The sequence below is a fragment of the Gordoniibacillus kamchatkensis genome, assembly GCF_000829455.1.
Classification (GTDB): Bacteria; Bacillota; Bacilli; order Paenibacillales; family NBRC-103111; genus Gordoniibacillus; species Gordoniibacillus kamchatkensis.
In genome coordinates, this window is the sequence record NZ_JXAK01000045.1 from 1 (window position 1) to 57,671 (window position 57,671).

Sequence of the window (57,671 nt, forward strand, 5' to 3'; positions counted from 1 at the left end):
GAGGTGGCCGGCGGGGTGGAGGCGGCGGAGGCGGCGGAGCGGCCAAGCGGACTACCATCCGGTCGGAGAAAGGCTTCGATACCGCCGACGCGCTGTCCAAGCTGCAGCGAAAAATTCCCCGCAAGCTGTTTTGGGGGCAATGCAAAGTTTTTATTTTCAGCGAAGCGATAGCCAAAGCAGGAATCCGGGAACAGTTCGATTTCCTGGTTCGTCATCCCCAGCCGAGAGAGAGAGCTTATATGTTTGTCAGCAAAGGAAAGGCGGCGGATTTGCTGGAGCTGTATCCGCCGATCGAACGGTCCTCGGCGGAAGTGCTCAAGGAGCTGACCGACCTGCAGATCGGGATGAAGGTGACGCTGGAGCAGCTCAGCATCATGTTGAAAGGGGAGGCTCAGGCAGCTGCTCTTCCGCTCGTGTACATTCTTCCGAAACCCAAATCCGCGGACGCTTATCAATCGATCCCGTATTTGTTCGGCACCGCGCTTTTCAAGAAGGACAAAATGATCGGGGAAATTTCCGAAAAAACGACACGCGGCGTCATGTGGCTCCGAAATGAAATCGTCGAATACACGTCCACCTTCAAGGTCGGGGAAACGGACGGAATCGTGTCTTTGAAGCCGGTGCATGCAAACGTCAAGCTGATTCCGAAGATTGAAGGGGATACTTGGAAAATGACCGTCAAAGTGTGGACGGAAGGAGACATCGTGCAGAACGGCACGCTGATGAATCCCATGAATCCTGAACTGTTGGCCATTATGGATAAGGCGTTCCAGAATGACGTGAGGGAACGTATCCAGCTCGCGCTTCGCGAAACTCAGCAGCGATGGAAGACGGACATTCTTGGTTTTGCCAAGGAATTTCACCGGAAATACCCGAAGCAGTGGGATAAAGCGAAAGACCGGTGGGAGGAGCTGTTCCCCAAGGTGGAAGTAACGACGGAAATTGATGCGCATATCCTCAGACCGGGATTAATCAATTCGCCGGGAGGAATGCCGAAAGAGGAGGCGAAGGAAAAGTGAGATGGGAGTTCTTCTGGACCGTTACGATTGCCGCGGCGCTGATAGCGCGGTATGAATGGCCGAAGCTGAAGCAGAAGCCGAAAAAAGACAAAGCCGTGTTTGTCTCCCTCCTACTCGCCGGTTGGTTATTGTCCATGCTGGATCTGCCTCATACGCCGGGTCCGTCTACGTTTCTGAAAATCATCTTTAAACCGTTGAGAGGACTAGTCGAACAGTAAGAGTGGTGAACCTCGACCGTGGAGAAGGGAAATATATCGGCCTTTCAACTGGCCATCATGATGTATCCGGGCGTGCTCGCAACAGGCTTTCTCAGCCTGCCGACGATTACGGCTCAATACGCCAAAAACGATCTTTGGCTGACCGGCATTTTCGCATTTTTTGTCGGTCTGGCCAGCGTTTATATGGCGATCCGGCTGCACGAGCTGTATCCGAAGATGACCGTTATCCAGTACAGCGAACAGATTGTCGGGAAGATCCCCGGCAAAATGATCGGCGTCGCTTATTTCTTATATTTCTTCCATGGCTCCGGCGCCATCACCCGGCAATATGCCGAATTCGTTACGGGCAATTTTTTGTTTCATACCCCGATCGTATTTGTCATTTGCTCCATGCTGCTGCTCTGCTCTTTTGCCGTCCGGGGCGGGACGGAGATGCTGGCGAGGAGCGCCGTTATTTTGACGCCGGTCTTTGTACTGCCCATGTTTTTTCTTTCGCTGCTTGGGGCCGATCTGGACGTTAAGAACATCCTGCCCGTTCTGAGCCATGGGATTATGCCTGTGCTGAAGGGGACGATATCGCCGCAGGCATGGGTAAGCGAGTTTTTCATAATGTCGTTTTTCCTGCCTCGCTTGACGGATCCGGGCAAAATAAAGAAGTGGGGGTTTATTTCGCTGTGCATTGTTATATTCAGCATGATTTACGTCAACCTGCTTACTTTATTTGTGCTAGGACCGGACACGGCAAACAAAACATACCCGATCCTGGCCGCGTTTCGTTATATTCGCATCGGCGATTTTTTCGAAAACCTGGAGGCTTTGCTTCTGGCGATGTGGGTTGCCGGAAATTTTGTGAAAATCGGAGTCTTTTACTACGCGGCTGTTATGTCGTTCAGCCAATGGCTGGAACTGTCGGATTACCGTCCCGTCGTCTTTCCGGTCGGCATCGTGATAGCCTCGTTCAGCTTTTGGGACTTGCCTTCCTTCATTCACTATAGCAGCTATGTAAGAATGGAAGCTCCTTTCGAAATCACGACCATCTTCTTCGGCATTCCGCTTTTGCTGTTCGTCATAGCCTTGATTCGCAACAAGAAAGACCCGGCCAACCTCAATGCAAATAAATAAGGAAGCCCCACCGTGTATCCACTTGTTTGAAGCAGCAAATTGGGGCAAGCGAAGCCGCTCTGGATTGTTAGCCGGTGCCCCAGTCCGCCAGTTTCGATCACTAAATTTTACTTCGCGAATTTGCTATCGCGGACTTTGCCTTCATCCTATTTCTCATACACAGGCAACGCTGTTACACTTTCTCCAACGGGTACCTTGACAACAGTATAACTTACTGTAACCCCGTTTAACTTCTTCGTTTGCGTCTTAACCGTCTTCCCATCCACTTGTATAAATGGATAGGAGCCGGCAAACTGGACTTCCCACTGTATCGGACCTGTACCGGCATTGTTCTTGAGCGTGCTCTTCATGGCGCCCTCATGCTTAACGTACAAATCGTTGTCTCCGACAACTACATGATTCAATTCCAGCCAAGCAATATCATGCGGCAAGCGGGAAAGCGTCAACACTCTTTTTTGCGGCGCATTTGGTGCGATACCCATAAGACCTTCGACGGTTTGGCTGATCAATGTATAGGATACTTCCGGATAATCGCCGTTGGTTCCTTGACTGCTCACTTCATGCGGTTCATCCAACCTGTCGATGATGTATTTCATCCATTTCCAGGCAGTTTCGTTTTTTCCATATGGGAAAAACGTATCCGGCAAGTAAGTGAAAGCTTCGATATTGGTCGGCGCCCCTTCCGGCGTTCCGCACATCCGATCAATTTCATCAAGGAACTTATCCGTACGTTCGCCCGGATCAGTGATGAGCTTCATCGGCATGAACCAGCTCGGTTCTCTCGCGAAATCGCTGTAGGATTTGCCGTTCGCTTCATAGCCTCGCACATAGCCGGATTGTATGCCTTTAACGCCCCAATCCTGGTTGAAGTAATCTTTTAGCTTTTGCGCTTCGTCCGCAAACTTATGATATGCGTCAACATCTCCTTTTTCTTTGGATAATTCCGCAAAAGCAAGCATCGCTTGATACTGGGATCCGATTCCGTCGCCCGCTTCCACAACAGCCTCGCCGATGCGTTCATTATAAGTGGCCGTGCCGTCGAAGATGCCTTTTCCAACACCTTCTGCAACACCGTTTTTCAATTGACTGTCATGGAGGGCGATGAAATCCGTAACCGCTTTATCGTAGTAGTTCCAAAGCGTCTCATCGTACAAATAGTTTTTGTCGCCCGTCCACAAGTACATGTTGTACGCTTTTTCGACAAGTTCAAATACCGCGGGAACTTCTCTTACAAAGTTATTTGCACTTCGATAATCTAGCTTGAAGATCGAGCCGTCAAAATTGAGCGCCCATGCCGGATACCATTTTTGGATCTCGTTCGAGGTGCCGGCAAATGCCCTTAGCATCGAGAAATTTTCCCGGTCCAGCCCCAATAGATGCGCGCCCGACATTTGATGAGCCATGTCTCTGGAGTAAAAAGCATAACGGTGTGCATACCCAGCCCAATAGGACGGCATATAATTCTTGATTTCAGGCGAATTGCCGAACGTTTCATCCCTGTTGATAAGACCTAGTTTACCTGTTCGTACATAAGACTTCGCTTTAGGTACAGCCCATCTAAAAGCATCTTTGATTTTCGCGTTGGAGGAATCGATCGTGATTTCTTTATCCGCTTCCACACATTCGACTGTCCACTGCTGTGTCTTGCCGTTTTTTCCCTTGACTGTATAAGTGACCGGCTTGTTAAACTTTTGCGTCACGCCTGATGCCGGAGTAATGGAGGCGCCTTCGGAAACAACGATTTGCAGCGCTATGGCGTTTACTTTGGATCCATACGGCACTCGAAACGTAATCTTTTTGGCCGCGTCGTCGACAATCGATACTCCAACCTGATTTGGCACCTGGATGGAGACGATGTTGGCGAGATTCGGAAGCGGATTCGTATTGCTGCTGTCATACAGCAAATTCGAATCGTCAATTTCGATCCATTTGCCGTTAGCGTTGATGCCGGTGAAAAATACTTCTATAGGTGCGCCCTTTTCCAGTAAAATGCCATCAAGCGTCTGTGTGACGGGAACACCGCTCATAGGCACGTCTCCTGCTTTTATGATGCTGCCCTCGGGGAACCTGATGCCGAACTTTGCGCCGTTATCATCAGCCTTGTTAAACAGGGCTTGAAACTTATAGTATCCTGTGACTGGTACGGTTATCGTTTGGGTCAGGAACGTAGAAGGACCCGGGTCGATGTAGGCGATAACATTTTCACCTGCGTTGTAGGTAAACGCGCCATCGTAGACCCATAGCCGTTTCTGCGCATCGAAGTTGGAGTTGCGTACCAGATTTTCAGCTATCGGGCCTATTGGTTCGCTAGTAGCCGATTGCCCGGCTCTGCCAAATAAGTCGACAGGCGTTACTTCAAACTTAATAAATTTCCCAACCAGATCATGTGAAACAAATAGCGTATTTTTTTCTTGCCCGACAATGGGCATATATTCGCCGCTGCAGGAATCCAAAGCAAGCCATCTAAACCGGGTAGCCCCTTCTTTATGCCCGTCCGGGTGCGTGAACGTATAAATGCCTGTTAGCTTCTGCTCGGTCCAACCATTGCCTGAGATTGAAACATCGGAAGCCAGCGGAGCAACATCGGGAAAATGGTCAAAATCAAATTGAAAGTTGAAATCGTCCGCCTCCATTCTTTTGTTTGCCGCTAACTGGAACATACAGCTCTACAAACGTCCCCAGTAAAAATGACAAGACGACAAGCAGCGCAGCCCTACGGTTTTTCTTTATTTTTTCCCCTCCAAAGGCATTAATGGTTTCTACCCCTTCACAACCCCGGATGCCATACCTTGAATGAAATATCAGGTCACCGACGTAAGTAGGCGTTACGCCGCTTGCGTCAACCAGAATATTAGCCTTTTACTGCGCCAAGCGTGATGCCGCCGATGAAATAGCGCTGCATGATCGGGTACACAAAAAAGATCGGCAACGTAACAAGCATCGTAACTGCGGCACGCAGCGTAGTCGGCGATAAATCCCGCATTCTCTCGCTGAGCGCTTGCGGATTTCGCAGCTGTTCAAGAGCTTCGACTTCCAGAAGCATTCGTTTCAAATAAATCGGAAGCGTATCCCAGTTCCCGCTCGAATTGTAAATTACGGTATCCAGCCAGTAGTTCCAATGGCTTACCGAGCTGAAGACGGCGATCGAAGCGAACACCGGGATGCACACCGGCATCGCGATGCGGACGAAGATGCCCAGCTCGCTCGCTCCGTCAATTCTTGCCGATTCGAATAAGGAATCGGGGATGCTTTCCATGTAAGAAGCCATATACAGCATCCAGGTTGCATTAAACATGGCGGGAATCCAATATACGTTGAACGTATTCGTCAAGCCGAGGCTGAGAAAGACGAGATAAGTCGGAATTAACCCGCCGCTGAAATAGATCGTAATAATAAAGACGATTCGCATCATCTTTCGGCCCGAAAAATGTTTGACCGTTACGATATAAGCCAGAAGACCAGTCGAGAGCACGCAAGTTGTCGTGCCGATGATGACCCGCATGACAGAAATCGTCAAACTGGAAAGAAGCCTGCTGTCCTGAAACAAATACAGGTAAGCGCTGAGCGATAGTTTACGCGGCCATATATAGATGCCGCCCTTCAACGCATCGACACCATCGTTGAGCGAGAGCGCGAGCAAATTGATAAAAGGATAAAAGACAAGCACGCCGAAAACCAATAATAAAATGACGTTGCAGACATCGAAAATTTTGCCGCCTGGCGATTGTTTTGCAAATGATGTATTCATAGGTCCCTCCTAGTAAATGGACGTATCCATCACTTTTTTTGTAAAACGGTTGGCGGCGAACACTAAACTGACTGCTATGATTCCTTTGACTAATTCAATAGCGGTGGCAAAGGAGTAGTTGCCAAGTTCAAGTCCGTATTTAAACACGTACGTGTCGATAACTTCCGAATAGTCTCTGGTCTGCGCGTTTCCGATCAAGAGCGGCGCCTCGAGACCTGCTGAAAAAATATTGCCCATGCTCAGAATCCACAAGACGACAATGGTGGGACGAATGCTTGGAAGCGTAATGTGCCATATGCTCTTGAACCTGCCGAGTCCGTCCACTTTCCCGGCATCGTACAGCTCCGGATCTACGCTTGTGATCGCAGACAAATAAATAATGGAGTTCCATCCCACATTTTTCCATACACTGAGCGAAGTGAGAATGCCCCAGTAATATTTCCCGCCGTCGCCCAGGAATGAAATTGGCTGCTTGATGATTCCGAACCGTTGCAAAAATTCGTTCAAAACGCCTTCGTTGCCGAACAACAGAAAGGCAATGCTGGCTACGACGACCCACGAAAGAAAATACGGCAAGTAAGAAGTGGATTGAACGAATTTGCGAAGCGGTTTGCTGCGAAGTTCGTTCAGCAGCAAGGCCAAAATAATCGGGGCCGGAAAGCCGAACAAAATATTGAGCCCGCTGATTGCCAGTGTATTGCGCATAATGATGGGGAAATCCGGCGATTCGAAAAACGTTTTGAAATGCTGCAGGCCTACCCATTCGCTGCTCCAGATCGATTGGCCCGGAATATAGTTCATGAAGGCAATAACGTCTCCGAAAATGGGGATATACTGCATGACGAAGATGAAAAATAGAATCGGGATGCAAAGGAACCACAATTGCCGTTCCCTGTAAAACCTGCGCTTGATCAGTTGAAGCTTTGTTTTTTTCGCCTTTGTTCCGAGAGCGTCAAGTTCATGCATGGCGCTTTCCATAAAGCACCTCCGTATCCGCTTGTTGTTTTATCTGATGGGATATCTCCGATAAGGGAGAGGAAGGAGTGCTCCTTCCTCTCGGCTCCACGTTATTTCCACTCTTTTAATCTCTTTGGTATTCGTCTGTTTTGTATTCTCGATTTTATCCAGTCCGGCCGCGTTCAGCTTATCTTTCATCGCTGCGAAGTTGCTGCGGCATTCTTCCTCGGTCTTGCTCATTACCGCTTTCGCCCAAAGCGACTCGAGCAAATCTTTCACTTGCTTGTCGGTCATGGCAAGCGGGTTGTTGGCAGGAATGCTGATATCGCCGAACGTATTGTCGTAAATCGTGTCTTTCAAGTTGTCGTTCATCATCTTTTTCCATTTGGCTTCTTCGTTGAAGTTTTGGTCGAACCAATATACGCTCTTGCCGTCGTCCTTCATGACGCCTTGGCCAGTTGCCAGGTTGTACAAGTCCATGCCCATCGCATCGCCGGCGTCGTAATCGAATTTCGCGTCGATGATCGCTTGCTTCTGCGAATCGACAAAACTCGGCTTTCCTTCTTTAAAGTTCCATACCGATTTGTCCGCATTCGGAACGCCCCAGCCGATCAACCTTGCGCCGACATCCGAAACGGAAAAGTTCAGCCATTTCATAATTTCTTCCGGATTTTTGGCTTTGTTCGTAATGACCGTCATGCTCGTGCTGCGCGAATTTTTTCCGGATAAGTACGCCTTTTCGGCATTCGGCGCTTGGCGCTCACTTGCACGAAGCGCTTCTCTTCCGTCCACTTCGGATCGTTCTTTTGCCAAACTTCGTGTCCGGCGTTCCAACCGATCCACCAGGCGCCGATGAAGCCCATCACACGGTCGGTGGACATTTTGGCTTTCATATTTTCATATTTGTTGATGAACGCATCCGGATCGAGCAAGCCGTCGCGGTAAACCTTGTTCATGAACAGCGTAAGCTCAAGACCTTCAGGCGTGTTGACCCAGCTCGTTATTTTGCCGTCGGCGCCGATTTTGTCGCCGTTTTTGAGCCCCCACATACCCGCCAGCGTAGGAACGACCTTTTCCGTAACCGGGGCATAAGCCGTCAGCGCATACGTTTTTTCCCCCTTATCGTTCTTCGGATGAGCTTCCTGCATTTTCTTCAGCACATCGTAGTATTGATCCGGCGTTTCAAATTTCGGCATTCCAAGCTCTTTCCAGTAGTCGTAGCGGATATGCGCCGAATAGTCAGGGATCGGCAGCGAGCCCCAGTACGCCGGAAGCGCATACAGCTTGCCGTTCGTCAAATAAGTCTTATACAAATCTCCCAACTGCGTCTTCATATTCGGCGCATATTTGTCAACGTACGGAGCGAGGTCAATCACTTTGCCTTGCGCGACCCACTTGGCAACCGTTGCTTCGTCCATATTCGCAATCACTTCGGGATAGTCACCCGAAGCCAACATCAAATTCAGCTTATCATCCTTCTTGGCATCGTATGTGATCTTGGTCAAGTTAACGTTGAATTTTTCAAGTAAATATTTATGAATAAGCTCGCTATTCTTTTTCGTTTTGTCCGGGCTGATCGAATCGGCGTAATAGTAGCTGAACTCGATCGGATTTTTCGGCATTTCCCAACCGAACTCGTTCTTTGCGCTCGCAGCGGTTTCTGTTTTGTTTTCGGCTGCGGGCTTTGGCGTTTGTGTTGCCTGGTTCCCGTTCGTCGGTTTGGAACATCCGGCAATAATGCTCATCGTTAATGCCGTCGACAGCAATGCTCGCGTTGTCTTCTTCAACTTGTTCTCCTTCTTTCGCATGAATTGGTCGCGCTTTCAAAACCTCTTCCAAGATGTAATCCTTCCTCTCTGTAACCCCCTTAAGTTGAACCTTTGAACACTCATTATTTTACTAAAATATTCCCGATTCATCAACATATATTTACTAATTTTTTTGCAATTTTTCAGCTATTACTCCAAAACATTTACTAAATATCGAGATTCAGAAAATAGCCGGCTAAACAAACAAAAGCGCGGAAAAGCGACTCGCTTTACCACGCTCGTTTCCCTCATTATACGTCCGCACCGCAGCTTTTCCTGATCATAAGTTTCGTAGGAATGGTTACATGCAGCGGCAGCTCGCGCCCCTTTAGCCGGTCAACCATCAGCTTAACCGCCGTTTGCCCCATTTCTTCCACGAACACTTTAATGCTCGTTAATGAAGGCGTCACGAACGAAGCCAGCTGTATATCGTCGATACTGACGATAGCTATATCTGCCGGTACCGTATAACCGGATTCGCTGATTGCCTTAAGCGCAGCGATCGCCATAGGATCGCTACCGATCAAAAATGCAGTGGGCTTGTCCGCGCCTGCCAGCGCTTTTTTCATGAGCTGGTATCCCGCTTCGGCGCGCCATTCCCCGATAAAGACGGAATCGGGATTAAACAGGCCCAGCTGTTTCAAAATCAGTTCAAACTCTTGTTGGCGTGCGTCCGTATCGTACCTTCTGCCTTCTGCGGTTCGGAAATAACTATTGCCGCCAATATACCCGATTTTTTGGTGGCCCAATTGCAGAAGATGATTCAAGGCTTGCCTCGTCGCTTTGCGCGAATCGAACATAACGGAATCATAATCGTCGCCGAGCACGGCATCGATGGATACGACGTTAGGTGTACCTGCCGAATTCTCGATAATTTCGGAATGCACGTTGCCTATTACAATCAATCCGTCCAATTGCCGGGCGTCGATACTGATATTGGGTTCATCCGTAAACCGGAACACTCTGCTGATCGTTATTCCCTGCTTCTCGCACTCATTCTCAATTCCATGACGTATACTTAAATAATAGGGATCCAGATACTCCATCTGCTCCGAACACCAGATCAGAAGGCCGATCTTCAGTTCTTTGCTTTCCGGCACATGCTTCGTACTTTGCTCATTCCTGCGATAGTTCAATTTTCTTGCGATCTCAATTACACGTTGCCTCGTCTCCTCAGGCACTCTAAACGTCGTATCACGATTCAGCACTCTCGATACGGTGGCCGAAGAAACTTTGGCAATCTTAGCGATTTCTTTAATTGTAGCTATGATGATCACACGCTCTCGGATACAATTTGAAATCTAGGCGTTAAGCTGGAGATGTAACAGCGGGCAAAGTGCCTGGCGTCTGACAGCCGGCTTAACGCCTAGTCCGTCAACGCGGCAACGCCGCATGGCGGGATGCTCAGCCGATGAATTCCGGCGTTTAAGTCGATTCGCGTCTGTTCCAGCAAATGCCCCTGGCAATCGCGTATTGCCAGCTTCTTCGTTCCCCAGGCGTCATCAAGTTCCAAATAGATTCGGTGGTTTAGCGTTCCATTCACAATCCATGTTTGTTTGCTTCTGTCTCCTCCCGGTCTAACCAGGATATCGCCATAAGCGCACACGATCTTTTTATGTTCGTTATCGGCAACGGCCTGCGGAAACAGAAAGTCGGGATGAGCGGGCTTTAACGAGCCTTCCAACAACACATCGCTATGCTCGCGCCAGAAAGCAAGCCAGAAGCGCAGCATTTGACGATGCGATTCCGGGAGACGATCCAACATAACCGAGATTTGCGGCACGGAAAAGAGAGCATTCACGATTTGCAAGGCGGCGCTCTCCACCGGCTCGTCCGGATGCCACATCATCATGTCGGAGTGAACGGCCGTATCACCGCCAATCAACCTTACATCGATCGTTCGGACCCGATTTTCGATGGCGTCATTTGGGCAATCCGTAGCCCGGAACATGTTGCCGTATTTGCGCATTAACGGACCGATGTAATTTTGCCTGAACTCGATCAGGATATCCGGCTTAATGGCGCGCAATCTGGCTATAATATCGCTCATTAAGCGGTCCACCGCTTCCGGAATCCCTTTATAGTCCATAGCGCTGTCTTCTTTATGCACGGTCTCTTCCGTCCCGGCAAAACTGTCTACGAAATCAAGCTTGAAGCCGTCAAGATCCCATTGAACAAGCGCTTGTTCATACGTTTCGATAATGAATTCTCTGACTTCGGGATAGCGCGGATCTACGACGCCTGTTTGCAACGAATCGATCGTTTTCAGCAACTTATCCTTGAACCTGCTCCAGTTTTTACTCTTGTATCCTACAAAAGGAACAGAATACCATAACAAGTATTTCATCCCCAGCTGATGAACGCGCGCAACGTGAGCTTTCATATCGGGGATTTTGTCCTCGCACACTTCCCAATCTCCGCAATAGGCATAACCGCGCATGTGATCGGATGTCTGCCAGCCGTCGTCGACGATCACCGCTTCGCAGCCGAGCGCTTTGGCAAGCAAACACTGCTGTTCCACGGCCTCAGGCGAAAGCTGCTGGTGAAAACTGTACCAGGTCGAATACATCGGCATCCTGGCCGCTTCCGGCACATAGGCAGGGGTATAGCCGGGCTGTTTCGCCCACCACTTCTGGACATCGTTCAAGCATTCGTAATAAGGCACATCTCTCGTATCCAGACGCAGTGTCGCTTCGTAAAGACGCATAGGAGCGCTTGGCTCAAAAAACAACTTCACTCCGCAGCGAAATGCAGCCGTCTCTTCATTGACGCCGGCAGACATCGCTACCGGGTTAAGGGCATCGGAAAAGGCAAACGTGAGTCGATTACTGCCCTGCACGTTAAATAAGCTTATGACGGGAGCAGAATAAGCAGCTTTGGAAACGAGCCCCCGCTCCCAATCCACGTGAAGTCTTCTGGATCGATATGCGCTTGGGTGCAAGTACCTTGGATGTCGATACCCGGATGGTACCACGTTAATTCGATTGTGGGCGGCTGCTGCAACGTTTCGCTTTCCAGCCTGATATGAATCAATCGTACGCCATCAGAATCGATAGACACTGAAAGAGATCCGCGGAACTGCTCAGAGCAGCCTGTTAAGCGAAACATGTAAGGATCTGAGTGCAACGTGCAATCGTATAGTTCACTTGCGAGCAAAGCCGTCCCCTCCACATCATTCTAGCAGAATATTTACTAAATTTTACTTAATTCTAGCATTGAATGATCCGGTTTTCAACGTTTATTTGATCCCGCCTCATTCTTCTCGCAGTAAATTAATCAAAAAAAAGCTACCCCTCCACATCTTTTTCAGATATGAATGGATAGCTCTCGGTTTATACCGTCTTGCCGCCGCAGCTTTCGCGGATGACGAGCTTCGTGGGGATGGTGACATGCAGCGGATAATCGCGGCCGCTAAAACGGTCGACCAGCAGCTTTACGGCCGTTACTCCCATTTCTTCCGTCAATACTCTTACTGTAGTTAGCGGGGGGGCAGCAAATGAAGCTAGCGGGATATCATCGAGCTACAATCGCTGCCTCTTCGGGAACTTTAATGCCCGCTTCATGCAATGCTTTGAGCGCGGCTATGGCCATCGGATCGCTGCCAACCAAAAATGCGGTCGGCGGATTCTTCATTTCCAGCGCCAGCTCATTAATCGGTAACCTTGTTCCGTTCGCCATTGATCCACGAACATATAGGAGGGATTAAACCATCCTTTTTCCTTCATGATCGTCTCGTATTCCTTTTGGCGCGTATCCATATTGTGCACTTTTCCTTCTGGCGTGCGAATGTAACTGATTCCGCCGATGTAGCCGATCTTTTGGTGGCCAAGCTGAAACAAGTGATCCATGGCTTGCCTGGTCGCTTTTTGCAAATCGAACATGACGGAGTCGTGCTCGTCATCCAGCACATAATCGATCGACACAATGTGCTGGATGCCGGTTGTTTTTCTCACCAGGTCGATATGCACTTTGCCGATGACAATCAGGCCATCCAGCTCCTGATCGGGGATATTTGCATCATAGTCATCCATGAAAATGATTTTACCGACAGCCAGCCCTTGTTTGGCGCATTCTTTCACGATGCCTTGGCGGATAAACATAAAATAAGGATCCGATGCTTCGAGCTGCTCCGTTCCCCAAATGACCAGCCCGATTTTTTGTTTGTCTTCCCCTTCCGCCGCAGACGGCTTGCTCTCGCGAGTCTTCGTCTTTTTATAGCCCAGCTCCTTGGCGACCTCAAAGATCCGCAGCCTGGTCTCTTCCGCAACTTGCAATGTCATATCATGATTCAAGACCCGTGAAACTGTCGCGCTGGATACTTGCGCTTTACTCGCTATATCTTTTATCGTTGCCATCGTTCGCACGCTTTCACCTATAGGGTTCGACTTGTTTAGTAAATATTCTACAGTCTAATGCGAATGATGGCAACTTGGCATTTGTTTGGATAAATTGGGAAGATCGACTATCCAATTCCCTTGACCGGAGACTGTGGCTTCGATTCGTACGCAGGCACGAAATATGAGGACCCGGCGCATGCGCCTAGTCCCTTATTCCTTATACAGGGGAATAACAATGCGCACCGTCGTACCTATCCCGGGTCCGCTGTGCAGCGTAACGCCGAACGATTCTCCGAATTGCAGCTTGATCCGCTCATTGACGTTGCGAATCCCGTAACCGATGCTTCGATCTTGATTCGCGAAAATGTTGCTCATCGTTTCCGCATTCATGCCGACCCCGTTATCGATCACTTTCAGCACAATCGTCCCTTCGTCCTGATACGCGACAATGCGTATGTGCAGGCGGTCGTCATACATGGCGTGCTCCAGGGCATTTTCCACGAACGGCTGCAAAATCAGCTTCACTGTATCGTATTCCCATACGGAAATGGGAATGTCGTAGCTAACCTCCAACCGGTCGATATGCTTAATTTTTTGAATATCGATATAAGATTGAACCTGGCGGATTTCTTCGCGAATCGGGATGATTGCCTTTCCTTGATTCAAGGTCAAGCGGTAAAAAGTCGCCAGCCCGCTCACCATCTTATGCAGCTTCTCCAATTCGCCCAAGCGGGCGAGCCTGCTGATCGACGACAACGTATTGTACAGAAAATGCGGTTTGATTTGCGCCTGCAATGCTTCAAGCTCCGCTTCTTTCTTGCGAAGGTTGCTGACGTACACTTCCTGGATCAGCCCTTCGATATTTTCCGCCATCTCATTGAACGCTTTCGCCATTTGCGCAAATTCGTCCTTGCCGGAATAGCGAATGCGCTTCGCAAAATTGCCTTCCTGAAACGATTGGAGCGAAAACACGACCCTTTTGATATGCCGGGAAAAATAGGAGGAAACAAACCCGCTGATCGCCACCAAAATCGCAAAGCTGATCAAACAAACGAGCAAGGTGACATTTCTCACCTTATTCGCGCCCTTTTCCAGCTCATGCAGCGGGACGAGCGCCGTCACCTTCCAATTCGTCCCCTCGATCGGCTCGCGGATTTGCATGAATTCCCCCGACCGGGACGCCCAATCGTTCGGCAGCGGGTTATCCTTGTTCTCGTAAACCGGCTTATTGTACTCGTCCGTCACCGCCATATAGCTGGAGACTCCTTCACCGCTGCCGCCGAAGTTCAAATTGCCGAACAAATCGTCCATTTTAACGGTAATCCGCATCAAGCCGATCGGTGAGACCGTATTAAAATCCATCATTTTTCTAAGCAACGACACATTTCCAAAATTTGTGTCTTCCTCAACTTGCTGCCATAACGATTGTTCCTTCGAAGATTGGAAAGCGCGGGCCCATTCCACATGTTCGAGGCGGTCAAAATGAAAAAGCTGATATCGCTTTCCTTTCAGCGGCTCTCCGCCGGCCGCTGCAAAGTAAATTTCCGGCAACGTATCGTTATGCAAAAACAAATCCACAAGGATGTCATTCGACGTTAAATTCAAGGTTGCCTCCAGCCTTGGAATCACATTGAGGGAGGTCGTCTGATAGCTTTCCCAAGGCTCGACCTTCTTATTTAGCGCATGCTGGAGCGCTTGGTCCAGATGGATTTGACTGTCTACTCTTTCCACCACTTTCATTTTCTCCGCAATATTATCGCGCGCCTGCTTCAAGGTGCCCGACACATTTTGTATCGTCTGCTCCTTGACGTACTGGACGGAAGTCGTATACGCATAATAGCCGATCGATACGACCGGAATCATCACCAGGAGTAAATAAGAGAGCATCAATTTATATCCGAACGAGAACGAAAATCCGGGAAACCGTTTCATCTGATCGCACCTAACCTTGTTTGCGGTAGTCGGCGGGCGCAACACCGAAGCTCATCTTGAAATGCCGGCTGAATAAGGTGAGATTTTGATAGCGACCCGGTTAGCCGCTTCGTAAATTTTCAGCTTGGGGTCCTTCAGCAGCTCCCGCGCCCTCTCCATCCGTTTTCTTGTAACAAAATCGCTGTAAGCTTCGTTCGTTGCCTCTTTGAACACGTAACCCAAATAATTGGGCGAAAACCCGAACACTTTGGCAACATCCCGCAGCTGCAACGTCTTCTCCAGATGCTCCGCGACATATTGCTCGATCTCGCCGATCAGCTTGCGGCTCGGATTTTTTTTCTTCACATGCAGGTGCTCCGATACTTCGAACAATCGCCGCCGCAGCCACGACTTGATATCGTCAATCGTCTCAAATTCATAAAGGACATTCAAGCTGTTCAACTCGATGCTGAGCAAGTCGTACAAACTGGCATTTAGCGAGCGCAGAAAAAAATCGATTTTCGAAACGGCGTACAGCGCGAAGTTATAGACCGACAGCTTGTCCTTCAAGCTGTGCACCAACTCAAACAGCTGTTCCAGGCTATCGTGAATGCGGACCAGCTCATAATTCGCGGTAGCCGCAAACATGGCCGCCATGATTTGCTCAAGGTCGGACGTTGATTTGGCGATCTCGCCCTCCGCTTGCTCCAGTGTAATGACCCGGCATTTTCCCATGAACATTTTCGTTGCAAGCGCATCTCCGGCTTGGCGATAGGAGCTCGGCATATCATGAGGATCCGACACAAGCGAGCCTAATCCGACCGTTATCGTCATGCTCGAATGGTTTCGCACATAGTCGACCAAAGCCTGCATCGATCCAGCGGGGTCCGAAGCGGTGCCATTGACTGCGATAACGATCTTGTCATCTTCCGTCGTGCAATAAACTCCAAGCTGATGAGTTTGGATATAATCGCCAATCAAACGGAAAACGTGTTGAATCGCAAACGACTTCTGATCGCCCGAAAACTGCTTCAACTTCCATGCCCGGTCGTCGATTTCCACGATGGCGACGCAGCCTTGCCCGCCCCGCCAACGAATGCCGTGCGTTTCGTAAAAACGGTCCAGCCTCGAAAGGTCTATTGCTCCCTTTAGCCACTGATGCAGCATTTCATTCCGCAGCAGCGGGATCGACGCCTCGATTTGCGCTTCTTTCTTCAACCGTTCCTGTTCATAATCCAATTGCTCCTTAACGAGCTGCAAAGCGTTAAGCAGCTCCCGGTCGTCTACAGGCTTCAAAATATATGAGCTGGCGTTCATGGTAATCGCTTTTTGGGCATATTGGAACTCGTCATGTCCGCTTATAAAAATAATTTTCAACGGCGGAAGCAATCTTCTCGCCTGCTCGGCCAGCTCCAGCCCCGTCATAATAGGCATCTTGATATCGGTGATCAAAATATCGACGTGCCGTTCCTGCAAGACGTTCAAAGCGGAAAAACCGCTGTACGCCGTCCCGGCGATCTCCATATCCAGCTGTTCCCAAGGCACGAAGCGCCGCAATACTTCCAGATCCAACTGTTCGTCGTCCACCAACAGCACGTTATACATGACAATCATCCCTTAAAACGAATGTGGAGAGCATACGTTTAAGTATACTCTCCCGGCTCTATGGACGAATAGCTATTTGCCGTTAATTTTCCTCAGATTATCTTGCCACTTTTTCTGCACGAAATCGATAACTTTCTGGAAGCCGGCTTTTTTCATATCTTCGTTTGCTTTACTGAGCACCGCCAACGCTTCATCGTCGCTCTTTGCGTATATCATTTTGGCAAAAGCCTGATCAAAAATATCTTTCACCGCTTGCAGCGCAATTCCTTCTTCCGAATCGCCCTGCGGGTTGGTATTGGCGAAGGCGGTAATATCCATCGACGTCTTCCAGGCGACGTTCACCTGCTGTGTCGTTTGAAAATCGCGCTGGGCTTCGGGAAGCAGCTTTTCTCTGGCCACCTTGGCCAAGTCGACCCAAGTAGCATTGCCTGCCATCATATTGTCGGAAATATGCAGCTTGTCAAGCTCCGCTTTGTCCATCGTTTTATATTTGTCGTTCGGGATCGGAATCCCGTTCTCATCTTTTTTGTCCCAGAGGAAGCCCGGAGGCCCGAACCAGAGAACGGCTTGCCCCTCGTCGCTCGTCGCCCAATCCAGGAAGGCAAAAATGCGTTCCGGATCTTTCGCTTTCTTCGTAATGACGATTTTGCCGCCGCCTTCTCGCCCCGTATAATTGGGATAAATTTTGTTTTTGTCGAGGCCGTCCTTGTGTACGGGCCAAATAAACTCGTATCCGCTCTCGGGATCTTGGGCGCGGAGCTTGGAGTTCGGGACGCGGGCCCTGCTCGAAAGATTCGCTTCGAGCGCGACGGCCACTTTGCCTTGGCTCAGTTTTTCCACCATCTGATCGGTTTTCTGCGTAAAAACGTCCTGCGTCATCAGCTTGTCGCGGAACAGCCTGCTGGCGAATAATACGAATTCCTTAAACGCCGGATCTTCCGTAATCGGCTTCAGTACGCTCCCGTCCTGATAGAACATCCTGCTTACATAAAAAGGCGGGCTATTTTCTTTAAACGCCGAATACATCATTTTGATCGCATACGGATTGCCGACTTCGAGCGGAATGACATTCGGATATTTTTCCTTCACTTTACGCAAATAGCTTTCGAGATCGGAGAGCGTTTCCAGCTTCGGCGAACCCATCTCTTTATAGATTTTGCGGTTGATGGCATACCCGCCATTGCCGTTCAAGTGGTCCCCTCCGACGTACCAGTCCGGAACAAGGTACAGCTTGCCGTCGCTCGAACGGTTAATGTTGATGATTTGGTCGCCGGCCGATTTTTTCAGGTTCGGATACTTGTCGAGATACGGGTCCAGAGCGACCAATTGGCCTTCGCTGATCATCCGGTCCAGCTCGGGTCCTGTTCCCAAGGCGATAACGTCGGGCAGATCGCCGCTCGCATACATGGCGTTAAACTTTTGCTTGGCGTTGCCGTTCGTCGGAACATAATCGATAGTGACCTTTTTGTTTTCTTGCACCCATTTCGTCGTGACGGTTTCTCCCCAAGGCGCGGGCTGCCAATCGTCGTCAAAGTTGTAATAGGTGAACGCAAGCGGTTTATCCTTGTCCTGCGTTTGTGAAGAAGCTGCCTTCCCGTCGGCAGGCTTTTCCGCTTCTTTACCGCTCTGGCATCCGGCGACCAGTACGCCGAGCGTTAGAACGGCGGCCAGCGAACCGGCGAACCACGTTTTCTTTTTCATATGATGCTCTCCCCTTTCGCAATTGAGCCTGACGTTAAGCTGGCTGTGAGACGCCCTTCACTTTGCCAGCCGTAACTTCTCCAGCTTAACGCCCTATTATGTTAAAGCTTGTTAGGCATATAACATCGCCTGTTACTCCTTCAACGAGCCGACAAGTACTCCTTTGACGAAATATTTTTGCACAAAGGGATATACGAGTACGATCGGAATCGTTGCAACCATAGTGGTCGACATGACGACCGATTTATGCGTGACGCTCTGCAAACCGAGCAAAAACTCCTGTTTCGTTGCGCTTACCTGCGTGGACGACTCGAACGCCAGAATGGAACGAACGGTCTGGTTCAGAATGACTTGAATCGGCAGCAGCTTTGAATTGGTAATATAGATCGAAGCATCGAACCATGCGTTCCAGTGGCCTACTGCAGTGAAGAGCGATAAGGTCGCTATGACAGGACCGGATACCGGCACAACGATGCGGAAAAAGGTGCTAAGGTGATTGCAGCCATCGATTTTCGCCGATTCCTCCAAGCCGTCGGGAAGCCCTTGGAAGAACGTACGGAAAATAATCATATTCCATACGCTGATGATGCCGGGTACGATGAGCACCCAAAAGGTGTTCATCAAATGCAGCTGCTTGATCAGCAAATAGCTCGGAATGAGGCCGCCGCTAAAGTACATCGTGATCACACAGACGATCATATAAAACTTTTTGCCGATCAAGCCTCTTTTAGCCATCGCATAACCGAACATGGAAGTAAACAAAATCGATAGGAATGTGCCTGCAGCCGTTCTCGCAACGGTAATCCAGAAAGCATGAATCATCCTGTTGTCCTTGAACACGTACCGGTAGTTTTCCAGCGTAAATGCCCTCGGCCAAAAGGTGACGCCCCCCGCCGCCGTATCGTTCCCATCGTTAAACGAAATGACCAGAGAGTTCCAGAACGGGTACAGGGTTACGAAAGCAAGCACCAGCAAACAGGCGTAAATCGCAATATCGAGCACGTAATCTTCGGTCGTTCGCTTCACGGTGCCACCCCCTTCCTCTGCGTCTTTACCATAGGCTCGAGCTTCCCAGCCTTCTGGCGATCCAGTTAGCTATGACGAGCAGCCCCACGCTGACGATACCTTTGAAAAATCCGGCTGCCGTCGCATAGGAATAGCGGTAATTTTCGATGCCGACTCGATAAACGTAAGTATCGATAATTTCCGATACCGGCCGTAACGCAACGTTCATCCCTTGATTGGTCAGCAGCAATATTTCCTCGAATCCCGCATTCAAAATTTGACTTACCGACAAGATCAGGAAAATGACAATAACAGGCGTGATCGATGGCAGCGTAATGGAAAACAATTGCCGCAACCGGCCGGCGCCGTCGATCGCAGCCGACTCGTACATATGGGGATCGACTCCGGCGATAGCCGCCAAATATACGATCGCACCGAACCCGATCTCTTTCCATGTGCCTGTTGCGATCAATATCGTCCAGAAATATTCGGGAATCGACAACCAATTGACCGGTTCTTTCATCAAGCCGGTCGTTTGCAGCAGCATGTTCAGGCTTCCGTTATCAACGGACAGCATCGAGATGACGAAGCCCGATACGATGACCCACGATATAAAATGCGGCAAATAACTGATCGTCTGGACGATGCGCTTGAACGCCGCGTGCCTTACCTCGTTCAGCATTAACGCGAGAACGATCGGTGCGGGAAAAGCCACAAGCAGCTTAAGCAGGCTGATCACAACCGTGTTGCGCATAATGAGCCAAAATTCCGGGGCTTCGAAAAACATGCGGAAATGCTTGAGGCCGACCCACTTGCTCCCGAGAAAACCTTTCGCCGGGTTGTAGTCCTGAAAGGCCATCAGCACCCCCCACATCGGGATATAAGCGAAAATGACGATGAGGACGATGGCCGGAATCACCATGATCTGCAAGTCCCATTGCCTCAGAAAGCGTCTTCCCAACCAGTTCACCTCATCTTTCCATGTCGTAATGCTTGCCTTCATTCTAACTGCTCCCCGAATCGAAAAATACTTGCGCTATCAACGAAACTTTCACTGCATCAACTATGTTGCTTCTTCAAACCTTTTCCCTAGGCGTTAAGCCGGCTGTGAGACGCCCTGCCCTTTGCTCGCCGTTACTCCTCCAGCTTAACGCCTAGATCTAGACACTCCAAAGTTTGACTACAGCCGGTTTAAAGCCTTTGGAACAAGCCGTCACCGTTATTTCGCCGGGCGCCGAACGCGCTTGCAGCAGCACCGTGGCGATGCCGGCTTCCGCGTGCACCGGGTTTTCGCCAACAATGACAGCCGGGCCTTCAATGTCAAACACAACCTCATCGGTTGCGAAGGGCACGACGGTTCCATTCGCATCCTGAATTTCAGCGTAGGCAAAAACAAAGTCGGCGCCGTCCGCGGCAAGCTCTTTTCCGCTCTTGTCGATGCGGATGGAAAGCACCTTGGGCTCAAGAGGGGTCTTCACGACGCAAACCGCCGCTTCCTTGCCGCCGATGCGCCCGACGGCCCTGAGCTCCCCCGGCGCATACGGCACATCGGTAAATGTAAACGGGGCCCGCTCCAAATTACGGCAATTCCCCCCGTCATGCGGGAACACCTTTATATGGCCGGCATCTGTTTTCGCCGGAATACCGGCGGCCTTTCCCTTATGCTGCTCCTCGTCCGTTAGCCAATAATCCACTTCGTAGCCTGTAATGCGCTCGCCGTATTCCGTGTCCGGACCTTGGTCGGGTTTTCGCACGCCAACCGATTTCCCCTCGACAAACAGCTCGACTTCGTCGCAGTTGGCATATACGACAACCTTTGCCGGCGAGGCGCGTTTCGTCCAATAATTCGCAATGTACACCATCGGTCCGCTGTCCACGTTTTCATGAAAAATATTCGGCTTTCTCTGACTCTGATAAAAATAATAAACGAATTTGGGCAGCCGAAACGTATTCAGCGCCCCGCATTCCGACAACCGGGGATAACAGCCGCGGTTATGGTCGATGCCGACCCAGGAGGCGTCGCCGAGCGACCACCGGTTGCCGCGGTTCCGGTTCAGCGACCATTGATAATTCCAGGCTTGCAGCAGCAGCTTCTGCTCCCCGGCGCCGCGCGGCACCCGGCTTGTGCTCTCATGACCGCCGAATTCGTAGTCTCCGTATTCCCTGTCAAAGCCCCCTTTAGCGGGAAGAACGTCCTCGAGAGGGCGCGATAAAGCTTCTTCATTCCATAACGTATAGGGTACATCAAAGTTGACATAGGAAGCATTTTGCCGCCCGATCGTATCTCCCGATGTAAACATCTGATCCCCCGGGTATTCTTCATGGGCAATCAAGTGGCATTCACGGAAAAAATCGTCCGTCGCTCCTCTCCTCCCGGAATACGTTTCGTTCAAACTGACCTCCCACATGATGACGCATGGATGGTTCCGGTCGCGGCGGATCATATCGCGAATATTTTGCCGGACAAGCTCCTGAAACTCTCCTTCCTCGCAATGCTGCCAGCCGGGCGTCGGTTCCGCGACCATCAATCCGAGCTCGTCGCAAGCGTCGAGGAAAGCTGGCGCCTGCGGGTAATGTCCGAGCCGGACGAAGTTAAACCCGCCCTCTTTCAGCTTCTTCGCGTCGCGATAGTGAGCGTTGTTCGAAGCTGCGTTGCCGAGATAAGGAAACTGCTGGTGGCGGTTCGTTCCGCGGATGATCAGCCTTTCGCCGTTGATCGTAAAGCCGTCCGCTTTGCTGAACGATATCGTGCGGATGCCGATGCTAGTATAAACTTCATCGGCCGGTTGGCCGTCGGCGACGATGATCGTTTGCAAAGTGTACAAATACGGGTTGTCCGGGTTCCAAAGTTGCGGGTGCGCCAGTGCCAACGATAGGGCGAACGTCCGGTCTTCGCCTGCGCGCAACGTTTCGGCAGAGCTTTCATTGGAAGCGACAAGCCGGCGCTGTTTGTCGAGAAGCGATGTCACGACTTTGACTTCCTTTGCGGCATCGTACTCATTGAGCACATGAGTCCGAACCGCGATCGTTGCCGATGCTTTCGAAACGTCGGTATACCGGACGAAGATACCCCCTCCCGCCGGCTTTCCTTCGTATACGGCGTCCGTGATATGAAGCTTGTCCGTTATATGGAGGTGCACGTTGCGGTAAAGCCCGCCGAAATAGGAATAATCCAGGCTTTCCAGCGGCTTGCCGGGCGGTATGGCTCCGTTGTTGCGGTTGTCGAGCCGGATTGCGATCACGTTTTCCGCTCCGAATTCAACCTCGTCGGTGATATCGATCGTAAACGGCAAATAGCCGCCTTTATGATTCCGCTTGAATTTGCCGTTGATCCATACGTCAGATTCCTGCATGGCAGCTTCGAATTCCATAAAGAGCTTCTTTCCCGCGTTTGCTTCATCGACGACAAAAGTTTTACGGTACCAGCATATCCCTTGAAAATGAATGTCAACATGAAGCGGTTCGATTTTCGGAGTATGAGGCAAGATCACCGTTTCCCAGCCGTCGTCGGAAATACGCCGCCGTTCGGCTTCCTGCACGTCCTCGCGAATAAACTTCCAACCCTTGTTAAAATTTATAGTTTCTCTGCCGCGATTCAAATGCTTCATCGTCTCACCCCTAAAAGCATTTTATTTTGTTCGGGGCTTTATAACTACTGCATTCATCAACGAAACCTGCATTCTAGCAACGATCTTCTCTATTTCACTTCCTTTGGCCCGATTGCACTCAGTCTTTTATTTTTCGAACATTTCCTCTTGCCATATTCATGAGCTCATTACCTGCTTTCCTTATGCCATCCAGCAATTCGAGCAATTTACCGTTTACAGGAAATACACTTGCAGGCAAAACCGTGAAGGCAACACAGTTCCGTCAATTTCGCGTCAAGAACGGCAAAATTGCCGAACAACACGGCTGCATCGATATGGCGACGATGTGGCGCCAAATTCGCGGCAATTATTGGCCGCCATGCGGTAAGACGCCAAAGCTGTCACCCCTTCGTCGTGCAAAATGCAAACAACCGACCTTAACGGATCGGTTGTTTGCAATATGACATCGCCACTAAGTTCCTCAGTAGACAGCTCCCCCTTCTATCATTAATACTAAGTTGCATTCGGCGCCCCTTCCATTTTAGCAAGTGCAGATGAATTGAATCCTTTGACGATGAGCCATATCGCTAAAATCATTTCGTTTGCTGCAACCGGCAAACTTAACATGGCCCCCCAAGCAGAAATTTGACGAATGACATCGAACATTTCCAATATGGCTGCAAGAAAAACAAGTGCCGATCCTGTCATACCCAAGACGGGGATAAACCTGGGGACGAGCTTGGATTTGTAAAATATATAACTGTACATCATCGTGTTGATGCCCAACATGAAATTGGGACCAAGCAAAAATGTCCAATCATGCAATGCTCTTAAAACTGTACCCGAAGCTTGAAACGAGGCGGTATCCGGAGCTGCAGCTGCGACAAATTCCCGGCTTAAGGTCAATAGAGACAGTACACTGATTACACCAATAGTAATAATAATGGCTTCAAGAAACCTGAAACAAACATGCCAAAGTGCTATTGTTTCATCGTATTTTCTTAAAATCGGAAACATTGTAGTCGCAGTACCAACCGCTGAGACGACAAGAATCAACTCCATAAGCGCTCCCAGTATCACCTGACTGCCATGTTCAGCCCCTTTAACCAGGTAATCCGGACCATTCAGGATAGGATCGTATAAAATAAGACCTATTATCGACGTCACCGCCGCAAGTATAAACAGGACCCCTACAAGTAATGCACTCTTTTTGTGAGCAATCATCTGACTGCCTCCTCTATTGAATGATTCGACTAACTTCCTGCTTGCAATTCTTCATGTTCTTCCTCGTAAGTGAAGACGTCCTCCACCTGCAGTTTGAAAACGCGCGCAATGCGAAAAGCCAACTCCAAAGAAGGCGAATATTTGCCCTTTTCAATCGCAACGACGGTTTGCCTTGTCACACCTACCAGGTCGGCGAGCTGTTGCTGGGTCATCTCGTTATGGTTAAAACGTAAGATTCGAATGTTATTGCTGATGTGACTTTTGGCCATCTTAAACTCCTTTCCGGTAAAGATAGAGCCGCCAGCTGATGCCGGCTACATCGGCTATGAATCCGGAAACAAACATAATGATGAACATGGAGGAAAGCGCCATTTGAAAAACCAGGGAGCCCATCGCAAGCAGAAATCCGAGTATGAACACGAAATAAGAGATTCTCATCGCTTTCAATTCGATAATCTTGTCGAGCTCGTCGGCAAAGGAAGGCGCCACTTCCTTTGTCACGATTCTGTTGATGATAATGAATATGATCTCAATGAGGAGTCTGGCGACCATCGATACAGGGATGAGAATGAGGATCGCTGCTCCCCAGAAACGGAAAAGCTCCATCCCTTGCGGATTCATATCGATGTACCGCAAGACGACATTCCAGCTGTAGACGCCAAATACCACGATCGCGCTGAGCGGCGATACAATATTTTTCTTCTCTTGATAGGACACCGAACATCTCCTCCGCTTATTTTCCTTTAATTAGCATGTAAAGTTTTCTATACATAATATATAATTTGAAATACATTGTGTCAAATATTTTTTACATCATGCTTGTTTGGCCCCAGCCCCCGTTCGGAACTTACACCCTAAAGATGACGCCCATGCTGGGCGTACTAGCAAAAACGCCACCGCTATCATGCGGTGACGTTTCTTGACCCCTAGCGTCCGCTTCGACGGCCTTCCCCCTCGTTAAAACGAGCTTGCGAGGAATTGTGTTATAATTTAATCAATATCAGCGTTTTTGCCAGAAGGGGATATCAAGCCATGCGGAAAGGTGAACAAACAAAACTCCGAATCATAGAGAAATCCGCTGTTCTGTTTAACGAAAAAGGTTACACCGGTACGACGATGCAGGATATTATAGAAGCGACCGGCTTGACGAAAGGGGCCGTCTATCGCAGCTTTGCCAGCAAGGATGAAATCGCCATCGAGGCTTTCCAATATGCCGGACAAGTGCTATGGCAACATTTCTCGGCGGCTGTCGAACATCACAATACCGCGACCGGCAAGATCCTGGCCATGTGCGACGTATATCGGGATACCGTCCATAACCCCCCCATCCAAGGGGGATGTCCCTTCTTAAATACGGCGGTGGAAAGCGACCACTCTTTCCCCGTGCTGAAAGACCATGCTCTGGGGGCTTACACCAACATGTTGGGGTACATCGAATCCCTGCTGGTTCAAGGCGTGAACAATGGAGAGTTTCAAGCGGACATGAATACGGAATCCGTCGCTTCTTTTATATTTTCCTCCATAGAAGGAGGAATTATGGCCAGCAGGCTTACGCAGGATAACCGTCATGTTGCATACGCCATGCAACATATCGAACGGTTGCTCTCGACCTACAAAGCCCAGTAAAAGCCGGTTTTCAGCGACCATCTTCAGTCGACTCGTCTGCCTTCAACTTTCGACGCAGGAAGCAACCCGGCTTTTGCGGTTCCAGTCATGATTCCTCCTTGCACGGTTACTTCGAACTTCAAATTCAAACGCATCGGCTTCTTTACGCGCTGCGTCCACGTCAAGCGTGTACCATCCCAAGCCGGGCTTTCAAATTCAACAACTTCGTCGCCTTGCGTTGCCGTGCCGCGGATGCGCCCGTCATTCGACGAGATGCGAAGCAAGACGGGCATCTTGCCGATCGGAGTTGCGATCGTCGTTTGCCAGCAGCCGTCGAGGACGTGAATTGGCTGCCGCTCAGCTTCCGTCACCGGATCTGGCAACGTACCGTCTGTCACATCCGGACTCGTCATAAAGCGGGTCGGCACCATGCCTTGCGGGCGCCACACCGTACCCCGCCGCTCGTACTCGAATAAATGCTCGACGGCGTTGGCGATCTGAGGTCCGAGCTCGCGCTCAACCAAATACAGAGCCACGTCGAGTCCCGACGTCACCCCGCCTCCGCTGACTAGCCGTGGTCCATCTTCGACTACTCTTGCTGCAATCGGAATGGCCCCGGTCGCTCCCAACGCAGCCATGCCGAGATGGTTCGTGACGGCGTGTCTTCCCTCCAACAAACCTCCCATGGCGAGCAGCAGCGAGCCGCCGCATACTGTCGCCACGGTGACGTCCTTGTTTTCGAAAGCTCGCTTCATCAATGGCGTCAGTTCCGTCTCCATCGCCAACCTTAAAATGTACGGAACCGCATCTTCCGACTCCCCTTCCGGCTTGCCCGAAGCTCCCGGCACAAGAATGATACCCGGTCGGCTCGGGTCCAGTACGGTTTCCGCTTCGATGGCGGGTCCATTCATGCCGCTCGGCACCGAGCGTTTCCCTTCCGCCGAGACCAGTTCCACTGTCATTTCTCCTCCGGAATACAACGCCGCGGCAGCAAACACTTCGTACGGCGCTATCGCATCCATCAGATCAAATCCATTGAATAAGACGACTTGAACGTGCATCGGCACAAATCCCCTTTCGGTGCTTGGACTAAGCTTTCTTATACACAATTCGGATGACAAGCTCGGCCAGGAAAATCAACAGTACGATCGATCCGTATACGGCGATCTTGTAACTATCCGTGTAAGCTAAGCCGAAACCGCCATGGAACAGCGAAGTCAGAAGATGAATCGCGAGATTCGTGAAGACAAAAGCATAACTCCTCGTCATCCATTTGCGATGCGAAAGCACCTGTTTTTTCTTGATTTTCACTATTGCGACGATTGTAAAGGCCGCCCATATTATATTCAGCAGGTTAAACGCCATGCTGCTGGCTTTGCCTCCGGTCGCATACGGCGCCATATAGCCGGACGTGACGACGACGATCAACACGCACATAAGATACAAGTAACCTATCATTCGATGGAGCTTGGGATACTTCATCCGAATCCAAGCCGAGAAGTTTGCGGCCCCCGCGACCATGCTCAAACAGGCAAATACGACATGAATGCGCATCACCGTCAGCCAAGCATCTACATGCAATGTTCGTTTTAAATCAGTTTTGAGATGTAAAAATTCGGCCGCTTGCGGATCCTGAACGAAGTTGTGGTACAAGACGTATACAATAAAGATCATTACAACGGAAACCATGAGGAGATAAGCTTTTTTCGTGCGAACCATACTGCCATCCTTTCTTTCCCAAATTTTCGGACCGGACCGTCCGGTCTCTTTTTAAGATTACAATAAGATCGTTCGGATTACATCCATGGAATTGTTACGTTTTTCGTACAACTAGGCGTTAATTCAGTCCTAATGTTTGGTGAACACGCTTCTTGTAAAAATCAAAAGTCCAACCTCGCGGTCGGACTTTTGATTTATGGGACCCCTGACCCCGGGAACCGGCACCGGTCTTCCCGTGTTGCTTCCGCAGTATCTGCATCCGACTCCGCATAGTTTTTGCCGGCTTCCAAAATCAGTAATGCAGAGCACTCATAAAATGCGCTTCCCCAGCAAGGAAGCGATCAGTCCAACTGCGAGCCGAGCAGTACGCCGGCTTGCATCCTGTAGCGAGTTGACTTCCACAACGTCTATGGAAGTAATGCGGCCCGATTCCGCAAGCAGTTCACAGGCAAAATGCGCTTCGCGATAAGTCAGCCCGCCTGCCACAGGCATGCCGACTCCCGGCGCTTCGAGAGGATCAAGGCAATCGGCATCGAAGCTGACGTGAATACCGTCCGTTCCGTTCCCGGCAATTTGCATCGCCTTTTCGATCACCTTCTGGATGCCCAACCGATCGATATCGTGCATTGTAAAGCACGTAATGCCTTCGGAACGGATCAGCTCTTTCTCAGCCGGCTCCACATCGCGAACGCCAATGATGACGACGTTATTCTTCTTTATCGGCGTGCCGTTATGTGCAACATCACTCAGTTTCAAGCATGTTTTGCCTAATGCTGCTGCCAGCGACATCTCGTTGTAATGACCTGTCGGACTTGTTAATTCGGTGTTTAAACCGGCATGTGCATCAAAATAAATGACGCCCAAGTTAGCGAATTGAGTTGTGAGCCCTGCGAGGACTCCGATGGTTACGCTATGATCGCCGCCCAGTACAAGCGGCATCGTGCGGCTCAGAACCGCTTGCGATACCTGCTTCGCGACTTGCCTGCTCATTTCTATCACTTCAGGCATATGTTTCGCCGGACCATCGCTTGAACGAGCGGCAGAAGGCGGCGGGCATTTCACCCTAGATTCGCCGGCAAGTTCGTAGTCTGTCTTGCGAATTTGCCTAATCAGATCGGCCTGAATCATGCTTTCCGGCCCTTCTTCCGCACCCGGACGTCCCGCTCCAAGGCCGAAGGGCACCAGAATGAGGCTGAGCTGTTTGTTGGCAGACATTATGATCACCCGTTTTCCTGTTCGATTGGCCTAAAGCACTTGTTTTATACGTTCGAGCGCCCAGTCTAGCTGCTCCTTGGCAATCGTGAGCGGAGGCGCAAATCGGATCGTCGTTTCGTGCGTTTCTTTGCACAAAATGCCAAGCTCCTTTAATTTCTCGCAACACGGACGCGCTTTCTCGCGTAATTGGGCGCCGATGAACAAACCTCGGCCTCTCACTTCATGAATACGCGGGCTCTCCATTTGACGCAACTGCTCGATAAAGTACTTCCCAAGCTCCAAAGAGCGCTCAACCAACCCTTCTTCCTTCAACACATCCAGAGCCGCAATCGCCACCGCGCAGCCTAGCGGATTTCCGCCAAAGGTCGACCCATGCGAACCGGGGTCAAACAATCCGAGAATGTCCTCATCGGCCGCGACTGCCGAGATCGGGAATACGCCGCCGCCAAGCGCTTTGCCCATAATATATACGTCCGGCTTCACCGCTTCCCAATCGCAAGCGAAAAGCTTGCCCGTACGGCCAAATCCGGTCTGAATCTCATCCGCAACGAACAGTACGTTATTTTCCCTGCATAGCCGGTAGGCTTCAAATAAAAAACCTTCCCGCGGAATGACAATTCCCGCTTCGCCTTGGATCGGTTCGACAAGAAAAGCGGCAGTATTGGCGGTAATCGCTTTCTTCAATGCCTCCAGGTCTCCGTATGGAATGATCTTGAAGCCCGGGGTAAACGGACCAAAGCCTTCTCTATATTCTTCCGAAGATGAAAAGGATGTCACCGTTATCGTCCGTCCGTGAAAATTGCCTTCGCAGACGATGATTTCCGCTCGATCCGCCGGCACTTGTTTGACCCGATAAGCCCAGCGTCTTACGGCTTTGAGTGCCGTTTCTACCGCTTCGGCCCCCGTATTCATCGGCAATATCATGCTTTTCCCTGTTAAATCGGACAGTTTTTCATAAAACTCGCCGAGCTTATCGTTATGAAACGCTCGCGAAGTCAATGTTACTTTATCCGCTTGATCCTTGAGAGCTTGAATGATTTTCGGATGCCTGTGTCCGTGATTGAGCGCCGAATAAGCGCTTAACATATCCATGTAGCGGTTGCCTTCCGGATCTTCGACCCACACGCCTTCCGCCTGCGATATGACGATTGGCAGCGGATGATAGTTATGCGCGCCGAATTTTTCCGTTTGTTCAATAATGCTGCTGGTTTTACTCATCCTTCATTCTCCTTTGGCTATAAAATCCGTTCTCCGAATACAGATCCAATCAGTTCAACGGCTATCTTCGCTGTTTTATTGTGCTGATCCATCATGGGGTTCACTTCGACAAACTCGGCCGAAACGAGACAGTCGCGCTCATACAGCATCTCCATGGCCAAGTGACTTTCCCGGTACGACATGCCGCCGGATACCGGCGTTCCTACGCCCGGAGCTTCACCGGGATCCATACCGTCGAGATCGAGACTGAGGTGAACGCCGTCGGTTCCGTTCGTTACGATCTCCAGCGCCTCTTCCATGACCTGCTTCATCCCGTTCCGGTCAATATCGTGCATCGTAAATACACGAATGCCTTTTTCTTTGAGAAACTTTCTTTCGCCCGGATCAATCGATCTGGCGCCGATAATGGCGACATTCTCGGGCCTGATTGTTTTCTCGGCGCCTCCGATGGAAGTTAGCTCATGATGGCCGTACCCAAGAGCTACCGCCAAGGACATGCCGTGAATATTGCCTGTGAACGTGGTTTCGTCCGTATTCACATCCGTATGCGCGTCAAACCAAATGACGCCAAGCTTGTTCACATGCTGCAGAACTCCTTTGATCGTGCCGATCGCAATGCTATGATCGCCGCCAAGCACGAGCGGGAATTGACCTTTATCCATTTCATCGGCAACAACTTGGCACAACTGGCTGTTGACGTTTTTGATTTCCTTGAGATGCTTCAGTTTTTCCCCTGCTGCACAAGCTTCAATCGTTCTATTTACATGGATATCGCCTAAATCCCTAATGTGATAACCAAGAGCTTCCAATCTAGTCTGAACATGAGAGCTTCTTATCGCACTCGGACCCATGTCCACGCCTGTGCGGTCTGCTCCATACTGCAGCGGGACGCCGATTAAAGAAATCTTGTTGTTTTTAACCGCTTTCATCAGACGCACCTCTTCCTGTCTCCCGTAGTACTTTCATTGTAGCATAGCGATTTTTATCAAAAAAAATTGAATAATCCAATCATTACGATTGAAAACCTTTATGAACGCATCCCCGGTATAACAAAAATCCCCCCTTGGAATATACCGTTTAGAACGGTCATTCCTCGGGGGGACTGCCTTACATTTCGGTCCAAATTCGTTTCACAATCTCGGCGAACGTATGAATATTTTTCTCTTCCAATCGTTTCTTCAAAATGACCATCGACGTTTCTATTTTGCCGGGAAATCGGTGAATTTCGGCGAGCGAACCTTTTCTTAGCTCTTCCTCGACGAGGGCAGAACCTAGCAAAGCAATCCCGGTATGATACAAAACTGTTCGTTTAATCGTTTCATCGGTTACGCACTCGATATAATTGTGCGGGGTAATGCCGTACTCTTCCAGGCATTCATTAACAAGACGTTGAATGTTGGACCCCGATTTATAAGTAATGAACGGATAATTTTCCATCAATATTTTCGTATCATACTTCTCATAAAGCTCCCTGGTCGTCACGAGCACGAGATCCTCCCTGCCGAGAGGAAGAGATTCCATAATCGGAGAGTTGCACGGTCCGGCGATGATGGCGAGATCGGCTTCATTCGCGGCGACCTTTTTCATCGCGTCGTTGCTGTCGCAAGAAAACAATTGCAGCTTCACCTGCGGATTTTGGGAAATATACGAATGGATGATGAGCGACAAATATTGGGTGCAATAAAATTCGGGCGCTGCCACAGTGAGCAATCCATGGGGATTGTCCAGCTTTCGCAGTTCTTGTTCCATTTCTTCAAGCAGAGCAAACGTCCGGTCGATATACTGCTTGACCAGTTTGCCGGACGGGGTTAAAAAAGTTTTCTTGCCAACGCGATGGAACAACGTGACACCCAGCTCGCTTTCCAGCGATTGCAACTGGAACGTAATCGTCGGCTGCGTATAGCCCAGTTGATCGGCGGCTCGGGTTAAATTCAGACAATCCGCAACAACCTGAAAGGTTTTGTATTTTCTGAAATCCATATCGCCTTCGCCCCTCTCATGTAAGGGATCGACCTATCTTCCGCTCTGTCACTTCAAACCAAAACCTTGCCCCTCGATAAATGTACGCAGATGTGCGCGCCTTGGTGCGCTTAGATACTCCGCCATTTTCGGCGTCCAGCCGCCTGTGATCCGGCCGCTGCTTCTGCGGCTGTAGTAATCGGCCATCGTCGCATCGTAGGCCTCGAGTCCCTCCATGATGCGGCCTGCATCGTACGTTTCCTCGTGCACGACAACGCGCTGCGGCAGTCTCGGTTTTTGCCAAGGCTGCTCGGCCGGATATCCCAAGCAGATGCCCATGATCGGAATCGTATAAGCCGGCAGCTTCAACAGCGCTGCGACCCCTTCCGGGTTATTTCGGATGCCGCCGATCATCACGCCGCCAAGTCCGAACGACCTGGCAGCCAGCAATAAATTTTCCGCGGCAAGCGCCGTATCGACCGCTCCGACCAGCACGTTCTCGACTTCGTCAACTTTGAAAGAAGTGCCGTGCAGCTCGCTAATCAATTTCAGCCGATAAAAGTCCGCACACATCACCACAAAACGGGACAACGAGCGACGTACTTCTGGCTATCGCCTTCCTCGGCGCAAAGCCGGGCAAGCTGCCGTTTCGTCTCGTCGTTCTTCACGACGACTATGCTGTAAGCCTGCAGGTTATGGGAGCTAGGGGCCCATTGCGCGGACTCGAACAGCGTCTTCAGAATGTCATCGGAGATTGGTTCATCCGTATATGTTCGGATCGATCGATGGCTCTGCAGCAATTCGATTACTTGATTCGACATGCCCTTATCCTCCGAAACGAATGGAATCTACTGCTCCATATCTTCGTTTTGAAGCGCGTCCTCAATCCATCTGCCCATCGCCGCTGTCCGCTCTTTCGCGTTCTGAATCGCTTTCATGACCCGCTTCGTGCCCGTGCCGCCATGGACGTCACGCGCATCGACCACCGTGCGGATATCGATCGCCTCGAACACGTCAGTTCCGAACAGCTCGCTATGCGCCACATATTCATCGAGAGTCAGACCGTTCAAGAACTTCCCTTGTTCTATACAATAGAGTACCAGCTTGCCGATCACTTCATGTGCCTGCCGGAACGGCAGCCCTTTGCGCACCAAGTAATCCGCCAAGTCCGTCGCGTTGGAGAAGTCCTCTTTCACCGTCTGCGCCAGATGCTCCCGGCGAATGACCATCGTCCGGATCATTCCTCCGAGCAAAACCACAGAGCCCTTCAGCGTATCGACGGCATCGAACATGCCTTCCTTGTCTTCCTGCAAATCTTTGTTATACGTAAGCGGCAGCCCTTTCAAAATCGTCAGCAAGCCGAACAAGTCGCCGTAAACGCGGCCCGTCTTGCCCCGCAGCAGCTCCGCCACATCCGGATTTTTTTTCTGCGGCATGATCGAAGAGCCCGTACTATACCCGTCATCCAGTTCCACGAAGCCGAATTCTTGCGACGACCACAAAATCAATTCCTCGCAGAAACGGGAAATGTGCATCATCGTGATCGATGCCGCGCTCAGAAATTCGAGAATGAAATCGCGATCGCTCACCGCGTCCATTGAATTCTCGTAAATCCGCGCGAAGCCCAGCTCTCTTGCGACAAGCTCGCGGTCGATCGGGAACGTCGTCCCTGCCATCGCCCCGGCTCCAAGCGGCAAAATGTCGATGCGCTTCAGAACGTCTTGCAGCCGCTCTATGTCGCGGGAGAACATGCCGAAATAAGCAAGCATGTGATGCGCAAATAACACCGGCTGCGCGCGCTGCATATGGGTGTAACCCGGAATAATGACATCGATATTGGCATCTGCGATTTCGATGAGAATCTGCTGAAGTTCTACAAGCAGCGCGATAATTTGCTTCGTTTCACGACGCAAGTACAAATGCATGTCCGTCGCGACTTGATCGTTGCGCGAACGTCCCGTGTGCAGCTTGCCGCCAACCGGACCGATCCGCTCGATCAGATGTTTTTCGATGTTCATATGCACGTCTTCGTTCTCAACCAGGAACGGGAATCGTTCCGCTTTCACGTCGGCAAGAATAGATCGGAGTCCTTCCGCGATCCGGTCCGCATCTTGCTGCGGGATAATGCCGCAAGCGCCCAGCATCTTCACGTGTGCCAAGGAGCCGCGAATATCATCGACGGCCAGCCGTTGATCGAAGCCGATCGACGCCGTGAACGACTCCACGAGCTTATCCGTTTGTTTGGTAAAGCGCCCACCCCATAATTTCATCCGTTTCCGCTCCTCTTTGTTCGCCAAAACTCCGCCATTTCGCTCCCCGTGCAAAACCAGACGCCGCCCATCGTCGTCATATGGGACAGCAAATTTTCGAGCAAGGCGATGCGCCCCGGGGTGCCGATTGTTTGCGGGTCGAACTGCATCACATAATGCAAGCCAAACTTATAATAGCCTTTGAATTCTTCTTTCCAAATGTTCAGCACTTGCGTATAGTTGGCAATCCGTCCTTGGCCCGAAGGAAAAGCCGGACTGTAGTTGAAAGCAAAGTAAGGAAAATCGTTTAACTCCCAATGAATCGGTATTTCTACCAGATCGGTAAGCTGTCCGTCGATTTGCGTCATGTAGGGTCTGTCGTCGCCGAACATGGAACTGGAATATTCGAATCCGAAATCCCGCAACAGCCTCAGCGTCTCTCGGGTCAATTCGCCTTCGGGCGCGCGAAAACCCGCCGGACGAACGCCGCATACGTCTTCCAACGCGCGAATGCCGCGTTCGATCGCTTCGCGCTGCTCCTCTGCCGGCAGCTTGGCAAAATGCTCATGCGCGTACCCATGATGGGCGATCTCGTGTCCGCGTCTTGCGACCTCCCGCACTTTTTCCGGATATGCTTCAGCCGTGCGCCCGGGAACGAAAAACGTCGCTTTAACGCCGAAACGGTCGAATGCGTCGAGCATCCGATCAAGCCCCCGGTCCATTCCGTATTGCCCCATGGATAACGTCTTCGGACGATTGATGCTGTCGGGAGCCAAGCTCAGCCAAAAAAATTCGGCATCCAGATTAACCGTAATCATCGCCGCGCAATTCGCTTGATTCGGCCAGTTCATTGGTGAATTTACCGCCATCTGCGAACCTCCTCGTCCTAGTAATGCTGACTCCACCATTCGGCAATTTGCTCGCCCGTAGCAACCAGACGTCCGGATAGCTCTTCATGTGCTGAATCAGTTTGTCCAGCATGACAATTCTCCCCGGTTTGCCGATAATTTGCGGATGCATCATCAGCACGTAGCAGAGTCCATAGCGGTAATACCCGTCGAACTCTTGCTTGAAATTATCCAGAACGTGTTCGTGACTGGATATCCGGTCTTGACCGGCAGGCTCGGCCGGGAACAGATTGTACCCGAATTGCACGTAATCGTCCAATTCCCACCGGGTCGGCACTTCGATGAATCCGGTAGGCTCGCCGTCGATCATCGTCCGGTACGGACGGTCATCGCCCCGCATCGAGCTGGAATACAGAAACCCTTTTTCCTTCAGCAACTTCGGCGTTTCGACCGACCAGTCGCCGGACGGGGTACGGAAACCGCGTGCTTCCTTGCCGATGAGACGTCTGAAAATCTCCTGGCTCTTATCGATTATCTCTACCTGTTCGTCATACGTCTTATCGAAAAACCTTTCGTGAAAATAACCGTGGTTGCCGATCTCGTGATGCTTCTCCGCAATGGCGACAAACATGTCCGGGTATTGTTCGGCAACCCAGCTCGGCACGAAAAACGTACCCGGCAAATCGTATTGATCCAGCAGCTCGAGAATGCGGGGGACGGACCGGAGAGGGCCGTACTGGCCTAACGTAATCGTTCTCGCAAACTCCGAACCGCCTTCATAATGCTTGTTTCCGTTGACCCAGACCGTCTCCGCGTCGACGTCAAAGCTAAGCATAACGGCGCAGCGCGCGCCGTTCGGCCATTTGATTTTCGTTTCGTTCACGCTCCGCACCTGCCCCGTTAAATCATTTTGTTAAGGAACTGCCTGGCCCGTTCCGTCTTCGGCTGCTCGAAAAATTGTTCCGGTTTGGCATCCTCTACCAGTTTCCCTTGGTCGATAAAGCAAATACGATCCGCTACTTCGCGTGCGAACGCCATTTCATGCGTCACGAGCACCATCGTAATGCCGGTGTGCGCGAGCGACTTGATGACCTGCAGAACCTCCTTAACAAGCTCGGGGTCGAGCGCGGAAGTCGGCTCGTCGAACAGCATCACTTCCGGCTCCATGGCCAGTGCACGCGCGATCGCCACACGCTGCTTCTGGCCTCCGGATAGACTTGACGGGTAAGCATCGACCTTTTCCTGAAGCCCTACTCTCTTCAGCAGCTCGATCGATTTTGCTTCCGCTTCGGCTTTGGACAACCCTCTCACCTTGATCGGCGCATAGGTCATGTTTTGCAAAATCGTCATATGCGGGAACAGGTTGAAATGCTGAAACACCATGCCGACATTACGGCGAATATCCGAAATTTTGGTTTTCGGATCCGTAATATCTTTTCCGTTGATATAAACGGTGCCCTTGGTCGGCGTCTCCAGTAAATTCATGCACCGCAGCAGCGTCGATTTCCCCGACCCGGAAGGTCCGATGATCGCGACGACGTCGCCTTTGGCGATCTCCAGCGAAATATCGCGAAGGACTTCGGTTTTTCCGAAACTTTTCGAAACATGCTCCACTTTAATCACTTCGGCGAACCCTCCTTTCAAGCCGTCTTGCGAACGTCGTCAACACCATGACGATCACGTAATAAATAACGGCTGCCAATATCAACGGTTCAAAAGCCAAGTACGTATTGCTTTGGATCACTTGCGCCCGGCGCAGTACGTCGACGACTCCGATCGTCGAGACGAGCGTCGAATCTTTCAAGAGGGCGATGCTCTCGTTCACGAGTGCGGGAAGAATATGCTTCAGCGCCTGCGGCAGCACGATGTCGAACATCATGCCGCGCTTGCTTATACCTAGCGACATGGCGGCTTCGCGCTGTCCCTTGTCGACGGCGAGAATGCCACCGCGGATTACTTCCGAAATGTACGCCGCCGAGTTCAGGCCGAACGTAATGACCGCGGCTTGCAACGCCGGGATGCTATAACCCGTAAGCTCGGGCGTGGCGAAATAAACAAGATACAGTTGCACTAGCAGCGGCGTGCCGCGAAAAATAGACGTGTAACCGATCCCGAACCAGGCTAACGGCTTGAATTTGGAAATTTTGATGAGCGCAAGGCCGATCCCCCAAAGAAAACCCGCGATTGCGGACAACAGCGTGAACTCCAACGTGACGAGAATCCCGTTCAAAAGAAACGGAATATCCCCCGATATTTGTCCGAAGTCCATAGACGATAGGCACCCCCCGGCATTTTTCGTTAAATTGCAAATGCGGGATGAAATATCCCGCATTTGTTGGATTTAGTGCGTTATTACTGCGCGAATTGATCGCCAAGCCATTTCTTGACCAGCTCTTTCATTTGTCCGTTTTCTTGCATTTTTTTCAGCTCATTGTTGAACGGTTCCACCCACTTCGAGCCTTTCGGGAACGCGATCGCGAACGAATCTTCCGTGGGAGGCAGCAAGCTCATTTCCAGTTCCGGATTTTTCTTCAGGAATTCATGCGCTTCCGAGCCGTCGATCATGGCTGCGTCGCCGCGCTTGCTCTTCACTTCTTGAATGACGGCCGTGCTGCCGTCGATCGCGACGACGTTCGCGCCCTTGATCGTTTTCGCGTCTTTCTCGTATGTCGTGCCGAACGGAACGATGATTTTCTTGCCTTCGAGGTCGTTCATCGTTTTGTAATTTGCGCCTTTCAGGTAGACGATCGCATTGCGGGGCTTGAAGTAGTCAATGGAGAAATCGACGTTCTTCTTCCGCTCTTCCGTCGGCGACATGCCCGAGATGGCGAAATCGGCACGGCCGTCCTTCAGAGAACCGACGACGCTGGCGAACGGCATATCGGTAATCGTAAATTCAAAGCCCAAGTTTTTGGCGATTTGCTTAATAATATCGATATCAAGTCCGGAAAATTGTTTCGCTCCGCTCGATGTATCGACGAATTCAAACGGAGGGAATGTCGCGTTGGTTGCCATGACCAGTTTGGCGGTCGGCTTGGCCGTTCCGCCGGCAGGAGGAGTCGCTGCCGCAGGCGCGGATGAACCGCTTGGCGCCTTGCTGGTTCCGCAAGCCGCCAGCAGTACCGTCGAAAGGATTGCCACGGCCATCCCGGTAAATCTAATCTTTTTAAACATTAATCTTGCACCCCGCTCAATTAGTTTAGTAAAAATAACATTTTACAGACAACTTGCAAATTCAAAAAAAACAACCCTTTTTCTACTCCAGCATCATCTCCTCGATTTATCTGTTAGAGCCAAAGCTTTGTATGCGACGACGCTTCTGCATCGATCATACCGAACTCGTGTAAGGCGTCCGATCAAACGTCTATTTGCCCTCTTTCCCAAGATCTCGGTCGAACGGGCGGGAATGGATATGCTTTCTTGCTATGGGATATTCGCTGAGCGTGGAGCAGCTCCGCCATATTGATCCCCGCAAACGCAGGGTCGACGACCGGCACGCCAACTTCCGCCGCGACGTCCGGCCCCATGCCGGCAAAGGAAAGGCAGCCGAGAATAAGCACCGTTGCGCCGTCTTCTTCCACACATCGTCGACCTGCTTTTGTCAGTTCTTGCACCGTATGTAAGATGTCTTCGCGCGGATCGCCATATGGCAGCCGAATGCTTCGGACCGAAGCCAGCCTGGAGGCGTCGACACCCGAATAGCGCACCGATTCCGCCTTCTCCGGCGTCCGCTGCTCCGTATTCGTCAGCAAGGAAAATCGGTAACCCAGACTGGCGGCCACGACCATCGACGCTTGTCCGCAGCCGACGACCGGAATGCGCACGGCTTCTCGGCACGCCACGATGGCCGGATCGCTTAAGCAGTACAAGACGAACGCATCGTAACCGTCCCGCTCCGCCGCGATCGCGCGTCTGACGATTTCCGGTCCGGCAAGAACGACGTCAAGCGCCGAATCGATCTCGACTCTCGTTTCGGTTATGCAGTCCATTGAAATATCCGTATCCGGCCGTGCAATCGCGGACAACATCCGTTCGCGGGCTCTAAGCGTCGCATCGTCCATGCCGTAATCGGGATTGATTACCTTAATGCGCATCGGTACGTATCCTCATTCCTTACATCAATTTCTATCCGATATGGTTTCACGCGTACGTGTTTGTACCCGCTTTCAATTTGGGGTTTATTAAGGGTATGTACCCTTTATATTTGTATATCCTATCATCCCATTTTTCATCTGTCAATCCGGCAAAACGATAAACGGTAACACAAAAAAAGAAACCGGCAGAAGCTGCCGATTTCCCGACTTGCATCATTTAATTATGGCCCGTCTTGATGAGCCGGTAGTTTTTGCTCGGTCTCCCGCGCGACGTGTTCGGTACCTCACCGATGCACTCTGCTAAATCCACTTCGCATAAATACGAGACGATCCGTCGCGCGTTGCGCTCGTCCCAGTACAAATACGTAGCCAAATCTTTCGTCGTAAAATCGCTCTTACCCATGCGCCGAGTTAGAGCTTCGATCCGATTGTACGTTTTGAGGCTTATACTGCCTTTCTTCAGCTTCTCCAGCAGCGCCGTATCGTCCATCCGGAACGAGTAAGCCAGCTCTTCCCCCGTACCGACGGACTCGACGACCGTTCCGTTTTCTTGTACGACAACGATTCCCCGTTCCGGCTTCTCCTTCGAATGCTTGATGGCGCTCCACGCATTGATCTCCGCGGAAAATACCGTTTTGCCGTATCCGATGCCTACCGCTACCGATGTATCCGATTCCAGGGCCAGCTGCGTGACGATATTTTGCAGCATCGTAATTTCCCGCTCAATGGCGCCCCGCGTGCTAAAAATAAAATAATGCCCGTTCCCCTTCTCCAGCAGCGATCCGTCCAGTTTCTCGCAAAGCTTAAGCAGCGCCTCTTTCAACCGAAGCTCGAGATATTGCAGATGGTAAGGGCTCTTCGCTTTTTCAACAATTTTATCAAAATTTTCGATTTCGATGATTTCGACGCCTATTTGCGTATCTTTAAAGTAGAGCGCTTTCACTTTTTCACTAAGAATGCGCAGCGTCTGCCGGATTTCGAATAAGCTTGGGTTGATCCAGTAGGCGGGCACTCCTGCCTCTTTCAGCGCCAAATACGTCGCCTCAAAGCTTGTAAGTGCCCCGTCTGTTTTGCCTTCGTTCCACAAGTTTAAATGAAACTCGATAAGTTCGTTCAGCTGCGTGTCCACGTTGAACGTTTTGACGAAAATGTGCTCGGGAACCCGGTCCAATTGCTCAAGCGCTTCTTGCAAATAAATGGATGACAGCTCGTCGATGCTGACCCTCTCGAGAGCTTTGTTCAGATCGGCTGCCATGTTAAGGAAACACTTGTAAATGCCCGACTCCGTCGGCGATACATATACGAGATTTTCGTCGGACTTCAGCGTTCTTCGGGCGAGCTGATACGAGATTTGACCGGAAAATACCCAAATATCGATTTGGTGGTCGTGTTCCTGCACGATCGTCTCGGTCTCGTGCACTTCCTTATAGGGAAACGGAACGAATTCCATCCCCTTTTCCAGCTCTGTCGCTAAATTTATGATGCGATTGACTGTCGTATTCGGACCTATGATGCCGATTTTGTACACCGGTAAAACCCCTTTTGCGAACGAATTGCTGGCGATTTCGATTTTATGCGTATGACCGGCTTCGACAATTTGCATTCATATTGAAATTATTCCACTATCAGGATAAAAGATACTATCATTCATTCTAAAAATCAAGACCGATCTCGGACGAGGGGTTTTTATGGACTTTTTAGGGGACTTTGTGATAAAAAGAAGACTGCCCTTACCCTCATCGAAGTAAGGACAGTCCATCGAAAGTACCCTCTATTTCTTAAAGTCTATCGGCATTTCCTTCTTGTCCTGACCGATAAAGTGATGGTTAGTCGATGCTTCTTCTATGTCCCTATAAGCCCAGTAATTCGTGCCAACATCGGACCAGGCAGGAGTGTCCACGCCGTATAACGGGCCGCGGTTCGCCAGATGATTAATCATCGTGACGACTTCCGCGCGGGTAGTGTTCGCTTTGGGGCGGAATGTACCTTTGAAAAACGCTCCCCGTCAACTTGTTTGCTATACCCATTTTTGCAAATGGATTTCACATCCAGATTTCCCTACTTACATACCGCATTATTGGCCTTATTCCAGCTCTGAACGCCCCCTTTACTCCGAGAGTCTATTTAATGAATTTGGCTGGCGAAACAAATTTTCAGTTTAGCAAAGAGGACTTTTTCCATCATGCCTCATGGCACTTCCTGTTCAGTTCTCCGAGGCAGTGTCTTGTTTGCCGAGACGCTCCAACTCATCCTTTATGGGCGCTGAAGGCTACCCCTTCGATAAACCGTTTCTGGAAGAGGAAGAACAGTACGATCATTGGAATAACGGCCATGAACGCCCCCGCCATCAATACCGGATAGTTCGTGCTGAACATGGAGACCAGTGTGGCGAGTCCCGAAGATAACGTGAGCTTATCCGGCGAACTATTAATAATGAGCGGCCACTGCAATTCGTTCCACGACCAAAGAAGCTGTATGATGACGATAGCTACCAAAGCCGATTTCACCAAAGGCAGCATAATATATCGGAACGTCTGAAACGGGTTGCAACCGTCCAGAATCGCAGCTTCCTCCAATTCTTTGGAAATCCCCAGAAAAAATTGCCTGAGCATGAACATGGCGAACGGACTGACTAAAGAACAGATCCATAGGGCCGTCACCGTGTTGACGAGCCCCCACTTGCTCATCAGCAAATATTGCGGCGTGTAAAAAACAGGGTTCGGCACCATCATGACAGAGATGATGATGAAGAACAGAATCGTCCTGCCTGGAAACCGGATTCTAGCGAACGCATAAGCGGCCATAGAGCTGAAAATAACAGGGAACACCGTTTTCATGAATGCAGTAAACACCGTGTTTACATAGTAATGAGCAAAATCCGATTTCTCGAACGCTTTCGCATAACTGCTCAAATTCGGATGCGACGGAAAAATGATCACCGGGATTTGCGTGGCTTCCGTAACGGTTTTTAAGGAAGTCAGAATCATCCACGCAAAGGGGATGATCATGACGATGCTAGCCGCGATTAGCACCGTGTGAATGATAAGGTTGGAGCGGCGATGACCGGCCCGTTGATTGTTCGTCATTCTCTTCCCCCCTTAATCGTAGAAGACCCATTTTTTCTGAAAGGCAAACTGCAGGCCAGTCAAAATCAAATTGATGACCAGCAAAATATCGACGATAGCCGCACCGTAGTTCTGATCATAATAAACGAACGAATTTTGATAGTACGCATAGACGAGGGAACGTACCGCAGGCAGCGCAACGTTCGTTTTGCCGATCAGCAAATAGATCGAATCGAAAATTTGGGTTGCGCCGATCATGAGGACAACCGTCGTGAAAAACAAGGTTGGCGTAAGCAGCGGCATCGTGATATATCGGAACTTGCGGAACCGCACGGCTCCATCGATTTCAGCCGCTTCATACAAAGCTCTCGGAATGCCCTGCAAGCCCGCCAATATGAGCAGCATATTGAATCCGATCGCCCCCCACACCCCTACGATAACCAGCGCAAACATCGCAAACCTCGTATCGGAAATCCATGCGACATGAGTGCCCAGCAAGTGGTTGATCAAACCGTAATCGCGAGCAAAAAGCACGACCCAAACCATGGCCGCTGCGGCGGGCATCGTCACTTGAGGCAAGAAAAAGATGACGCGGTACGCGGACAATCCGCGAATTTTGGCATTGAGCAGCACGGCAAAAAAGGTAGAGAACAATAGCGTCAGCGGCACGAACAACACCGCATAATACAACGTGTTTCGCAAATCTTGCCAAAATTCTTTATCCTTGAACAGCCTCTCGTAGTTCGCGAGTCCAACCCAATGGTTGACCATCCCGAAATTCTCGGATTTTAAAAAGCTGAGATATATCGAGTAAATCGCCGGCCAGGTCCAGAATAAAACCGTGCCGAGCAAGGTAGGTGCAATCATAATGTATGCCCAGACGTATCTGCTTCTCGAATTCATGGCCTACCTCCCTTATTCATCGGAGGCATTCCGGACCCCCGGAATGCCTTCGACTTCTTCCTATGATCCATCGCGAATCGCTTACTTATTGTTCGCGATCGCTTGATTCATCATCGCAGCCACTTGTTTGGCGCCTTCTTCGATCGAGATTTTGCCGCCCCAAGCTTGCGCCATAATTTCTCCTTCTTTAGGAAACCACACCGGATAAGCTTTCGAACCTGCCGGGTACGGCATCGCATCCGCCGCCTGATCGATGAACACTTGCAGGTTCAACTGCGGTTTCGATTTCACCCATGCCGCTTGCGTATCTTTGAAAGCAGGGATTGCCGCGCCCATTTGCGCCGTGATTTCCGCTGCGCGCTTCGAGCCGAGGAATTTGAGGAACTGCCAAGCTTCGGCTTTGTGTTTGCCCGAAGCCGACATGACGTTGCCGAGACCGTTGATGATGTTGCCGCGTTTTACTTTGCCTTTCGGAAGCGGAGCCCAATTCCATTTTCCTTTGATGATGTCGCTGCCGTCGATATCCGTCGTTCTCCAGTCGCCTTCGAAGATCATGGCCACTTTGCCGGATTTGAACATCTCCGTGGAGTCCGTATCCGTCATTTGCTGATGTGTCGGGGAAGATTTGTCGAGTATCATTTGATAGCGGGCTTTCAGCGCTTCGATCGACGCCGGATCGTCGTATCCGGATTTCGAGCCGTCCGCGGAAACGATGAATCCGCCGTTCGCGAGCATATCGTTCCAGTAGCCGGTTTGCGTATCCATCTTGGCCGCAAAGCCGTAGATGCCTTTGTCCGGTTGGCTCAGCTGCTTGGCCGCTTGCGCCAGCTTCGTGTAGTCCCACGTACCGTCCGGATACGGAATACCCGCTTTGTCGAACAGGTCTTTGTTGTACGCAAGCCCGATCGTATCGAAGTCTTTCGGAATCGCATAGTTTTGACCGCCAAGCGTGTAAATGGATCCTAAGTTCGCCTCGTAATTGTTCAAGTCGATCTCGCCGGCTTTCACTTTATCGGTGATCGGCGCCAGAAAATTGCCGGAAGCGTATTTCACGAATTGTCCGCTATGCATCCAGAACACGTCCGGCAAAGTGCCAGCCGGCGCAGCCGCGGACATCTTCGTCCAGTAGTCGCCCCATGGAATGACGTCGACTTTAACTTTAATATTGGGGTTTTGCGCGGTGAATTCTTTCGCGATCGCTTCCATCGCCGGTTGCTGCAGCTGGTCCCAGATCGTATAAGTCAGCGTAACAGCTTCCTTCGGCTTGTCGGAAGCTTGGCCAGCCGAAGTGGTTGCCGCCTGACTATTGGCCGATGTGCTTGCCGTGTTGTCGTTTGTAGACTTGCTGCCGCCGCATCCCGCCAGAGCCAGAGCGGCGACAACGGCAACACTCGTTGTGGAAATCCAGGCCTTTTTGCGAAATAACACGGTATGTTTCCCCCTCAAGATTCATAATGGATGAACGCAGTCCGAAAAAATTTGCGCACATTTTCTCGGAATTCGCCTCACAAGGCGTCCCTTGTGTTTCCATCATAAAACAGGTTATCCCCCGGCGGAATGCCTCATTTTTAAGATTGAAGCCCGAAAATTAAGATCGGCTTGCAAAACCGACGTTTGCTATCCATAGTTAAATTTCGACAATGAGTAAAATAGATGCGCAATATTTTGCGCAAACGCTTAACTTCCGCTTCGCTCTCACCGCCGGCGCAAGCCGAACCACTGGCGATTACAGCCCGTTCTTATATTCCTGCGGCGTCATGCCGTAATGGTTTTTGAACAGCTTGATAAAGTATTGCGGCTTTTGATACCCGACCTCTTGCGCGATCTGACTGATTTTCAGATCCTTCTGTTTCAGAAGCTGCAGCGCCTTATCCATCCGTACACGCAGCACGTAGTTGGAAAAATTGTCGCCCGTTTCGGACTTGAACAAATTAGAGACGTAGACGGGATGCAGATGAACGTGATCCGCCACCGACTGCAGCGTTACGTCTTTCACTTGCTCGTTGACGAAGTGAATGATCTGCTTGATGAGATCGTTGCGGAAGCGGTCGGACATGCTCCCGCTATACGTTTTCAACTGCTGCAGGCTCTGAAGAGACCATTCCCGCAAAGGCTCGATGCTCCAACCGGCATCAAGCTTTAGCATTTTTTCGGCTTCCCGGCCGAAGATGTCATAGAAGCGCTTGCCTTTCTTATGAACATAATAGGAAAAAGCTTGCAAAATCGTGATGTACGCTTCAAAAACATGTTCTTTCGTTTTGTTTTCCCGCTCGCCAGTCTTCGAATACGTTTCCGATTTTCTCTTCCGCGGCGTTCCACTGCTCGACCTCCAGCAATTGCATGAACGTCGGAGCCGCGTACAATACGGACAAGGGGCGTATATCCTCTACCCTTCGTTCCTGCAGATCATGAAAAAAGCTCTCCGTCTGGAACCCGATGTAATCAGTAAACAGAGAAAGCAAATTATGATACACCGCGGGAACTTCGTCCGGAAACGAGCTCCAATTGCTCATGACCAAAGAAACCTTGATCTTCAAAAATCGTTTAATCTGATACTGCACAAGCCGGGCCAGCCTTTCCGCTTCCTCCATCCATTCCTTCTTGGAAGTTTCGGACGGATGCTTCGGACGAACCAGAAAGACCAGATAGTCATAGTCGTCCTTGCAATGCCAAATATCAAATCGGGGGGAGAAAATCTCGTCTGCGATATTCGTCAATGCATATTCAAGCAGCGACACGCTATAGAGATCCGTTCCGGCAAAATCCTCCTCTATGCGCATGCACAGCATAAGAACCGGATTCAGATCATGAAACGACAGCTCGTACAGCTTCAGCTTGTCGCGAAGCATGGAGAACGGCGGCATTTTGCCGCCGAGCAGCTCATGCAGCAGCGACTCCCGCAGCTTAGGCAAGCTTTCCCGGAACAAATACGACAGCTTTTGCTGATTGACCAGCAATTCTCCTTCTCTTTGCAGATCGCCGATCAGAGCGCGAATCGTGCCCTCCAGCTCTTCATGGGATACAGGCTTTAGCAAATAATTGCTGATGCCCTGGCGAATCGCCTCTTGCGCATATTGAAATTCGTCGTGTCCCGTTAAGATGACCGACTTGATTTTGACCCATTTGTCCTTCACCACCGAAACAAGCTCGAGCCCGCTCATGCCCGCCATCTGAATGTCGGTAACAATCAGATCGACAGCGTGATACTGCAGCAGCTCCAGCGCCTCTTCCCCGGAATACGCTTTATGCACGGCCGAAATCCCCATTTGTTCCCATGGGAGTCCGTTCGCCAAACTGTCCACCAAATGCGTATGATCGTCCACGATCAAAATTTCGTACATGTCCGGTCCCCCCCAATCCGCACCATTCATTGTTGAACAAGCCAACTCAATTCCGTGCACAATCCGCCCCACTCAGACATTCTGAGCGTTAATCCCGATCCCTCGCCGTAGAGCAGCATTAAGCGCTGATGCACATTTTGCAAACCCGAATCGGTTTCGCCGCTCGCCGCATTGCGAATCTTGGCCAGCATCGCTTCCATTTGCATCGGCGCGATGCCCGGTCCGTTGTCCTCGACCGCTATTCGCGCGATGCCGGACTCCACGCTCCCATGGATACGGACGATCCCGTATTGGACCGGCTTGCGGAAAGCGTGCACGATCACGTTCTCGACGAGCGGCTGCAGCGACAGCCGGGGAATGTCCATTTCCAGCATGGACGGTTCGATATCGATTTCGTACTCGAAATCGTCTGTCAGCATCCGGTGGATGTCCAAATAATTGACGACCAGCTCCAACTCTTCCTGAAGCGTAGCTAAACTGCGGCTGGTCTTGGTCGTATAGCGATAATACTTGCTTAGGTTCATCGTCATAGATACGGCCGCTTCCTTCTCGCCCAGTTCCACCATGCTCTTAATATACGCCAGCGTATTGTATAGGAAGTGCGGGTTGATTTGCGACTGCAGCTGTTTGACTTTCGCTTCCTTCGTCCGGATTTGCTCCTTGAGCACGTCCTCGATCAGTTCTTCGATCCTGGCGGCCATGGAGTTGAAGCGGTCGTACAAATAACGGAATTCCCCTTTCGGAGGATTTTTCATCCGGCTCGTGTAAATGCCCTTTTCGATAAAGTTCATGCCCTGTATCAGCTTGCGGAACGGAATGCGGATGCTTCGGTAAAGAATAAAGCTAAGAATGCAGGCCATGAAGAGCATCATCCCGCTGATGATGTAGAACGTCATCTGGTTTCGCTTAATGGGCGCCATGATTTTACCGATCGTACGTAATCCACCAAATACCAGCCCAGCGGTTGAATCATCTCCATATGAACCTGGAACGTGCCGTTCTTCAAGCGAATCAGAAGCGGCTTATAGCTGCCGGCATGCTCGATGAGCTGCAGTTCGGGCAGTATTTCCCGAATTAAAGCCTGATTAGCCGTGTAGTTGTAGATAGGCGAATAACCCGGCTTGTACAGAAAAGGATCTTCCAGTCCTTTGCCCTTGATATCGGATAAATCGCTTTTGATTTCCCCCTCGTCCACTTTCGCGACGACCGTTAAGTCAACCTCTTCTCCTTCGGCAATTTTGGCCGGACTGGAAATCGTTTCAATGAAATAGGCGCCATCGTTCGCTTTCGTCCGGTAGTTCCAGAACCCGTCTTTATCCGGCAGAACGGAAGGCACGGCGCCCAAGCTGGAGTTGCTCTTGATGACCATCCCCGTCTTCGGATAGACGACTGCGATGACCCCTTTCCACCTTCCGTAACCCGCCAGTCGGTTAATTTCTTCGGACACCGTTTTCAACGTGCGGAAACGAAGCAGATCGTCGCCCAGAAGGTCGGGATAAGCTAAATTTCGGACTTCCGTGCTTTCATAAAGCATTTTTTGATAGGAGTCGAATTGAGCGAACATTTGTCCGAGCTGCCCGACGAAGGTTTCAACCTGCGTACGCTTCGCCTTCACGATTTCCTCGGTCAGCACGCGCGAGCTAGTTTGGTTGGAATAGGCGTACAGCATAACAATCGGGGTCAGCGGCAGCAGCAAGGCGATAACCATGTTCGTAAAAATGCTCGATCGCACCTTTATTCCTCCTGACCCGCATGGGACGGCTGGCTCGCCCGGAATGCCGCATATTGCTTCTGCAGCTCAGCCCAAACTTTGTCATAGCCGGCTTTCTTGAGCGCGGCGATCGCGCTGTCGTATTGCTTTTCGTAACTGACGATTCCAATGTTGATTGGAACGAACTTCTCGTTATATACCGCGAGCAATTTCGCGTACTCTTTCTTGACCGGCTCCTGGTCGAAATGAAATCCGAATATCCGCGATATTTTGGCGTTATCGTCGTTTTGCATCATGTCCTGCACGACGGAATCGTCGACACTCTCCGGTGCCATGAAATATTTTTTGTTCCGCCACATCCACTCGTACATCAGCTGATCGTTCGTCAGCAGTTTGATCTTGCCGTTCTCGATCCGGTAATCTTTGCCCTCTATGCCGTAAATGATAAAGTTGTAATGCTCCTTGCTTTGCAGAATCCAGTTCATGAACCGCATGGCGCGTTCCGGATGCCGGGCTTTCGCCGGAATCATATACGCTTCGTTGGAAGGGGCAGCGATATATTTCGGCTTGTCCGGCGACAGATAGTACTCCCTAAGCCTCGCCGCCGCATCCGCATTTTGCGCCGTTTGCAAGTTTTCCATCGCCCGGGAAACGGCGCCGACGCGAAACAGCAGCTTGCCCGCGTTCTCTTGATCGATATTGGCAGCCAGATTGCCCACTAGATTTTTATCGATCAGTCCCATGACGGCCCATCGCTGCCGAACATGCGCCACCTTTTGATAGAGATCGGATTCGAGATAATTCACCAGCTCTCCGGTGTTTTCGTTCACGGCGAACATTTGGTTCTCGTCCAGGAAAGTGAGCGGCCGATCCGACAGCTCGCGCCATAGAACGTCTTGGCCGCGCTCCGTTTCCAAATATCCGTAATAACTCGGGTCCACGGCATGCATGTTGGCGTAAAACGTCTCTAAATCCGATATCGTCCGAATGGCCTTCATCCCGACGGACTCAAGCAAATCCTGGCGAACCATGACCGATGTAAATTTGCCCGCCGACGTAAAGGCTTGGGAAGGAATCGCCCACAGCTTCCCGTCGATTTGATCCAGCTTAAAGTTGTCCGCCGGTATGTTTGCCGTCAGATCCCGCCCATACTTTTGCAGCAGCATATCAAGCGGCTGGATGTATCCTTTCGTCTTGTAGTCCGACACGAACGGCGTGCCGTACCAGAACAAATCGTAATCTTCGCCGGTGGACAGCGCGAGCTCGAGCTTCGATTGATAGTCCGACCACGGGATATAGGTCAATTCCAGCTTCAGATTCAATTCCTTCTTTAACCGTTCGTTCAGCTCGTTATCGACGAACTCCCGCATGCGGGCCGATTCGTCGCCCGGCATGATCATCTTTAATGTAACGAAGGTTTGCGGTACGCCAGCGCCATCTTCGCCTTCGGACGAAACGGCTTCCGAAGCGTCGGGCGTGCCCGCAGCGAACGGGCCGACGCCTTTGCAGGCACCAATCAGCGTGAAAAGCGTCAAGAAAACCATCACCGCGAACAGATGCAATGCTCTACCGATCATATGCAAGCCCCCTCGAATGCCACTCAACAACAATACGATAACACGGCTTGTTCAAATAATGAACCTCCGGTCCCGAAATGCCGGAACCGGAGGCGCAAACGCCGGATATTACGGAAGGACGAGCGTTTGCCCAGGGAAGATCAAGTTGGGATTATGCAGATGGTTCAATTGCTGCAGCCGTTGCCAGGTCGTTCCGAACCGGGCGGCAATCCGGGACAGGTTGTCGCCCGGACGGACGACGTACGAGCCGTTCGTGCCGCCGGACAACGTCACGCTGCCCAGAGCCAGCCAGCCATCCTCATCTTGCTCCGCGTTCGCGAACATGAATTTGTTCGCTTCGGAAGTTATGGCGCTGAGCGGGTTCACGACACGCAAATACATGTCGTAGCTGCCGCTCGCAAGCTCGTCGCTCTGCAACAAGCTTTGGAACGCCTTGCGATTGACGCTGCGATCATCATCCGGCAAGATGCCGCCGATCTTCCAATCGGTCTTCCAAACCTTCACCGTTTCTCCGCCGGATTTCGCCGCCAGCTCCACTGGCCAATCATAATAAAACGGTGCGACGCCGCGGTTTTCAATCTCGGCGCCAACTTTCAGCTTGCCGTCGCTGCCGTCCAAGTAGACTTTGGGTGCGTAGTACTCGTAACCCATGCGGCGCGAGCCCTCCAGCGCCCGCTTCAATGGCTCGCCGTTCAGCGGCACCTGAAATACTCCTTGATTCAGCAGGAAAGAAACGTGCGTAAGCTTCATGCTCGTGTAATAATCCTCTCCTTGATGGCCGTCAATCGGATGCGCCGGATCGTCATATCGCGGAGGGTCGTTGTTCCACATATCCACCTGAATTTCCGGGCGCATCTCGCCGCCCATCGGCCGCGTTTTCCAGAAGTCCGTATCCCCCGCGTTAAGAGTGCGGCCCCAGAAATGCCAATCTTGCCCGCCCATGCTTAACGGCAGTGTTTCTAAAGCGAAAGAATCGTCATGATACCCAATGTCGTAGTTTTTCGTCCGATACGTTTCGTTGGCTGCCGGGTAACGGACGAGCAGCCTCGTCTTGTTGAACGCCCGGTCCATCTCATCCAGCACTTTTTTCTGATTTTGTTCCGACGGCATCAGGTTCGGTTGGCGCACAGGTTGGCCCTGCGCATCCTTCAGGCCGTTTCCGTTCGCATCGGTGACAGGCTCCCAGCCATCGTAAGGGTACGTATGCCACTCCCCCCAAAATCCGATAAGCCCGACCATGATGAATCCGATGCGCGGATCGCCGTCATAGCGTTTGCCCAGCGCGTCTGCAAAAGTTTGGAAGGCGGCATTCAGCCTCGGGTCGTCCCAGTCCGGCAGTAAGCTCGTCGCATGCGTCCCGTTGCCGAAGTCGGAATAGCTGCGGGTTTTCAGGCCGCCATCGAGCAAATATTGCGGAATTCCTGTCGGCTTGTCGGGATAGTCCACGTAGAACCGGAACACCGCTTGATGGCCTCTTGCAGCTATCGCGTTTAATTGTCTGTCCAGGTCCGTCCAATCGAACTCGTTCGGCCCTTTCATGACGCCGTTCAGCGGCTCGTAGAAGTACTCCATGCTGTATGGCATTTGCGTCGCGCGGTTGCGCCAATCGTCGCCCGTCTTATAGAAACCGTCCGACCCCGCATCCAAATAAGGCATGAAGCCCTTCAGCGGATTATCGATCGGAGCAGGTTGATAGGCAAGGCTGCGCATCTCTCCCTCCTTAACCCACGCCGGCGCTTGCGGAGCGCTTGCAGCCGGTAGTCCGCCGCCGCTCGCCTGACCGCTCGACGCCGCTCCGCCTCCGTCCGCCGTTCCGTAAAAACCGACATCGTCGATATGGATGATGTCGCCTGCGTTCGCCGATGGATTATATCCGAACTGAATGCCCGTCAGCTTGTCAGTCTTTAGCGGGGCCGAACATTTGGCCTGATCGTTGCCGCATTGCCATGACGCCTGATTGAACTGGTCCCAGGCGATGTGAACGTACCCTTTAAACCCGGCATCCACGTGCAAGGAGCCCCCACCCAAGGACAGCGGCTTCCAATCCTCCCCTTCTCTCTTTCCTTGCGCCGATCCTATCAGCTTGAAGTTAAACGCACCGTTCGGTTCCGCGGTCTTCAGTTCCATACCGAGATCCAGAGGACGAGCGGACGATTCGTTGTTCAGCCAGAAGGTCACCCCTTCGTACGCGGAGGCGTTCTTGTCCGCATCCGCGATCGGATGCACAATGTTGGCCCAAGTCGCCGACGAATCCCGAATCGTCAGCTTCATTCCTTTGCTGCCGCTCGTCTGATCAAGCGAGATCGCAACAGCATTCGGTTTGTCCGACCAATCCAGCCTCCATGACGCCTGAAGCGCTGCGTCGTCGGCATAGGATTCGAAATTGTCGACTATGACCGAAGCGCCCCCCGCTGCTTCAGCCGATGCCGAACTCGAGATTGGCGCCGCCCCAACGGCTGCAAACAAGAGAGCAAGAATGTGAATAGAAAGCGATTTCAATTTCATACGGCCCATCGAGATCTTCCTCCTCGCTGTAGTTTATTCGAACCGAATCTCGTCGATCCACACTGTCCCGGCGCTGCCATACCAGAACGACATTTGCAGCTGTCCGGGAGAAGCCTGGTTGATGCCGTTCGCAGCCAGATCGATCGCAATATCTTTATAGGAGGTCGTCACCGTATCCCCGCTCAAAGCGCCCAGCGTCTTCTCCACGCCGCCGAGAATGAGGTGAAACTGGCTTTCCTCGCCTCCGGCCGCGCCCTTGATTCGCACGATCAGCTTCGTGTATCCGGCTATGCTTTGCGTGACATCGCTGCCGAACCATCCGGCGTTGTTGTACTGCAGCTTTAAAGCGCCGTTCTCAATGACGCCGGCGTCGTTCACGAAGCCGTTGGCGCCTGTCCATTTACCCAAATCGTTGGTGCCCGGCCATGCCGGCGAATTGTCGAAATTGTCCAGCAGAAGCGCCGTGCCTCCCCCGGCGGTATTCGTCGTCCCCGTTGTCGCATTGCTGGCTGCGGAAACGTTTCCTGCCGCATCCTTGGCTTTCACCGTGTAACTGTAGGACGTTCCGGAAGAGAGACCGTTGTCGGTATACGTGGTTGCAGCGGTCGTTCCAACGTAGGTTCCGTCCCGGTAAACATCGTATCCCGATACGCCCACATTATCGGTGGACGCGCTCCAACCGAGTGTAATGCTGCTGGCCGTAGTTGCCGTAACCGCGACATTCGCCGGAACGGTCGGCGCCTGCGTATCTCCGCCGCTTCCGCCGCCGGTATCAAGTTGGATCCGGTCGAAGTCCGGGGCCCATCCGCTTGCGTTAGAAAATGTAATCGTATTATTCCCTGCACTCAGTTGTACGGAAGTTTGCAGCGTACCCACCTTGTCCCAGCCGCCCGTGCTCGGGAAGTTCAAGCTGATTGCGGAGCCGCCGTTTACGCTCAATTGAGCCGACCTCGCCGCGTCTCCATTCAGATAGGATATTGCCAGCGTATAGGCACCCGCGGTCTGCACGTTGACTCCGTTAAACTGCAGCGTGCCATTGTTGTTGCCGACATAGCCGACTTTCGAACCGCCGGAACATGCGCTGCACGCCGCCGTCGACGCCCCACCGGCAAGCGTATTCCCCGAGGCTTCCGCTTCGTAGGAAACGGCGGTCCCTCCGCCGCCTGTTCCGCCGTCGTATGCACCGCTTTGCAAGCTGTAGCCTAACGTATTGTCCGACTTCAAGCCGGCAAACGCCCCTAAGTTTTGATCGGCGGGATCCATGCCGATGCCCACCTTGCCGATCGGCGTTCTGCCGCCCGTGTAGTAGTTCGTGTTGGCGAAACGGACGCTCGGCTTCCATCCCGCCGGATCCAGAATGGACAGCGCCAGCGTGTAGGTTCCGTTCGGCAAGCTCGATGGTATCGTGAACGCGCCGTTCACCGTATTGGTTGTCGGCGCTTGGTTGTATGAACGGGTGGAACTATTCCATCCCGTGCCGGGCAGCCAATTTCGAATATCCGCTTGGAACAAGCCTTTCCACGCGACAGTTCCGTCGCTCTTCAGCAAGCTGGCCTCGACAGGCCAGTTATAGTAGAAAGGCGAAGAGCCTTTATTGACGACCTGGAAAGAAACGTTCATCGTTCCTCCAGGCGTCACATTGCCCGAGAATGTCGCCTGATTCAGTACGAACCGATAGCCGAGCACCTTCTGCATCGCGGTCGCTCCCGCCTCGACGGAAGAGTTGCTTGAAGTGTAATCCGAAATCCATCCCAGACTGGACGTATGCGTGTTCATGATCCAATCGATGACGTAGTTCGTATGGGACGTATCTCCGAGGGTTCCATCCGGACTGCCGCCCAGATTCGATTGATCGCCCCAATCGTAAGCTACTTCGCCGCTATTGATCTGCGTCCGCCACGTGTCCCGCGAAATTTCCCCGTTGCCGCCGGCAGCGTCGTCCGGTAGTGCGAAGGAATCCCATTGAATGCCGAAATTGTACGCAGTAAACGTTTCAGGGTAGCGCACGAGCACTTTCTTGTTGTGGAACGCCGCCGTATAGGCATCTCCCAACGCCGTCTGGAAACTGAGCGGGATACGGTCTGTGCCGTCGGGAAATTTAAGGGGATAGATGTGGTTTTCGCCCCAATTCCCATATAAGCCGAGTTCGACGAAGGCAACGCGAGGATCGTTATCCCATGCTTGCCCGAGCTTGCCGATGAAAGCGACGAGACGAGATTTCAAAGTATCCGACAACCACTCGTTGACAGGATCGTCGTGCGGCACGCCGTTCGGCCAATATTCCCCGGTCCCCGGATACACGATGACGACGCGCGGAACAACCTTGATATTCTTGTTTTCGATGCCTGCCCAAGCGGTGTTGCTCCAATCAATGATCTTCTGCACCGAATCCGTAGCGTCCGTCTCGAGATCCGTGTACTTGATGTACTGCTTGTAAATATCCGAATACTCGCGATCTGCAAACGAGCTATCATTGATATAACGAGACGGACGAAAGCCCATGATCGGATTTTTAAACGCTTCGGACGATTCCGTCAGATTGACCGTAATCGGCCCGACCGCCGCATGCGCCTCGTTTCCCGATCCCTTTCCCCCTCCGCTCCATACGAACGCAGACAGCGCCGCTGCGCACAGCAAAGGTCCCATTCTTCTTTTCTTCATCCATTCTCCTCCTTGGCAAAATAGTGGATTCTCCCTCATTCTGTCATGAACTCCCCCTCGACGCGATGCCGAGAATTAAAGAAACTTGCCAACTTTTTAACAGAAAAAAAGCAAACCGGCTACGAATGCCGATTTGCTTTGCGAAAGAGAGGCGCTATTATGCTTTGACGGACGCGGGAGCGCACGACTCGCGCTCGATCAGCTCCGTCTTCAGGCTGATGTTGACTTCGGAAATCGTCTTGTTCGTAATGAGCTCGGTCAGCATAGTGACGATTAGTCCGCTGATATCGTAACGGAATCGTCTCACGGTCGTCAGAGGCGGCATCATATATTCGGACAGCTTAAGATCGTCGAACCCGATAAGGGAGATTTCCTTGGGAATCTTCAGCTTCATTTCGGCTAATGCCTTCATAGCGCCGAAGGCCATGATATCGTTAAAGGCGAACAACGCGGTAATCCCGCTCCGCAGTCCGATCAACTGTTTGGCCGCTTGATAGCCGTGTGACGGGTCAAACGCCCCCGCCTGAACGTGCCGATCGTCCCAAGCGAGGCCCAGGTCGCGGAAGGCGTCCTTGCAGCCGTCCAACCGATTCAAGCTGACAAGGTGATCTTCCGGCCCCGCGATCAAGCCGATTGTCCGATGACCGAGCCGGTACAAATACTGTATGACCTCATAGGCTCCCTTGCGGTTATCGTAATCGATATAGTTTTGGACCCGGTCATACCTCCTGCCGTTCGTCACGAGATAGGGAATACCCCGCCTCATAAGCTCGTCGACCAGTTTGTCTTCGACGAAAGGATCGAATACGATCGCAGCGTCGATCTTGTTGTCCGACAGCAGCCGATAAGCGGAGCCGGACATCTGGGCGCCGCGCGAATGTGTTGCCAACAGGAACTGGTGACCGTGCGATTCGAATTCTTCCTTGAGATGGCTTAAATCCGCCGAAGAGGCGGGATCGTTGTCCACAAAATCGTGGACTTCCGGCACAAATACGGCAATCGTATACGAAAGGCCGGCGATCTTGGCCGGCGCAACGCCCGGTTTCAAATATTCTTTGGCGATATCCATCACCTTGCGGCGCGTATCTTCGCTGAAATTTCCCTGGTTGTTGATGATGCGGGATACAGTGCTGATCGAGACGTTAGCCTTGGCAGCAATTTCCTTCAGCTTCATTCGAGCGGCTCCCTTCAGGCAAAAATCGACACACTTTCATTCTAAAATTTGCGCAAAAAGGAGTCAAACGGATTTTCCTTGCGATACCAAGGAAGCCTGGAGAGCGGAGCTGCAACGGACACGGTACATGGGCCCGTTATCCGGCTTCCGTCTTCGCCATTCCACGTGCCTTCCGGAAAACGGATCGTTCGCTCCGACGCGCCCTTCTCCAGAACCGGAGCGACCAATATCGATGAGCCGAGCATGAACTGGTCTTTGACGGTCTCCCAGCCTTCATCCGGAAACTCAAAAGCCATCGGCCTCAACATCGGCTCTCCTGCCGTTGCCGCGGCCTCGGCCAACTGGACGATCTCCGGTCCCAAAGCGACCCGCAAACGAACCGCATCCTTGCAATAGCCCAAATATTCCTCGTCCAGCACATTCCAGGGAGCGGTAGAAAACTGCATCATCGGAAACAGTGCGGCGCATTGCGCATAACGGACAAACAGCTCCGCATCGAACGGCGTCGTCCGCAAGTCTCCATCCCAGCCCCCACCGATCATGTCAGGACAATGAAACGGGTAGCCCATCAGACTTTGGGCGATCGCGTTCGGAATGAGTGCCTTCAGACCGTCCTCCCCCCACGAATGCGGTTTATCGCGCAGCCGCTGCATAAGCGGGGTGCCTCCGGCTTTCCAGCTGGCGCGATATTCGCTTAGCGGATAATGAAGACCTAACCGGCTGTATGCCGCGCAGTCCTCGTTTGGAATGCCGGAACCGCGCCAACGATACCCGGTCGCCCACACGCCTGTATCGCCCTCCGACGGATCGCCGGCATCGAATTTGAAGCCGTCAACGCCGTAGCGGGACACCAGTTCGTCCAGCCTGCCCTTGAACCACTCGAACGCAGGAGGGTATGTATAATCAAGCACTGCGCTGCAGCCGTTCCACCAGCGGCGGAGCGCCATCCGGCCCTCGTTGTCCTGAACGAGAAGTCCTTGTTTATCTAACGCCCTTGCCGTTTGACTGTCGGGACTTACGTAAGGGCAAACCCAAAGCATCACTTTGAAGCCCAAATCGTGAAGCGTATCGAGCATCCGCTTGGGATCCGGAAAACGCTCGGCATGAAATTCCCAGGTTCCATAGTCCTTCATCCAGTTATCGTCGATAATCAGAACGCCCGGCGGAAAACCGTTCCGCAATATCTCCATTGCGTAGGCAATCGTTTTTTCCTGCGTCGGCTCATAGTGCATTTCCATCCATGTGCAATATTGGGGCGCCGTGAATGCGATCGGATCGGGCATGCGCCTTGCGCGGGAAAATGCTGCCGAGATGCTTGACGATAGGCACCAGGCAAATTAGCAAAACCTTCCGAATGCCGAACGATCTCTTCTTCGGATTCGATCGACATGATCCCGGACCGAAACACAAAAGAAAAAGGCTGATCCAGCCAGAGAAACCGGCCACGGTTCGATACAAGAAAAGGCGCGCCCGAGTTTTCGAGCAAGTTCGTCAGATTTACCGCGACGGCATCGTCGGCCCCGCCATAAGGCATTCGCGTCCCGTCGTGCACGGCGCCGCCCCACCAAACTTCGCCGGGCAACAG

55 protein-coding genes (1 of these 55 running past the window's edge) are annotated in these 57,671 nt (G+C 51.4%); 5 read left to right on the forward strand and 50 right to left on the reverse strand.

The window, feature by feature from the left end; all coding sequences use genetic code 11:
* The 3 genes from SD70_RS22525 to SD70_RS22535 form a co-directional block, all read left to right on the forward strand.
* The coding region (locus SD70_RS22525) for a Ger(x)C family spore germination protein (protein ID WP_041049912.1) at positions 1-1,019 on the forward strand (1,019 nt) is incomplete at its 5' end.
* A complete protein-coding gene (locus SD70_RS22530; protein WP_041049914.1) occupies positions 1,016-1,237 on the forward strand; it encodes a hypothetical protein in 222 nt (73 codons plus the stop codon). The genes SD70_RS22525 and SD70_RS22530, both read left to right, overlap by 4 nt.
* A gap of 18 nt (positions 1,238-1,255) precedes the next feature.
* Positions 1,256-2,359 (forward strand): GerAB/ArcD/ProY family transporter, encoded by a 1,104-nt coding sequence (locus SD70_RS22535; protein ID WP_041049916.1) that lies wholly within the window; start codon positions 1,256-1,258, stop codon positions 2,357-2,359.
* Between the two features lie 146 nt (positions 2,360-2,505).
* Here the strand turns inward: SD70_RS22535 and SD70_RS22540 are convergent, their stop codons facing one another.
* The 17 genes from SD70_RS22540 to SD70_RS22600 form a co-directional block, all read right to left on the reverse strand.
* Positions 2,506-4,992: a hypothetical protein gene (locus SD70_RS22540; RefSeq protein WP_156158142.1), complete on the reverse strand. Its 2,487-nt coding sequence runs from the start codon at positions 4,990-4,992 to the stop codon at positions 2,506-2,508.
* Between the two features lie 218 nt (positions 4,993-5,210).
* Positions 5,211-6,107, reverse strand: coding sequence for a carbohydrate ABC transporter permease (locus SD70_RS22545; RefSeq protein ID WP_041049918.1), 897 nt, complete (start codon positions 6,105-6,107; stop codon positions 5,211-5,213).
* A 9-nt stretch (positions 6,108-6,116) separates the two neighbouring features.
* Positions 6,117-7,085: an ABC transporter permease gene (locus tag SD70_RS22550; RefSeq protein ID WP_041049920.1), complete on the reverse strand. Its 969-nt coding sequence runs from the start codon at positions 7,083-7,085 to the stop codon at positions 6,117-6,119.
* A gap of 27 nt (positions 7,086-7,112) precedes the next feature.
* Positions 7,113-7,763 (reverse strand): hypothetical protein, encoded by a 651-nt coding sequence (locus tag SD70_RS38410; RefSeq protein WP_052487769.1) that lies wholly within the window; start codon positions 7,761-7,763, stop codon positions 7,113-7,115.
* On the reverse strand, positions 7,760-8,686 hold the full coding sequence (locus SD70_RS38415; protein WP_231571415.1) for an extracellular solute-binding protein: 927 nt from the start codon (positions 8,684-8,686) through the stop codon (positions 7,760-7,762). Before SD70_RS38415 ends, SD70_RS38410 begins: the two co-directional genes overlap by 4 nt.
* Positions 8,613-8,903: a hypothetical protein gene (locus SD70_RS38420; protein WP_231571417.1), complete on the reverse strand. Its 291-nt coding sequence runs from the start codon at positions 8,901-8,903 to the stop codon at positions 8,613-8,615. The genes SD70_RS38415 and SD70_RS38420 overlap by 74 nt, the downstream gene beginning before the upstream one ends.
* A 220-nt stretch (positions 8,904-9,123) precedes the next feature.
* Positions 9,124-10,149, reverse strand: coding sequence for a LacI family DNA-binding transcriptional regulator (locus SD70_RS22560; RefSeq protein ID WP_231571419.1), 1,026 nt, complete (start codon positions 10,147-10,149; stop codon positions 9,124-9,126).
* 89 nt (positions 10,150-10,238) lie between these two features.
* Positions 10,239-11,777, reverse strand: a complete 1,539-nt coding sequence (locus SD70_RS22565; protein WP_156158143.1) for a glycoside hydrolase family 36 protein — start codon at positions 11,775-11,777, stop codon at positions 10,239-10,241.
* 427 nt (positions 11,778-12,204) lie between these two features.
* Positions 12,205-12,336 carry a hypothetical protein gene (locus SD70_RS39385; RefSeq protein WP_269432510.1) on the reverse strand — a complete coding sequence of 44 codons (132 nt, stop codon included), beginning with the start codon at positions 12,334-12,336 and terminating at the stop codon, positions 12,205-12,207.
* Positions 12,337-12,385: 49 nt separating this feature from the next.
* Positions 12,386-12,505 (reverse strand): substrate-binding domain-containing protein, encoded by a 120-nt coding sequence (locus SD70_RS39390; protein WP_269432511.1) that lies wholly within the window; start codon positions 12,503-12,505, stop codon positions 12,386-12,388.
* Positions 12,502-13,227 (reverse strand): LacI family DNA-binding transcriptional regulator, encoded by a 726-nt coding sequence (locus SD70_RS22570; RefSeq protein WP_052487771.1) that lies wholly within the window; start codon positions 13,225-13,227, stop codon positions 12,502-12,504. Before SD70_RS22570 ends, SD70_RS39390 begins: the two co-directional genes overlap by 4 nt.
* Positions 13,228-13,419: 192 nt before the next feature.
* Positions 13,420-15,141: a sensor histidine kinase gene (locus SD70_RS22575; RefSeq protein ID WP_041049922.1), complete on the reverse strand. Its 1,722-nt coding sequence runs from the start codon at positions 15,139-15,141 to the stop codon at positions 13,420-13,422.
* A 51-nt stretch (positions 15,142-15,192) separates the two neighbouring features.
* Positions 15,193-16,725 (reverse strand): response regulator, encoded by a 1,533-nt coding sequence (locus tag SD70_RS22580; protein WP_052487772.1) that lies wholly within the window; start codon positions 16,723-16,725, stop codon positions 15,193-15,195.
* Between the two features lie 72 nt (positions 16,726-16,797).
* The gene (locus SD70_RS22585) at positions 16,798-18,426 is read right to left on the reverse strand and encodes an extracellular solute-binding protein (protein WP_041049924.1); all 1,629 of its coding nucleotides are present in this window, start codon (positions 18,424-18,426) and stop codon (positions 16,798-16,800) included.
* 132 nt (positions 18,427-18,558) lie between these two features.
* On the reverse strand, positions 18,559-19,452 hold the full coding sequence (locus tag SD70_RS22590; RefSeq protein WP_052487773.1) for a carbohydrate ABC transporter permease: 894 nt from the start codon (positions 19,450-19,452) through the stop codon (positions 18,559-18,561).
* Between the two features lie 25 nt (positions 19,453-19,477).
* The gene (locus SD70_RS22595) at positions 19,478-20,434 is read right to left on the reverse strand and encodes an ABC transporter permease (RefSeq protein WP_041049926.1); all 957 of its coding nucleotides are present in this window, start codon (positions 20,432-20,434) and stop codon (positions 19,478-19,480) included.
* Positions 20,435-20,591: 157 nt separating this feature from the next.
* Positions 20,592-23,039, reverse strand: a complete 2,448-nt coding sequence (locus tag SD70_RS22600; RefSeq protein WP_052487774.1) for a glycoside hydrolase family 2 protein — start codon at positions 23,037-23,039, stop codon at positions 20,592-20,594.
* A gap of 182 nt (positions 23,040-23,221) precedes the next feature.
* Between SD70_RS22600 and SD70_RS36270 the strand changes: the two genes are divergently transcribed.
* Positions 23,222-23,482: an ester cyclase gene (locus SD70_RS36270; RefSeq protein ID WP_231571420.1), complete on the forward strand. Its 261-nt coding sequence runs from the start codon at positions 23,222-23,224 to the stop codon at positions 23,480-23,482.
* Positions 23,483-23,531: 49 nt separating this feature from the next.
* Here SD70_RS36270 and SD70_RS22605 read toward each other — a convergent pair whose 3' ends face one another.
* From SD70_RS22605 to SD70_RS22615, 3 genes are read right to left on the reverse strand one after another with little or no spacing between them, the layout of a single operon-like run.
* Complete coding sequence (locus SD70_RS22605) at positions 23,532-24,242, reverse strand: DUF4386 domain-containing protein (RefSeq protein WP_041049928.1); 711 nt, start codon at positions 24,240-24,242, stop codon at positions 23,532-23,534.
* A gap of 29 nt (positions 24,243-24,271) precedes the next feature.
* Positions 24,272-24,511 carry a helix-turn-helix transcriptional regulator gene (locus SD70_RS22610; RefSeq protein WP_041049930.1) on the reverse strand — a complete coding sequence of 80 codons (240 nt, stop codon included), beginning with the start codon at positions 24,509-24,511 and terminating at the stop codon, positions 24,272-24,274.
* A 1-nt stretch (position 24,512) separates the two neighbouring features.
* Positions 24,513-24,959: a hypothetical protein gene (locus SD70_RS22615; RefSeq protein WP_041049932.1), complete on the reverse strand. Its 447-nt coding sequence runs from the start codon at positions 24,957-24,959 to the stop codon at positions 24,513-24,515.
* Between the two features lie 315 nt (positions 24,960-25,274).
* On the opposite strand from SD70_RS22615, the gene SD70_RS22620 reads away from it, so the two are divergent.
* Positions 25,275-25,868 (forward strand): TetR/AcrR family transcriptional regulator, encoded by a 594-nt coding sequence (locus SD70_RS22620; protein ID WP_041049934.1) that lies wholly within the window; start codon positions 25,275-25,277, stop codon positions 25,866-25,868.
* Positions 25,869-25,891: 23 nt separating this feature from the next.
* On the opposite strand, the gene SD70_RS22625 is transcribed toward SD70_RS22620, so the two are convergent.
* The 30 genes from SD70_RS22625 to SD70_RS38445 form a co-directional block, all read right to left on the reverse strand.
* Positions 25,892-26,908 carry a DJ-1/PfpI family protein gene (locus tag SD70_RS22625; RefSeq protein WP_041049936.1) on the reverse strand — a complete coding sequence of 339 codons (1,017 nt, stop codon included), beginning with the start codon at positions 26,906-26,908 and terminating at the stop codon, positions 25,892-25,894.
* 28 nt (positions 26,909-26,936) lie between these two features.
* The gene (locus tag SD70_RS22630; protein WP_041049938.1) at positions 26,937-27,566 is read right to left on the reverse strand and encodes a DUF2306 domain-containing protein; all 630 of its coding nucleotides are present in this window, start codon (positions 27,564-27,566) and stop codon (positions 26,937-26,939) included.
* A 309-nt stretch (positions 27,567-27,875) separates the two neighbouring features.
* Positions 27,876-28,781 carry an arginase gene (rocF, locus tag SD70_RS22635; protein ID WP_041049940.1) on the reverse strand — a complete coding sequence of 302 codons (906 nt, stop codon included), beginning with the start codon at positions 28,779-28,781 and terminating at the stop codon, positions 27,876-27,878.
* A 30-nt stretch (positions 28,782-28,811) separates the two neighbouring features.
* Complete coding sequence (locus SD70_RS22640) at positions 28,812-29,999, reverse strand: ornithine--oxo-acid transaminase (RefSeq protein ID WP_041049942.1); 1,188 nt, start codon at positions 29,997-29,999, stop codon at positions 28,812-28,814.
* 17 nt (positions 30,000-30,016) lie between these two features.
* Positions 30,017-30,928, reverse strand: coding sequence for an arginase (gene rocF / locus SD70_RS22645; RefSeq protein WP_041049944.1), 912 nt, complete (start codon positions 30,926-30,928; stop codon positions 30,017-30,019).
* Positions 30,929-31,106: 178 nt separating this feature from the next.
* Positions 31,107-31,979, reverse strand: coding sequence for a LysR family transcriptional regulator (locus SD70_RS22650; protein ID WP_041049946.1), 873 nt, complete (start codon positions 31,977-31,979; stop codon positions 31,107-31,109).
* A gap of 48 nt (positions 31,980-32,027) precedes the next feature.
* Positions 32,028-32,549: a nitroreductase family protein gene (locus SD70_RS22655; protein WP_269432512.1), complete on the reverse strand. Its 522-nt coding sequence runs from the start codon at positions 32,547-32,549 to the stop codon at positions 32,028-32,030.
* On the reverse strand, positions 32,531-32,779 hold the full coding sequence (locus SD70_RS39395) for a nitroreductase family protein (protein ID WP_269432513.1): 249 nt from the start codon (positions 32,777-32,779) through the stop codon (positions 32,531-32,533). Before SD70_RS39395 ends, SD70_RS22655 begins: the two co-directional genes overlap by 19 nt.
* Positions 32,780-32,806: 27 nt before the next feature.
* Complete coding sequence (gene argH / locus SD70_RS22660) at positions 32,807-34,228, reverse strand: argininosuccinate lyase (RefSeq protein WP_041049948.1); 1,422 nt, start codon at positions 34,226-34,228, stop codon at positions 32,807-32,809.
* Entirely contained in the window at positions 34,225-35,076 is an 852-nt protein-coding gene (locus SD70_RS22665; RefSeq protein WP_041049953.1) for a polysaccharide deacetylase family protein, read from the reverse strand. Before SD70_RS22665 ends, argH begins: the two co-directional genes overlap by 4 nt.
* Entirely contained in the window at positions 35,012-35,938 is a 927-nt protein-coding gene (locus SD70_RS22670; RefSeq protein ID WP_197081117.1) for a polysaccharide deacetylase family protein, read from the reverse strand. The genes SD70_RS22665 and SD70_RS22670 overlap by 65 nt, the downstream gene beginning before the upstream one ends.
* Before the next feature lie 17 nt (positions 35,939-35,955).
* Positions 35,956-36,678, reverse strand: coding sequence for an amino acid ABC transporter ATP-binding protein (locus SD70_RS22675; RefSeq protein ID WP_041049955.1), 723 nt, complete (start codon positions 36,676-36,678; stop codon positions 35,956-35,958).
* The gene (locus SD70_RS22680) at positions 36,671-37,324 is read right to left on the reverse strand and encodes an amino acid ABC transporter permease (RefSeq protein ID WP_041049957.1); all 654 of its coding nucleotides are present in this window, start codon (positions 37,322-37,324) and stop codon (positions 36,671-36,673) included. The genes SD70_RS22675 and SD70_RS22680 overlap by 8 nt, the downstream gene beginning before the upstream one ends.
* Positions 37,325-37,407: 83 nt before the next feature.
* A complete protein-coding gene (locus tag SD70_RS22685) occupies positions 37,408-38,229 on the reverse strand; it encodes a transporter substrate-binding domain-containing protein (protein WP_041049959.1) in 822 nt (273 codons plus the stop codon).
* Positions 38,230-38,411: 182 nt separating this feature from the next.
* Entirely contained in the window at positions 38,412-39,149 is a 738-nt protein-coding gene (locus SD70_RS22690; RefSeq protein WP_052487775.1) for an aspartate/glutamate racemase family protein, read from the reverse strand.
* A gap of 217 nt (positions 39,150-39,366) precedes the next feature.
* On the reverse strand, positions 39,367-40,677 hold the full coding sequence (locus SD70_RS22695) for a hypothetical protein (RefSeq protein WP_041049993.1): 1,311 nt from the start codon (positions 40,675-40,677) through the stop codon (positions 39,367-39,369).
* A 243-nt stretch (positions 40,678-40,920) separates the two neighbouring features.
* Positions 40,921-41,088: a hypothetical protein gene (locus tag SD70_RS36275; protein WP_197081118.1), complete on the reverse strand. Its 168-nt coding sequence runs from the start codon at positions 41,086-41,088 to the stop codon at positions 40,921-40,923.
* A gap of 307 nt (positions 41,089-41,395) precedes the next feature.
* Positions 41,396-42,235 (reverse strand): carbohydrate ABC transporter permease, encoded by an 840-nt coding sequence (locus SD70_RS22700; protein WP_041049961.1) that lies wholly within the window; start codon positions 42,233-42,235, stop codon positions 41,396-41,398.
* A 12-nt stretch (positions 42,236-42,247) separates the two neighbouring features.
* Entirely contained in the window at positions 42,248-43,117 is an 870-nt protein-coding gene (locus tag SD70_RS22705) for a carbohydrate ABC transporter permease (protein ID WP_041049963.1), read from the reverse strand.
* 81 nt (positions 43,118-43,198) lie between these two features.
* Positions 43,199-44,545, reverse strand: coding sequence for an ABC transporter substrate-binding protein (locus tag SD70_RS22710; protein ID WP_052487776.1), 1,347 nt, complete (start codon positions 44,543-44,545; stop codon positions 43,199-43,201).
* A gap of 298 nt (positions 44,546-44,843) precedes the next feature.
* Positions 44,844-45,263: a helix-turn-helix transcriptional regulator gene (locus SD70_RS22715; protein WP_156158145.1), complete on the reverse strand. Its 420-nt coding sequence runs from the start codon at positions 45,261-45,263 to the stop codon at positions 44,844-44,846.
* A gap of 91 nt (positions 45,264-45,354) precedes the next feature.
* On the reverse strand, positions 45,355-46,458 hold the full coding sequence (locus SD70_RS22720) for a response regulator (protein WP_041049966.1): 1,104 nt from the start codon (positions 46,456-46,458) through the stop codon (positions 45,355-45,357).
* Between the two features lie 26 nt (positions 46,459-46,484).
* The gene (locus tag SD70_RS22725) at positions 46,485-47,378 is read right to left on the reverse strand and encodes a sensor histidine kinase (RefSeq protein WP_082053581.1); all 894 of its coding nucleotides are present in this window, start codon (positions 47,376-47,378) and stop codon (positions 46,485-46,487) included.
* Complete coding sequence (locus SD70_RS22730) at positions 47,351-48,190, reverse strand: hypothetical protein (protein ID WP_041049969.1); 840 nt, start codon at positions 48,188-48,190, stop codon at positions 47,351-47,353. Before SD70_RS22730 ends, SD70_RS22725 begins: the two co-directional genes overlap by 28 nt.
* Positions 48,191-48,192: 2 nt before the next feature.
* Positions 48,193-49,746, reverse strand: a complete 1,554-nt coding sequence (locus SD70_RS22735; RefSeq protein ID WP_041049971.1) for an extracellular solute-binding protein — start codon at positions 49,744-49,746, stop codon at positions 48,193-48,195.
* A 108-nt stretch (positions 49,747-49,854) separates the two neighbouring features.
* On the reverse strand, positions 49,855-52,260 hold the full coding sequence (locus SD70_RS38430) for a LysM peptidoglycan-binding domain-containing protein (RefSeq protein WP_052487777.1): 2,406 nt from the start codon (positions 52,258-52,260) through the stop codon (positions 49,855-49,857).
* 24 nt (positions 52,261-52,284) lie between these two features.
* Positions 52,285-54,912 (reverse strand): DUF4832 domain-containing protein, encoded by a 2,628-nt coding sequence (locus tag SD70_RS39400; RefSeq protein ID WP_052487778.1) that lies wholly within the window; start codon positions 54,910-54,912, stop codon positions 52,285-52,287.
* 157 nt (positions 54,913-55,069) lie between these two features.
* On the reverse strand, positions 55,070-56,086 hold the full coding sequence (locus SD70_RS22750) for a LacI family DNA-binding transcriptional regulator (RefSeq protein WP_041049972.1): 1,017 nt from the start codon (positions 56,084-56,086) through the stop codon (positions 55,070-55,072).
* A gap of 41 nt (positions 56,087-56,127) precedes the next feature.
* Positions 56,128-57,276 (reverse strand): glycoside hydrolase family 31 protein, encoded by a 1,149-nt coding sequence (locus SD70_RS22755; RefSeq protein WP_231571422.1) that lies wholly within the window; start codon positions 57,274-57,276, stop codon positions 56,128-56,130.
* Positions 57,237-57,671, reverse strand: the 3' portion of a protein-coding gene (locus tag SD70_RS38445; RefSeq protein ID WP_231571424.1) for a hypothetical protein. The gene runs 24 nt beyond the window's last position; only the last 435 of its 459 coding nucleotides appear in the window; its start codon lies off the right edge, out of view; it ends in the stop codon at positions 57,237-57,239. Before SD70_RS38445 ends, SD70_RS22755 begins: the two co-directional genes overlap by 40 nt.

What these genes read in the sequence shown, in the direction of transcription:
- SD70_RS36275 (WP_197081118.1), bottom strand. Translation starts at nt 41,088, where the DNA reads ATGATTAATCATCTGGCGAACCGCGGCCCGTTATACGGCGTGGACACT.
- SD70_RS22685 (WP_041049959.1), bottom strand. Translation starts at nt 38,229, where the DNA reads ATGTTTAAAAAGATTAGATTTACCGGGATGGCCGTGGCAATCCTTTCG.
- SD70_RS22725 (WP_082053581.1), bottom strand. Translation starts at nt 47,378, where the DNA reads ATGGCGCCCATTAAGCGAAACCAGATGACGTTCTACATCATCAGCGGG.
- SD70_RS22665 (WP_041049953.1), bottom strand. Translation starts at nt 35,076, where the DNA reads ATGGCGGTAAATTCACCAATGAACTGGCCGAATCAAGCGAATTGCGCG.
- SD70_RS22570 (WP_052487771.1), bottom strand. Translation starts at nt 13,227, where the DNA reads ATGGCAACGATAAAAGATATAGCGAGTAAAGCGCAAGTATCCAGCGCG.
- rocF (WP_041049944.1), bottom strand. Translation starts at nt 30,928, where the DNA reads ATGAAAGCGGTTAAAAACAACAAGATTTCTTTAATCGGCGTCCCGCTG.
- SD70_RS22550 (WP_041049920.1), bottom strand. Translation starts at nt 7,085, where the DNA reads ATGGAAAGCGCCATGCATGAACTTGACGCTCTCGGAACAAAGGCGAAA.
- SD70_RS22720 (WP_041049966.1), bottom strand. Translation starts at nt 46,458, where the DNA reads ATGTACGAAATTTTGATCGTGGACGATCATACGCATTTGGTGGACAGT.
- argH (WP_041049948.1), bottom strand. Translation starts at nt 34,228, where the DNA reads ATGAAATTATGGGGTGGGCGCTTTACCAAACAAACGGATAAGCTCGTG.
- SD70_RS22700 (WP_041049961.1), bottom strand. Translation starts at nt 42,235, where the DNA reads ATGACGAACAATCAACGGGCCGGTCATCGCCGCTCCAACCTTATCATT.
- SD70_RS22575 (WP_041049922.1), bottom strand. Translation starts at nt 15,141, where the DNA reads ATGAAACGGTTTCCCGGATTTTCGTTCTCGTTCGGATATAAATTGATG.
- SD70_RS22585 (WP_041049924.1), bottom strand. Translation starts at nt 18,426, where the DNA reads ATGAAAAAGAAAACGTGGTTCGCCGGTTCGCTGGCCGCCGTTCTAACG.
- SD70_RS22705 (WP_041049963.1), bottom strand. Translation starts at nt 43,117, where the DNA reads ATGAATTCGAGAAGCAGATACGTCTGGGCATACATTATGATTGCACCT.
- SD70_RS22750 (WP_041049972.1), bottom strand. Translation starts at nt 56,086, where the DNA reads ATGAAGCTGAAGGAAATTGCTGCCAAGGCTAACGTCTCGATCAGCACT.
- SD70_RS22690 (WP_052487775.1), bottom strand. Translation starts at nt 39,149, where the DNA reads ATGCGCATTAAGGTAATCAATCCCGATTACGGCATGGACGATGCGACG.
- SD70_RS22680 (WP_041049957.1), bottom strand. Translation starts at nt 37,324, where the DNA reads ATGGACTTCGGACAAATATCGGGGGATATTCCGTTTCTTTTGAACGGG.
- SD70_RS22595 (WP_041049926.1), bottom strand. Translation starts at nt 20,434, where the DNA reads ATGAAGGCAAGCATTACGACATGGAAAGATGAGGTGAACTGGTTGGGA.
- SD70_RS22715 (WP_156158145.1), bottom strand. Translation starts at nt 45,263, where the DNA reads ATGCTAAAGCTTGATGCCGGTTGGAGCATCGAGCCTTTGCGGGAATGG.
- SD70_RS22540 (WP_156158142.1), bottom strand. Translation starts at nt 4,992, where the DNA reads ATGGAGGCGGACGATTTCAACTTTCAATTTGATTTTGACCATTTTCCC.
- SD70_RS22545 (WP_041049918.1), bottom strand. Translation starts at nt 6,107, where the DNA reads ATGAATACATCATTTGCAAAACAATCGCCAGGCGGCAAAATTTTCGAT.
- SD70_RS22620 (WP_041049934.1), top strand. Translation starts at nt 25,275, where the DNA reads ATGCGGAAAGGTGAACAAACAAAACTCCGAATCATAGAGAAATCCGCT.
- SD70_RS39390 (WP_269432511.1), bottom strand. Translation starts at nt 12,505, where the DNA reads ATGAAGAATCCGCCGACCGCATTTTTGGTTGGCAGCGATCCGATGGCC.
- SD70_RS22640 (WP_041049942.1), bottom strand. Translation starts at nt 29,999, where the DNA reads ATGAGTAAAACCAGCAGCATTATTGAACAAACGGAAAAATTCGGCGCG.
- SD70_RS22605 (WP_041049928.1), bottom strand. Translation starts at nt 24,242, where the DNA reads ATGATTGCTCACAAAAAGAGTGCATTACTTGTAGGGGTCCTGTTTATA.
- rocF (WP_041049940.1), bottom strand. Translation starts at nt 28,781, where the DNA reads ATGTCTGCCAACAAACAGCTCAGCCTCATTCTGGTGCCCTTCGGCCTT.
- SD70_RS22625 (WP_041049936.1), bottom strand. Translation starts at nt 26,908, where the DNA reads ATGCACGTTCAAGTCGTCTTATTCAATGGATTTGATCTGATGGATGCG.
- SD70_RS22650 (WP_041049946.1), bottom strand. Translation starts at nt 31,979, where the DNA reads ATGGATTTCAGAAAATACAAAACCTTTCAGGTTGTTGCGGATTGTCTG.
- SD70_RS36270 (WP_231571420.1), top strand. Translation starts at nt 23,222, where the DNA reads ATGCCATCCAGCAATTCGAGCAATTTACCGTTTACAGGAAATACACTT.
- SD70_RS38410 (WP_052487769.1), bottom strand. Translation starts at nt 7,763, where the DNA reads ATGACGGTCATTACGAACAAAGCCAAAAATCCGGAAGAAATTATGAAA.
- SD70_RS39400 (WP_052487778.1), bottom strand. Translation starts at nt 54,912, where the DNA reads ATGAAGAAAAGAAGAATGGGACCTTTGCTGTGCGCAGCGGCGCTGTCT.
- SD70_RS22630 (WP_041049938.1), bottom strand. Translation starts at nt 27,566, where the DNA reads ATGGTTCGCACGAAAAAAGCTTATCTCCTCATGGTTTCCGTTGTAATG.
- SD70_RS22610 (WP_041049930.1), bottom strand. Translation starts at nt 24,511, where the DNA reads ATGGCCAAAAGTCACATCAGCAATAACATTCGAATCTTACGTTTTAAC.
- SD70_RS22600 (WP_052487774.1), bottom strand. Translation starts at nt 23,039, where the DNA reads ATGAAGCATTTGAATCGCGGCAGAGAAACTATAAATTTTAACAAGGGT.
- SD70_RS22755 (WP_231571422.1), bottom strand. Translation starts at nt 57,276, where the DNA reads ATGGAGATATTGCGGAACGGTTTTCCGCCGGGCGTTCTGATTATCGAC.
- SD70_RS39395 (WP_269432513.1), bottom strand. Translation starts at nt 32,779, where the DNA reads ATGTCGAATCAAGTAATCGAATTGCTGCAGAGCCATCGATCGATCCGA.
- SD70_RS22580 (WP_052487772.1), bottom strand. Translation starts at nt 16,725, where the DNA reads ATGTATAACGTGCTGTTGGTGGACGACGAACAGTTGGATCTGGAAGTA.
- SD70_RS38430 (WP_052487777.1), bottom strand. Translation starts at nt 52,260, where the DNA reads ATGGGCCGTATGAAATTGAAATCGCTTTCTATTCACATTCTTGCTCTC.
- SD70_RS22735 (WP_041049971.1), bottom strand. Translation starts at nt 49,746, where the DNA reads ATGATCGGTAGAGCATTGCATCTGTTCGCGGTGATGGTTTTCTTGACG.
- SD70_RS38415 (WP_231571415.1), bottom strand. Translation starts at nt 8,686, where the DNA reads ATGCCGAAAAATCCGATCGAGTTCAGCTACTATTACGCCGATTCGATC.